Genomic DNA, 57,671 nt, shown 5'->3' with positions numbered 1-57,671 from the left:
TGGTCCCGGCACCCGGGCGCGCAGAACCAGTACTCCTGCCCGTCCACCTCCAGGCGGGGGGTGTCGGCCTCCACGGTCACGGACATGCCGCACACCGGGTCGAGGGCGGTCTGCAGGGGGGCGGGCCCGCCCGAACCGGAGCGGCAGCCGGCGGGCTCGGGCGCCGTCAGCCCCTCCAGCCGTACGGCCCGGACCAGTTCGGCCAGGATCGACAGGGCGATCTCGGCGGGGGTGGCGGCCCCGATGTCGAGCCCGACGGGGGTGCGCACCCGGGCGCGCTCCTCCTCGGACAGGGCGAGGGCCTCCAGGACCGCGGCACCGCGGCGGCGCGAGGCGACCAGCCCCACGTACCCCACCCCGGCGTCCAGGGCGGCCCGGACGGCGCCCTCCTCGTCTCCGCCGTGGGAGGCGACGACCACCGCTGTCGCGCCCGCCACGACCGAGGTGTCGGCCCCCGCCGACACGATGAAGCCCAGCGGCCCGGCCTGCTCGGCCAGGGCGGACACGATCGGGGAGGCCCCGACCACGCCCACCACGGGATCCGGCAGGCGGGGCTGGAGGAAGATCTCCATGGCGCCCCCGGACAGGCACGGGTTGACCACCACGTGCGCCCCGGGTGCCTCCGGGAAGGGCTCGCCCCCGTCCGGCAGCACCCGAAGCAGCACGCTGCGGCGTTCGCGGATCGCCTCCAGAGCGGCGGTGCGCACCGAGTCCCGGGCGCACCGCCCGCCGACGAACCCCTCGATGGACCCGTCCGCGAGGACGATCGCGCCGTCCCCGGCCCGCACCGAGGCGGGCACCTGGGCCCGCACCACGGTGGCCTCCACGAACGGCACCCGGTCGGCCAGCAGTTCGCGGCTGCGGCCGGTCAGGTCGGGGGCGGTCGCCATCACGTCAACTCCTCTGTGTTCTCGCTGCGGCCGACTAGAACGACGGCTTCGCGTGACCGTTCATCGCCTCCCACACCCGGGAGGGCGTGAGGGGCATGTCCGCGTGGCGTACCCCGAACGGCTTGAGGGCGTCCACCACCGCGTTCACCACGGCCGGGGGAGAGCCGACCGTGGCCGACTCGCCCACGCCCTTGGCACCGATCGGGTGATGGGGGGAGGGGGTCACCGTGTAGCCGGTCTCCCACTCGGGGACCTCCAGCGCGGTGGGCAGCAGGTAGTCCATGAGCGATCCGCCCAGGCAGTTGCCGTCCTCGTCGAAGGAGATCATCTCCATCAGCGCCATGCCAACGCCGTCGGTGAGACCGCCGTGCACCTGGCCCTCGATGATCATCGGGTTGATGCGGGTGCCGCAGTCGTCGACGGCCACGAACCGGCGCACCTTGACCTGCGCGGTGCCCGGGTCGATGTCGACCACGCAGATGTAGGCGCCGTGCGGGTAGGTGAGGTTCTCCGGGTTGTAGCAGATCTGGGCGTCCAGGCCGCCCTCGATCCCCTCGGGCAGGTCTCCGGCGCCGTGGGCGCGCAGGGCGATCTCCTGGATGGTGACACTGCGCTCGGGGTCGCCCTTGACGGAGAAGGCGCCCTTGGTCCATTCCAGGTCGGCGACCGAGGCCTCCAGCATCCCCGAGGCGATGATGCGCGCCTTGTCGCGCACTTTGCGGGCCACCAGCGCGGCGGCGGCTCCCGAGACCGGGGTGGAGCGGCTGCCGTAGGTGCCCAGGCCGAAGGGCGTCTGGTCGGTGTCGCCGTGGACCACGTCGATGTCGTCGACGGGGATGCCGATCTCCTCGGCGACGATTTGCGCGAAGGTGGTCTCGTGTCCTTGGCCCTGGGTCTGCACCGACAGGCGCACCACCGCCTTGCCGGTGGGGTGGACGCGCAGCTCGCAGCCGTCGGCCATGCCCAGGCCCAGGATGTCCATGTCCTTGCGCGGGCCGGCGCCGACCGCCTCGGTGAAGAACGACAGGCCGATGCCCATCAGTTCGCCGCGGGCGCGCTTCTCGGCCTGTTCCCTGCGCAGTTCGTCGTAGTCGGCGATACGCATCGCCTCGCGCAGCGTCGGCTCGTAGTCGCCGGAGTCGTACACCCACCCGGTCTTGGTGGTGTAGGGGAACTGCTCCGGCTTGATGAGGTTCTTCAGCCGAAGCTGGACCGGGTCCACGTCCAGCTCGTGGGCCAGGCAGTCCACGATCCGCTCCACCAGGTACACGGCCTCGGTGATGCGGAAGGAGCAGGCGTAGGCGACGCCGCCGGGGGCTTTGTTGGTGTAGACGGCCGTGAGCTTGGCGTGCGCGGCCTCGATGTCGTAGCTGCCGGTGAAGACCCCGAAGAACCCGGCGGGGTACTTGGTGGGCGCGGCCTGGGCGTTGAAGGCGCCGTGGTCGGCGAGCACGTTGGTGCGGATGCCGAGGATGCGGCCATCCCGGGTGGCCGCGATCTCCCCGCGCATGATGTAGTCACGGGCGAAGCCGGTGCTGATGAGGTTCTCGGAGCGGTCCTCGACCCACTTGACCGGCTTGCCGACCACGAGGGAGGCCACGATCGAGCACACGTAGCCGGGGTAGATCGGCACCTTGCCGCCGAAGCCGCCGCCGATGTCGGGGGCGATGACCCGGATCTTGTGCTCGGGCAGACCCGCCACCATCGCGTACAGGGTGCGGTGGGCGTGCGGGGCCTGGGTGGTCGACCACAGGGTGAGGCGCCCCTCGACCGGGTCGAAGTCGGCGACCGAGCCGCACGTCTCCATGGGCGCGGGGTGCACCCTCGGGTAGACGATGTCCTCGGTGACCACCACGTCGGCCTTGGCGAAGACCGCCTCGGCGGCGTCGGCGTCGCCGGTCTCCCAGTCGAAGATGTGGTTGTCGGCCTTGTCCTCCAGGTCGTCGCGGACCACGGGCGCGCCCTGGGCCAGGGCGCTGCGCACGTCCACGACCGGGTCGAGCATGTCGTATTCGACGTCGATGAGCTCCAGGGCGTCACGGGCCGCGTAGTGGTCCTCGGCCACCACGAAGGCGACCTCCTGGCCCTGGAAGCGCACCTTGTCGGTGGCCAGGACGGCCTGGACGTCGTTGGACAGGGTCGGCATCCACGCCAGGCCCTTCTCCGCCAGGTCGGCGCCGGTCACCACGGCCACGACCTTGGGGTGGGCCTGGGCGGCGCTGGTGTCGATGGAGACGATGCGCGCGTGCGCCATGGGAGAGCGCAGGATGGCCAGGTGCAGCATGCCCGGCAACTGGACGTCGTCGACGTAGCGGCCGCGGCCGCGCACGAACCTGGGGTCCTCCTTGCGGAGCATCCGGCCGTGGCCGACCGGCTTCTCCTCCTCCACCGCGGTCATCAGACCTCCTCCTTGACCTGGTCGGCCGCGGCGGACGTGCGCTCGGCGGCCTCGTGTTCGGCCGCCCAGCACACCGAGCGGACGATGGTGGTGTAGCCGGTGCAGCGGCAGATCTGCCCGGAGATGGCCTCGCGGACCTCGTCCTCCGAGGGGTCGGGGTTGCGGTCCAGCAGGGCGCGGGCGGTCATCATCATCCCGGGCGTGCAGAAGCCGCACTGGAGGCCGTGGCACTCCATGAACCCCTGTTGGACGGGGTCGAGGCTGCCGTCCGGCCGGGCCAGGCCCTCGACGGTGGTGACCTCGTGGCCGTCGGCCATCGCCGCGAGTACGGTGCACGACTTGACGGGCTCGCCGTCCATACGCACCACGCAGGTCCCGCAGTTGCTGGTGTCGCACCCCCAGTGGGTGCCGGTGAGTCCCAGGTGGTCCCTGAGGAAGTGCACCAAGAGGAGGCGGCCCTCGATCTCCTTGGTGACCTCTGCACCGTTGACGGTCATGGTGACGCGCATGGTCAGGCCCTCCCGGTTCCGGCGACGGCGCGGCGCAGCGTCCGTCGGGTGAGTTCTTTGGCGAGGTGGCGCTTGTACTCGGCGCTTCCCCTGGCGTCGGTGGCGGGGTCGCAGCTCTGGGCCGCGATCTCCCCGGCCCTGGTGTAGAGCTCCTCCGAGGGGCGCTGTCCGCGCAGCGCCTCGGCGATCCCGCCGACCCCGACGGTGTCGCCGCCCACGGCGGCCAGGCCGACCCGGGCGTCGGTGAACGCGCCCTGGTCGATCCACACGGCGGCGGCGGCGGAGACGACGGCCCAGTCGCCGACGCGGCGCTCCACCTTCTCGAAGGCGCTGCATCCGCCCGGGCGCACCGGCAGGCGTACCTCGACGAGCATCTCGCCGGGGGCGACGGCCGTCTCGTAGGGGCCGACGTGGAACTCCTCCATGGGGACGAGCCGTTCGCCGTCGGCACCGCGGATGACGCAGACCGCGTCGAGCGCGCCGCAGACGGCCGACAGGTCCTCGGAGGGGTCGGCCTGGCAGAGGGAGCCGCCGATGGTGCCGCGGTTGCGCACGATCGGGTCGGCGATGACCTTCTCCGCCTCCATGAACACGGGGAAGAGTTCGGCGAGGATCTCCGATTCGAGCAGCTCCCGGTGCCTGGTCATGGCGCCGATGCGGACCTCGTCGCCCTCGCGCCGGACGTACCCGAGTTCGCCGTGCAGGCCGTTGATGTCGATGAGGTACTCCAGGTCGGTGAGCCGGAGTTTCATCATCGGGAGCAGACTGTGCCCTCCCGCGACCAGCCGGGCGGACTCACCCAGGCGGTCCAGTAGGCCGATCGCGTGGTCCACGCTGGTCGCGCGTTCGTATTCGAACGGTGCCGGGACCTGCATGCGTGCCCTCCTTCGCCGTGTGGTGTGTCGCAGTGCACACCTGGCGGTGGGAGGAGGTCAACGGCGACCTAAGGTGTCGCTTAATCCCCCAGGGGGCGCCCTGTGTCAGGGAATCGGAAGTAAGGCTGGCCAAAGGCCACCTCCAGGGGCGCCCGGTGGCGGTACGGCCGATGGCGGCCCTCCACCGGGGCTTCGCCCCTCGCGGTGCGGCGTGTTCTCGGCCGTCGCCGCGACGCCGCCCCTCCGGTGGAAGCCGGTCCCTAACCCTGCCTCACGGCCACAAAGCAGTGCTGTCCACTGGCCCTGAGCGTTTCGACGACCTCGTCAAGGGTCTCGCGGTCGACTCCCGGGAGTTCCTTGGCCGCGGCGTTCTCGATATTCTCGATAATCCTCTGCTCGTCCCTCTGGCTTTTGGGTAGTGTGTCCTCCTTCATGATCTCTCGGTCGATGATATTTTTGAGCTTTTTCAATTCGGATTCCGGAAGCTTCCATTCCGCGTTCTCCTTGCTTATGTCCTTGTTGACGCATTCAACGAACTTCTTTCTCGTTTCCGTGGTGTCCTGGGCCTGGACTGGGGAGGAAAGGGCGATGCCGGACAGCGTGAGCATCACGGTCATCGATGCCGAGGTGAGAGGTCGGAGGAACTTCAACATGGACTCCTGGAGACGGAGGGATCCTGCGCGTCATGCGGATGTTAGCGCTGCCGCGGGTCTTCCGCCCGTCCTTCGGCCGTCGTGTCGCGAGCGTGCGCGGACGTTTCCCCGCGATGGGGGCGGGTGTGTGAAAGGTCGGACACGTCCACGTGTCCGACCTTTCGCGTCTCCCCCTGTTTCCGTCGGAAACAGGTCCGGAAACAGTCGTCCGGCAAACCCCGGATGATCCGGGTAAGAACCGGTAAACGAATCGGCGCCGTCCTGTCCCGCCTCCGAGTCCTGCGTCATGGATCACATGTTCGCTTCTGATCCTCTGAGCTGAGAAAATGTTAGCGCAGCGGCTGGCCGGTGACCGTGCGGCCGATGATGAGCTTCTGTACCTCGCTGGCACCCTCGAAGATGGTGAAGATGGTGGCGTCGCGGTGCCAGCGCTCGACCGGGTACTCGCGGGTGTAGCCGTTGCCGCCCAGCAGGCGCAGGGCGTTCTGGGTGACGAAGGTGGCCGTCTCGCTGGCGTAGAGCTTGCTCATGGACCCCTCGGCGCTGGTGAAGGGCTTGCCGTTGCGGGCCATCCACGCGGCGCGCCACACCAGCAGGCGGGCGGCGTCGATGCGGGTGGCCATCTCCGCCAGCAGGAAGGCCACGGCCTGGTGGTCGGCCAGGGGGCGGCCGAACTGCTCGCGCTGGCCGGTGTACTCCAGGGCGTACTCGTAGGCGGCGCGGGCGGTGCCCACCGCCATCGCCCCCACCGTGGGGCGGGTGGCCTCGAAGGTCTTCATCGCGGCCTGGCCCTTGGAGCTCTTGCCCTCGCGGGTGCGGGCGACGCGCTCGTCGAACCGCTCCTTGCCGCCGATGAGGTGACTGCCGGGGACGCGTACGCCGTCGAGGACGACCTCGGCGGTGTGGGAGGCGCGGATGCCGTGCTTGGCGAACTTCTGGCCCTGGGACAGGCCCGGTGCGGCGGCGGGGACGATGAAGGAGGCCTGGCCGCGCGAACCGAGTTCGGGGTGCACGCTGGCGACCACGATGTGCACGTCGGCGATGCCGCCGTTGGTGGCCCAGGTCTTGGTGCCGTCGAGCACCCACTCGTCCTTGGCCTGGTCGTAGACGGCGCGGGTGCGGATGGCGGAGACGTCGGAGCCGGCGTCGGGTTCGGAGGCGCAGAACGCGGCGACCTTGACGTCGTTGGGGGTGCCGAACATCTGCGGTGCCCACTCGCCGACCTGCTCGGGGGTGCCGGTGTGGCTCAGGGACGCGGCGGCCAGGCCGGTGCCCATGATGGACAGGCCGATGCCGGGGTCGCCCCAGAACAGTTCCTCGATGGCCACGGACATGCCCAGGCCGGTCGGCTCCAGGCCCTGGGTGGCGAAGAAGTCGAGGGAGTACAGGCCGATCCTGGCGGCCTCCTGGAGGACCGGCCAGGGGGTCTCCTCCCGCTCGTCCCACTCGGCGGCCGCGGGGCGGACGACGTCGGCGGCGAATCCGTGGACCCACTCCCGCATGGTGCTGAGGTCGTCGGAGAGTTCGAGGGAGAAGTCGGACATGGGTGGGGGCTCCTCGGTTCGTAAGGCGGCCTGTTACTCATGAGTAGCATTCGCGTTTCCGCTTGTCCACACCATCCGGGAAAACACGCGGGGAGCCGCCGCTCAGTGCCCGGCGACACGCTCGCGCAGCGCGTCCAGCGAGGTGAACCGGTGCCCCTGGAGGCCCAGGGCGGTGGCGGCGTCGACGTTGGACCGCCGGTCGTCGACGAACAGCACCCGCCCGGCCGGCACCCCCAGGCGCTCCAGCGCCCACGCGAACGCGGCGGGCTCCGGCTTGGCCCGGTGGATCCGGCACGACAGGCCTAGGACGGGGAACAGGTCCAGCACCCGCCGGTGGTGCTCACCGAAGTAGTCGGCGAGCTCGAAGGGGATGTTGGACAGCAGCCCCAGCCGCACCCCCTGTCCGGCCAGGTGGGAGACGTAGTCCACCATCTCCTCGTCGACGCGGCGCCAGCTCTCCAGGTCGAGGCGGGTCAGCAGCCGCACCAGCCGCTCGTCGAACTCCGTCCCCAACCGCTCCCCGACACGCCCCCAGTACCCGGCCCCGTCGGTGTCGCCCCGGTCGTAGGCCTGGCGCGGATGCCAGTACGCCTCCCAGAACTCCTCCGGCGGTGCGCCCACGGCCCGCTCCAGTGCGGCGCGGCCCTCCTCCGACTGGTCCCTGGCGATGACTCCGAACATGTCGAAGAGCACGGCGTCCACACTGGCGCCTCCCGTCCGGTCGCGGCGGATCCCGGTGGCTCCCGGGACGTGTGTCCCATCCTGCCCGCTCCGGTGCGCCGCCGTGCCCCGGGCCCGCCCCTCCCGGAGCACGCGGAGCGGCGGCGATACTGGGCCCATGGACGACCCCACGCTCTCCCTGCTGCCCCTGACCACCACCGCCGAAGAGGGCAGCAGCGGCGCCCCCGCGGCGCTGCTGCCCGTCGGCAGTCTGGAACAGCACGGTCCCCACCTGCCCCTGGTGACCGACACCGTCATCGCGTGCGTCCTGGCCCGGGAACTCGCCCGTGCCCACCGGCTCCGCCTCCTGCCGCCGGTCACCGTCTCCTGCTCCCATGAGCACGCTGCCTGGCCGGGCACCGTCAGCATCTCCGCACCCACCCTGCACGCCGTCGTCACCGACATCGCGGCCTCCCTCCGGGGGACGCCGCTCGTCCTGGTCAACGGCCACGGCGGCAACCACGTGCTGGCCAACACCGTCCAGGCCTCCGGCGGGACCATGGCGCTCTTCCCCCAGGGCCACGAGTGGGAGGCGGCCCGGCGCGAGGCCGGGATGGCCACCGACAACGACACCGACATGCATGCAGGGGAACTGGAGACGTCCGTCCTGCTGCACACCCATCCCGGCCTCGTGCGGCCTGGCAGGGAGGGTGCCGACCACATCAGCGGCCCCCGCGACCACATGCCCACCCGGGGGCTGGCGCCCTACACCCCCAACGGCGTGGTCGGGCGCCCCTCACTGGCCGCCGCAGACAAGGGCCGCCGCCTCCTGGAGGCCCTCACCACCGCCTTCACCGGACACCTGTCCGCTCTCGGGGCCGCTGGTCCACACCACTGACCACGGTCGATACCGGCCGTGTGCGGGTCCGCCACGCCTGCGCCCACCGCACGAGCGGTACCACCGCCCCGGGCAGCGCCGCAGCCAGAGCCAGCACACCGTAGACCACCGACACCGTGACGCCGGTCTGCGAGCCCAGGCCCGCCGCGGCGAACGCCAGGGCGGTCACCGCCTCGCGCGGCCCCCACCCGCCCACGTTCACCGGCACGCTCATCGCCAGTAGCGACAGCACCGCCAGCGGGACCACCTGGACCACCGGGGCGTCCGTCCCGGCCAGGGACGCCGCGTACACGAACAGGGCCACGTGTCCGGTCAGCGCCGCCACCGACAGGGCCAGCACCGGGGCGGCGTTGGCCACCAGCCCGGCCCTGGTGTCGGCCGCCGTGTCCCGCAGCGCGCGCCACCACCGCGGCCGGCGGGTCCGGCCCAGGAACAGGACCGCCGCGCCCGTCAGGACCACCGCCGCGACCAGCCCGGCGGACACGCCCACGGCTCGCAGCCCCGGCCCGAACAGGGCCGTGGGCAGGGCGAACAGCAGTCCGGCGGCGGCCGTCATCAGCACCAACTGTCCCGCGACGCGCTCCAGTACCACCGCGCGCACCCCTCGCCACAGGTCTCCCGCGTACCGGCCGTGGCTCACCGCGCGGTGCGCGTCGCCGAGCACCCCGGCCGGGAGCACGGCGTTGAGGAACACGGCGCGGTAGTAGTCGCCGACCGCGCGCGCGAACGGCAGCCGCAGGCCGACGCCGCGCGCCACCACCCACCAGCGCGCCGCGCTCAACACGGTGGTGCCCGCGCCCGCGGCCAGCGCGGCCAGCAGGGCGGGGCCGTCCACGAGGGCGAGCGCCCCGGCGAACGTCCCGGACGGGAACCACGCCGCCACGGCCGCCAGGACCGCGGCCCCCGCGAGCGCGCGCAGCCACGCGCTCCGGTTCACGCGGCGCCCTCTCCGGGCAGGACCACCAGGTCGGTGTGGTGGACCACGACGTGCAGGCGCATGTGCGCGCACTCCTCCAACCGCCGGTCCAGGTAGTCGCGCACCGGCAGTCCCGGCTCCTGCTCGACGGCGGCCCGCACCCACCCGCGCAGCCACTGCTCGGTCAGGGCCGCCTGTTCCGGCCCCAGCCGCCACGGGCTCGCGAACTCCTCCACGCGTGCCCCCAGACTCCGGAACACCTCGGCGGCGACGTCCGCGGCGTCGGGGCCCAGACGCCCGCCGCGGCGCTGGTGGGCGTCGAAGGCGCGGGCGATGTCCGTGTCCCTCGGGTCGGCGGGGGACAGCTCCACCCGGCCCACCACCGACAGGGTCAGCAGGGCCGGGCAGCCGACACCGGTGACGGCTGCGGCCAGTGCCGCCACCTCGGCCCGGGTGAACAGGTCGAGCAGGGCCGAGGCCGCCACCAGCGTCACGCCCTCCAAGTCGGCCGGGCGCAGCTCCGACAGCTCCCCCGGGCGGGTGGCGACCTCGGCGGCGGGAACGCTCCGCCGCGCCAGGTCCAGCAGCGCCGGGTCGCGGTCGAACAGCACCCAGCGCCGCGACTCGGGCAGGCGCGGCACCAGCCAACGGCCGAGCGATCCCGTGCCGCACCCCAGGTCGGCGACCACCTGGCCGTGTCCGCGTACCGCGTCCACCGCCCGCTCGGACCGCGCCCTGCCGTCCGCCTCCTCGCGCAGTGCCAGCCATTGCGGTGTGAACGCCGAAGTCCTCATCGTGCCCGTCACCGAGCCTTCCCGTCGGGTGTCGCGGCCGCCGCGGGCCGCCCGTGTCCATCTGACCTGACCGGTCAGATGCGCGGGGACCCGCGGCGGTGCGATCGACCCCGCCGATTCACCGCAACGCGGGTTTCGGGGCAGGGCGCGGCAGGGGGGTCACCGCCGCTCTCGGGCGGCTTCCGCCGGGGTGCCCTCCGCCGCCTCGCGCAGGACGATCACGGCCTTGGTCCGCTCGGGCAGTTCCCGGATGCTGTCGCCGGGCGCGACGTACCGGAGGGCCTCCGCACGGCCGTCGGCCTCGAACTCCTCGCACGAGTTGCGGACGATGAGGACGGGGCGTTCGGTGCCGTTGGTGAACCTGTAGAACTCCTGGTGGCGCTCGGGCGAGAGGGTCTCCTCCGGCACGCTGTGGCAGGAACCCGGAGCGGTGTCGGTGATGGCGTGCTCGACGATCTCGACCTTGTGCCAGTCGACGACCTCGAAGGCCAGCGCGCCCTCCGCGGCGTGGGCGGGAGCGGCGATGGACAGGGCCGCGGCGCAGGCGGCGAGAGCGGTGGCGGCGGTGGAGTAGCGGGGCACGGTTCTTCCTTTCGGCCTTGGGTTGATCACCCAGAGTGATATTCCGTGGTAGACACGTATCACGCGCCCCGCGGCGACACGTAGGGGAATCACCGGCCGCGCACCGGTCGGTCCGCTTTCCGCCCGCCGCTCCGTACTCGCGGACCGGCGTCAGGGCCGCGCGGCCCCGTCGAGCACCGCGGCCATCGCGTGCGCCGACCGGCCCCAGCCCGCCAGCTCCGGCCGTCGCAGGCGGGCCGAGGCGCGCAGCCGCCCCCGCAGCCCCGGATCCGTGCACCACCGGCGCAGCGCCTCGGCGAGCGGGTCCGCCCCGACCGGTTCGACGAGGATTCCGGGCAGGGAGCCGTCCGGGGCCAGCCCCAGCGCCTCCGGTACGCCGCCCACACCGAAGGCCGCCACCGGGACCCCGCGCGCCAGCGACTCGGTCACGACCATGCCGAAGGTCTCCGCTCGGGAGGGCAGGACCAGCAGGTCGGCGGCCGAGTAGGCCGCGTCCAGGTCCGCTCCGGTGAGCGGCCCCGCCATGCGCACCCCGAGGCCTTCGGCCCGGGACCGCACGCGGTCGGCGTGTCTCCCGCCGCCGGGGCCCACGCACACGCACTCCCACGAAAGGCCCTCCAGACGGGACAGGGCCTCCAGGAGCAGGTCGTGCCCCTTGCGCGGGGTCACCGAGGCCACGCACAGCATGTGGCGGGCGCCGTCGGTCCCGACCGCGAGCGGCGCGGGGTCCGTCCCCGGGACCACGCACCCGACGCCCTCCAGACCGTGGTGGCGAGCCACCCGCCGGGCGGCCCAGGCGCTGGTGGCGACGGTGGCCGCGGCCGAGGCTAGGACCGCGCGCTCCCGCGCGTCCAGGTCCGCCGCCTCCCCGGCGGACAGCCCCCACTCGTCGGCCAGGGGAAGGTGCACCAGGACCACCAGCCGCAGACGCCGGGCGTGGGGGAGGACCGCCTCGGGTACCCCGCAGGCGACCAGTCCGTCCACCAGCACGACCGCCCCGTCCGGCACCCCCTCCAGGACCCGGGCCAGGTCCGCCTCGGCGCCGGTGCCGGGGCGGGGCCAGGCGCCGGACACCTCGACCAGGCGCACCGGCCGTCCGATCCTCCCCAACGCTTCGGCGATGCGCGCGTCGAACGTGTTGCCCCCGCTGGGGGAGGACAGCGCGGGCACCACGAACGGCGTGCTCACAGGTCGCGTTCGTAGGTCGCCCACGCCACGTGTGACTCGTGCAGTGTGACCGAGACCCGTGTCAGGCCCCGCTCCCTCGCACCGATCCGGTCGACGAGGCGGTCGGCGACCACCTTGGCCAGGAACTCGGTGGAGGTGTTGACCCCGGTGAACTCGGGCTCCCCGTCCAGGTTCCGGTAGTTGAGACCGGCGACCACGGCGGCCAGCTCCCCGGTTACCAGGCCGATGTCCACGACGATCCCGTCGGTGTCCAGTTCGGGGCGGTACAGGGTCGCGTCCACGACGAACGTGGCGCCGTGCAGCCGCTGGGCGGGGCCGAACACCCCGCCGCGGAAGCTGTGGGCGACCATCATGTGGTCGCGGACGGTCACACTGAACAAGGGGTGCTCCTCGAAGGTCGCGGGTGCGGGTACCGGGGACCCGGTACCCGCAAGCGGGTCTCATGTGTAGGCGATGCGGTGGCACAGGGCCGGTAGGGAGCCGTCGGCCAGCCGCGGCAGCACTGACGGCAGGTCCTCGAAGGGGCTCTCCCCGGTGACCAGGGCGTCGAAGGCCGGGGCCCGGAGCAGGCGCAGCGCCAGGTCGAGCCGGTCGCCGTAGCCGTACCGGCCGCGCCGGGAGGGGGAGACCGTCCCGACCTGGCTGGCGCGCACGGTCAGGCGGCGGGAGTGGAAGCCCTCGCCCAGGGGCACGCGGACCCTGCGGTCCCCGTACCAGCTCATCTCGACCACCTCGCCCTCGTCCGCGACCAGTTCCAATGACCGCGCCAGCCCCTCGTCGGTCGCGCTGGTGTGGAAGACCAGGTCGCAGCCGGATACGGCCTCTCCGGGGGGTGCGAAGCCCGTTCCCAGGGCGCTCGCCGTCGCGGCCCGGCGCGGGTCCACGTCCACCAGTTGGACGCGGGTGCCGGGCACCCCTGCGGCCAGGAGGGCCACGCAGCAGCCCACCATCCCCGCGCCGACCACGGCGACGCGGTCGCCCACCAGGACGGGCGCGTCCCACAGGGCGTTGACCGCCGTCTCCACGGTTCCGGCGAGCACCGCCCGCCCGGCCGGGACGCCGTCGGGCACGCACCGCACCGCCTCGGCCGGAACGGCGAAGCGCGTCTGGTGCGGGTACAGGCTGAAGACCGTCCGCCCCGCCAGCCCGTCGGGCCCCTCCTCGACCACGCCGACGTTGAGGTAGCCGTACTTGACCGGTCCGGGGAAGTCGCCCTCCTGGAAGGGAGCGCGCATCACGCGGTGCTGGTCCCGCGGAACGCCGCCGCGCAGGACCAGGGTCTCGGTTCCCCGGCTTACCCCGGAGTACAGGGTACGTACCACCACCTCGCCTTCGCGCGGCTCCGGCACCACGGCGTCGCGGACCTCGCCCCGTCCGTCCCCGTCCGTCCAGAACGCGCGGGCGTGCCTCCTCTCCGGCATCACGCCTCCCCTCCTGCCAGACCCGGTGCCCGGCGCGACCGCCACAGCCACACCGTGTCCCTGCCGAACGACCACACCAGCGCGGCCAGTGCCGAGGCCACCGCGATGACCGAGAGCGCGTGCGCCGGAACCCCCGACGCCGCCGCGGTCAGCACGACCCCCTGGGCGGCGGCCACCACCTTGCGGGCCGTGCTCGGGGGCAGCGGCGCGCGCAGGAACGGAGCGACCCGCGCCCCGGCCGCGAACAGGTACCGCAGGAGGCCGACGGCCAGAACCCACGGGCCCAGGTGCAGCGACACGTACGCGCTGAGCACCAGGATCAGGAAGGCGTCCGCCTCCATGTCGAACCGCGCCCCGAACTCCGAGGCGCTGCCGCTGCCGCGCGCCACAGCCCCGTCCACCAGGTCCAGCACGAGCGCGACCGAGGCCAGCGCGACCAGGGCCCAGGCCGGGCCGCCGTCGACGGCCAGGGCCAGGACCCCGCCGCCCAGGACCGCCCTGGACAGGGTGACCCGGTCCGCGGTGCCCAGCACGGTGCGCCCCCGGCGGTGCATCGCCCACAGCAGCAGGCCCGTGAGCGCCGCAGCGTGCAGGGCGCCCGCCCCCCACCCCAGCGGGCCCAGGCCCGCCAGGGGGACGAGCGCCCACAGCAGGGCCGACTGGGCGACCAGTGCGGTCCCCGCCTCCCCTGCGGTCCACAGCGCCGTGCCGCGCGCCGTCGGGGCCCAGGCCCCTGCTCTCGTGCTCTGCTCGCCCATAGGTCCCTTCGATTCGTCACGGAAGCGGCCACACGGTGCGCGCCCGCCGGCCGGGTCCGGACAACCCGGTGCCGGGCGTCCGCGCCGCACCGTTCAGGCGACGGATTCGGTACCGCCGCTCATCCAGGGTGGATGCGGGGACCGCGGATTCTGTTCTGTGCGAGCGGGCGGCGCGTCGGCCCGACCTCACGGACGGGGCCGTGCAAGCGGAGGCGCAAGGCGATTCCCGGGTCGGCGCAGGAGGCGGACAGGCGCGGCACCAGGTCGCCCGGGTCCACGATCCGCCGCGGGTCCGGGCCGGTGTAGGCCGCCAGGTCCGCGTGGACGGCGGACTCCACCCCGCTCTCCTGTCCGGGCTCCAGGTCCAGCCGGGCGTAGCCGATCAGCCGCCGCACCGGCCCGGTCACCGCCGCCACCGGGTCGCTCAGGTAGAGCTGGACGACCTCGGTTCCGCGCACCGGGCCGTCGTTGCGCACCGTGCACCCCACCGTCACCTCCCCGTCCGTGGGTAGCGCAACGGCGCCCTCCCCGGTGGGGCAGCCGTCCAGGAGCGGATACGACCAGGTGAAACGGGTGTAGGACAGGCCGTGTCCGAACGGGAACAGCGGGGCGGGGTCCACCGGACTCACCCCGCTGCGCCCGGCCAGGGGCGGCCCCAGGCGGGTGGGGGGCTGTCCGCCGGGAGCGCGTGGAACCCCGAACGGCAGTCGTCCGCTGGGGCCGCGCCCCGCCCCGTGAGCGCACCGTCCCGTACTGGACGCCGTCGACCTGTCCCGACCCCAGGACGGAGGGGATGAAGGAGGCGGCGAAGCCGGGGTCCTGCTCCATGAGGTCGTCCAGGGGCATGAGCACGTCCTGCTCCACGTAGGGCTCGATGCTGCCGGCGTCCCAGTCGGAGAAGGCGTCGGTCTGCTCGCTCGCCCCCATCGCCGTGTGCAGCCACTCCTCGTAGCCGTCGCCGGGAACCTCGTCGATCACGGCCTCGACTTCGGAGGATTCGTTGAAGCGCCCGACGGCGGCGTCCTGCACGATGGCGGGCGTGTCCCGGTCCATCCACACGTGCATGCGCCCGTCGCCGCCACCGTCTCCGCGGGCGGTGGCGGCGAGCGGGGCCAGAGCTGACGCGCCTGCTGCGGCGAAGCGGGGGCATCCATGGCCGACCTTTTGAAACTATCGGAATTTCTTTCGAAACCGTGGGGTCGGAATTTACGCTCATACCACGGAGTGCGTCAAGGGTGGAAACCCCGGAGGCCGTACGCCTGCGGGGCGGGGGAAGGGCGTAGTATCAGGCGGCGTGAGTGCAGACCCCGTGTCCGACTCCGGCCAGGAACCCCTGTCCGAGCCGGTCACCATCTCGAAAATTGCGAAAGCCGCCGGTGTCTCGGTGCCGACCGTCTCCAAGGTGCTCAACGGCAGGGCCGACGTGGCCGCGCGGACCCGTGAGCGCGTCGAGGAACTCATCCGCCGCTCCGGCTACCGGCGCCGACGCGGCCCCGGCCGCGGCCGGTCGTCCATGATCGAGCTCGTCTTCCACGAACTCGACAGCGCCTGGGCGATCGAGGTCGTCCGCGGTGTGGAGAACGTCGCGCGCGCCGAGGGGCTGAGCGTGGTGCTCACCGAGTCGGGCGGGGCCCAGACACCGCGCGAGACCTGGGTGGACGCCGTCCTCGCCCGCCAGTCGACCGCGGCGGTCCTGGTCTTCTCCGACCTGGCGCCCGAACAGCGCGCCCGGCTCACCGCGCGCGACCTTCCCTTCGTGGTCGTGGACCCGGCGGGCGACCCGGGACCGGACATGCCCGCGGTCGGTTCGGCCAACTGGAACGGGGGGCTCGCCGCGACCCGCCACCTCATCGAACTGGGGCACCGCCGCATCGCGGTGATCGGGGGGCCCCGGCACGTCCTGTGCAGCAGGGCGCGGCTCGACGGCTGCAGCGCCGCACTGGACGCCGCCGGGATCGCCCCCGACCCGGAACTGGTCCGCCACGGCGACTTCCACGTCGAGGGCGGCCGTGACCGGGGGCGGGAGCTGCTCCGGCTGGAGGAACCGCCCACGGCGGTCTTCGCCGGCAGCGACCTCCAGGCGATGGGGGTGTACGAGGCCGCCCGTGAGCTGGGTGTGCGCATCCCCGAGGACCTCAGCGTCGTGGGCTACGACGACCTGCCCGTGGCACGGTGGACGGGGCCGCCGCTGACCACGGTGCGCCAACCCCTCATCGAGATGGCGGAGGAGGCCACCCGGATGGCCCTCGCCCTCGCACGGGGGGAGCGGCCGGCCAACCTGCGCCTGGACCTGGCCACCGACCTGGTCGTCCGTGCCAGCACGGCCGCCCCGAGGTGAGGGGGCCGCCCGCCGGGTGCGGCCCCGACCGGGTGTCCTACGCACGGGCCTCGGGGACCGCGCCGTCCAGGTGCGGCAGGTCGTGCCCCAGGCGGTCGCGCTTGGCCGTCAGGTAGGCGATGTTCTCCGCCCGGGCCGGGGGCAGCACGGGTACTCGCGCGACCACCTTCACTCCGTGCTCCTCCAGCTCCCGCGCCTTGTCCGGGTTGTTCGACAGCAGGCGCACCGACCGCACGCCCAGGAACCGCAGGGCGCGTGCGGCCGGGCCGTAGGAGCGCGCGTCCACCGGCAGGCCCAGGGCCGTGGCCGAGTCGACGGTGTCCAGGCCCTCCTCGTCCTGGAGCGTCATGCTGCGCACCTTCTCCAACAGCCCGATGCCCCGGCCCTCGTGTCCGCGCAGGTACACCAGGACCCCGCGGCCCTCCGCGGCGATCGCGTCCAGGGCCTCCCGGAGCTGGTCGCCGCACTCGCAGCGCAGGGCCCCCAGGGCGTCGCCCGTCACGCATTCGGAGTGGAGCCGCACCAGCACCTCCTCGCCGTCGCCGAGGGACCCGGACAGCAGTGCCAGGTGCTCCGCCCCGTCGACGGGGTCGCGGAAGGCGAGGGCGCGGAACGGGCCGCTGCGGGTGGCCAACTCGGACTCGGCGGTGTTCGCGGGGTCGATGTCGTGTTCGTGCATGCTCTCCCTCATCCGCCCGGTGCCCGCCCGTTCCCTTGTGGAAACCTTGCCGGGCTACGGGCAACCGGTTTCGGGGAGGTTCGATGGCGGTCCCGGCCCGAAAGGTTCTCGGCCTGCGCGCGGTCCCGTCTTTGAACTATTCGTCGAACACTTCATGTTGGCCATGAAGTGTTCGACGGCGGTTGTGGAGCCAGGGAAGAACCAGAGCGGCACGAGAGCCCCTTCGCCCCGACCGATGCCCGCCGCCTGCGCACACACGAGGCGCTGCTGTGGATCACCGAGCGACGCGCTCGCGGCGAGCACCGCGTTCGCTGGGAGGAGCGCGGCGTGCCGGTGGTCCCCTTCGACGCCGTGCGGTGCGTGGCCGACCTCGCCGCGGGCAGCGTGGTCGCGCGGGAGGAGTTCGACCAGGTGGAGGCCGGGCTGCTGTCCATGGCCAAGGGGCGCGGTATCTCCTGGCAGGAGCTCTCCCACGGCCCCGTGCCCGGCAGCGCCCAGGCCGCCCGCCAGCGCCATGAGCGGCTCGACCGCCGTACCGCGTCCCGGCCCTGAACCGCCGGGGTCGACAGGGGAGTCCGTTACGAATGGGTCATATGACCGGCTTGTCTGGTTCATTCGCTCGCAATGCCCCCTCGTTAGCGTGCGAGGTGCAACGAGGACGCCGCTGCGTGCGTGCGGGCCTTCCCCCTGACCCCAAGCGATGGTGTGCAAGATGATGAGAAAGCGACTGCTGCTCGCTTCGATGACGTGCCTGGCGCTGACCGCCACCGCGTGCGGCGGCGGCAACGGCGAGGACACCGCGGACTCCGCGGACGGGGACCGGCCCGACACACTGGTCCTGACCCTGACCCCCTCCGCCGAGCAGGGTGAGCTGATCGAGTCCGCCCAGCCCCTGGCCGACATGCTCGAAGAGCGCCTGGGCATCGAGGTGGAGCCCAACGTGCCCACCGACTACGCCGGTGTGATCGTCGCCCTGGAGTCCGGACAGGCCGACATCGCGGGCGGACTGGGCCCGCGCCAGATGGTCCAGGCCGAGGAGCAGGCCGGGGCCGACTTGGCCCTGCAGTCCGAGCGCTACGGCAGCACCATCTACGTCACGCAGTGGTTCACCAACGACCCCGACACCTACTGCGACACCGACCCGGTGGACGTGGACGGCTTCCTGTTCTGCAACGGCGTGGAAGAGGCCACCGACCCCTCGGAGGGCCCCATCGCCGCCGACACGGTCGAGAAGGTGGCCGGCGCCAAGGTCGCCTTCGTCGACTTCGGCTCCACCTCCGGCTACGCCGTCCCCTCGCTCCAGTTGCTCAACGCCGGGGTCGACCCGGAGGAGGACATCGAGCCGATCTTCGCCGGCGGTCACGACAACTCCGTGCTCGCCGTCCTGGAGGGCGACGCCGACGTCGGCGTGTCCTACCAGGACGCCCGCCAGGACGTGGCCGACCAGGCACCCGACGTGGGCCAGGAGGTCGTGGTCTTCGGCTGGTCCGAGCCCATCCCCAACGACGGCTTCGCCCTCAACGGCAACCTCCCCGAGGACCTCAAGCAGGAGATCAACGACGCCCTGCTCGACATCATGTCCACCGAGGAGGGCGCCGCGGTCATGGGCGAGCTCTACAGCATCGACGACCTGCTGCCCATCGAGTCCTCCGACTACGACGTCATCCGCGAGCTGGAGGCCGAACTCGGCGACCGGCTCGAGGAGTAGCGGCACCTGCGCACCCGGCCGCGTCCCCGCGACGCGGCCGGGTCCCCCGTCCCCCGCAGTCGCACGCAACCCCCGAAGGACCGCCCATGATCGAGTTCGACAACGCCTCGGTGACCTACCCGGGCGGCGTCCGCGCCCTGGCCTCCGTGGACCTGCGCATCCCCAAGGGGGAGTTCGTCGTCGTCGTCGGCCTGTCCGGCGCCGGCAAGTCGACGCTCATCCGCACCGTCAACGGACTGGTCCCCCTCACCGGGGGCTCCGTCCGCGTCGGCGACAGGAACGTCGGTGCCCAGGGCAGGAAGGAGCGCCGCGCGCTCCGCTCCGACGTCGGCATGATCTTCCAGCACTTCAACCTCGTCCCGCGGATGAGTGTGCTCAACAACGTCCTCGTGGGCCGCCTCCACGCCGTCCCCACCTGGCGCTCCCTGGCGGGCTGGTACGGCTCGGCCGACGTGGAGCGCGCCATGAACGCCCTGGAACGGGTGGGGATCGTCGACAAGGCCTACATGCGCGCCTCCCAGCTCTCCGGAGGGCAGCAGCAGCGCGTAGGGATCGCCCGCGCCCTGGCCCAGGAGCCCGAGGTCGTCCTCGCCGATGAGCCGGTCGCCTCCCTGGACCCGCCCACGGCCCGTGCGGTCATGGCCGACCTGAAGGACATCAACCGGAGCATGGGCATCACCACCCTGGTCAACCTGCACTTCCTCGATCTGGCCACCGACTTCGCCGACCGCATCATCGGCCTGCGCGGCGGTGAGCTGGTCTTCGACGGACCCGTCTCGGAGGTCGACGCCGACGTCTTCTCCCGCATCTACGGGCGCGACCTGACCGCCGACGACGTCCTGGAAGGCCGGGCCGCGCTGTGACCGGGACCGAGGTCGGCGCCCCGCGGACCGAACCCGGACGGCGCCCCCGCAAACCCCCGCCCAGCCCCCTGCTCATCACCGCGGTCGCCGCGGTCGTCCTGATCACCCTCGCGGCCGGGGCGGACTGGCGCTACGGCATCGGCTTCTCCCTCGCCGAGGTCTGGGAGAACCTCACCCGGCCCAACGCCCCCATGCGCGGCCTGGCCGAGACCGACCTGCTGCGCCTGTTCAGCGAACGGGCGGGGGAGGGGTTCCTGGAGACCCTCCAGATGGCGGTCGTGGCCACCGTCGCCGGGTCCCTGGTCGCCCTGCCGCTGGCGCTGTTCAACTCCGCGCTCGGCGCCCCCGACCGGATCACCTACACCGCCGTCAAGCTCGTCAACAACGTCATCCGCGCCATTCCCGAACTGCTGTGGGCCCTGCTGTTCGTGGCGGCGGTCGGTGTCGGTGCGCTGCCCGGCGTGCTCGCGCTGTTCTTCTTCTCCATCGCGGTGGTCACCAAGCTCACCTCCGACACCGTCGACGGGATCGACCCGGGACCGGTGGAGGCCGCCCGCGCCTCGGGGGCCGGCCACCTCCAGACACTGCGCTGGGCCGTGGTCCCCCAGATCCTGCCCGCCTACACCTCCTTCACGCTCTACTGCTTCGAGCTGAACCTGCGCTCCTCGGCCGTCCTGGGCTTCGTCGGAGCGGGGGGCATCGGAGCGGTCATCGACTTCCACCGCGGACGCGGCGAATGGGACCAGGTCTGGGGCATCGTCGCGGGCTTCCTGGTGGTGGTCATCATCATCGAACGGATTTCGGTGCTCCTGCGCAGGAGGCTGCTGTGAACGTGCCCGACACCCGGCAGGAGCGGTTCGACAAGGCGCTCCGCCCCGAGAAGCCCTTCGACCGGTTCCGCCTGGCCGTGACGGTGGTCATCGTCGGCGCGGTGCTGGCCGCACTGGTCACCACCGACGCCAAATGGGAGCGGCTGCCCGAGGCCCCGGCCCGGCTGTGGGACGTCCTCGTGCTCATGCTTGGCTCCTTCGACCCGTCCGCGATCGGCCGCGCCCTCGAACTCATGTGGGAGTCGGTGGCCATCGCCTGGCTGGGCACCCTGATCGCCGTCCTGATCTCCTTCCCGATCTCGTTCCTGGCCGCGGCCAACATCTCCGGCCGCAGGGCCTCTGCCCTGGCCAGGGTGTTCCTGGCGGTGCCGCGCGCCATCCCCGAGATCATCTTCGCCGTGGCGCTGATCCCGGTCTTCGGACTGGGACCGGTGGCCGGAACGGTCGCCATCGGCCTCAGTTCGGTGGGCACCCTGGGACGGCTGTCGGCGGAGATCGTCGAGGACTGCGAACCGGGACCGGTGGAGGCCTCCACCGCTGCGGGCGCCAACGCCGTGCAGCGGGTCCGCTGGACCGTGATCCCCCAGGTGATGCCGGAGATCATCGCCTTCTGGCTCTACCGGTTCGAGATCAACATCCGAGCCTCCGCGGTGCTCGGGGTGGTGGGCGCGGGCGGTATCGGCACGATGCTGACCCAGGCCATCCAGTTCCGCGAGTGGGGCCAGGCCGGGGTCGCCCTGATCGTGGTCGTGGTCGCCACCATCGCCATCGACACTGTCTCCGGCCGGGTGCGCCGCCGGATCATCCGGGGCCCCGAGCGCGGCTCCGGCCGCGCCGACGCACCGGTGCGGACCGCGAACTGACCGCCGCCACAGGCGGAGCGCCCCGGGCACACCCTCCACGGGCCCGGGGCGCTCGGGGGCCTCACACCGTGAGGTGGACGTGCTCCAGCCCCATCAGGTCGGCGACGGCGCGCACCTCGGCGGCGCGGTGGCCGGTGCCCAGCGCCCAGTGGTGGGCGATGCCGGTCGCGCTCCAGGCGTCGGTCCACTCGCCCGGGTCGCAGCCGAAGTCCACGCGCGAGGTGGTGTTGCCGATCCGCAGCAGCGGGCCCTCTCCGGTCCGCCCCTCGGCGGTGAGCAGTGCGAACGATCCGTCCTTGCGCTGGATGACGCCGAACAGGGTGACCGGGCCGTGCTTGACGTCGAACTCCACCGACACGCCCCAGCCGCGCTTGCCGTGGTAGACGCCCAGCCCGCGCAGCAGCGGCTTGCGGGCGCTGATCGCCAGGTGGGCCGGGCCGTCGTGGCCCATCTCCACGTGGCCGCGGGTGAAGTCCAGGGCCTGGAGTTCGGTGAAGGAGCCGCCGCCGCCCAGCCGGTCCATCATCAGCATGGCCGTGCACGTGCGCAGTTCGTACTCGCCCACGGCAGGGACGCCCCGGGCCGTCAGCAGGGACGCGCCCAGGATCATCCCGGCGCCCAGCCGCTCGTGCAGCTCCCCGGCCAGCCCGCGGTGGTAGTACGACAGGCTGTCCAGGGAGAAGTCCTCCACCAGGCGGTCCAGGCCCACGGCGACCTGGGCACCCCAGCGGAAGTCGTCTTCCACCACCGAGTCGGTCACCTCGAAGACCCCGCGCGCCTCGGCCAGCTTGGCCGCCACCGCGGCCTCCTCCGGTCCGGGCACGCGCTCGCGCAGGTCGTCGAACTCCAGGATCTCCACGTGCCCGCCGAAGTTGCGGGTGATGAGGGTCGGGTCGGTCGACACGTCCATCATGCCCGGGTACAGGTGCCCCATGAGTCCGTGCCGTGCACGGCCCATGGCCGCCTTCACCCCGGCGGCGCGGATCCAGCGGCCGATGCGCTCCCAGGCGCGCTCGTCCTCCAGATAGCCCGAGACGGAGCGGAACTCCACGCCCAGCCGCTCGAACATGTTGGCCATCTCCGGCAGCGGGCAGGCTCCGCAGTAGGCCAGCCACTGCCCGGTGTCGAAGCCGGCGTGGTCCATCGACTCGGTGGGCTGGAGGTTGACGAACAGCACCGGTGCCTGGCTGCGCCGGGCGATCGGGGCGATCATCGACGAGGTCAGGTACGTGGTGAGGAAGCAGACGATGAGGTCGCAGTCGGCCGCGCGCAGGCGTTCGGCCGCGGTCGAACCGTCCCGCTCGTCGGAGACGAATCCGGCGTCGACGACGTCGGCGTCGAATCCGCGCATGCGCTCGGCCACGCGGTCGGCGGAGCGCTGCAACTGCGGCAGCAGGTCCGGGAACTGGGGCCAGTAGGTCCCCAGCCCGCCCGCGACCAGTCCCACGACGGGACGGGTGCGGCGGGTGGTCGCGGCGGTGGGTTCGGCTGTGGCCGTCATGGTGTGCTCCAAGGGATCGGGGCAGGGGTGCCCGCTCAGGTGCGGCGGGCGGAAGTGGAGCCGCGCACGAGCAGTTCGGGGGTGAACCGCAGCTGCTCGTGGCGGTGGCCGGGATCGTTCAGCTCGGAGGCGAGCAGACGCATGGCGGCCCGTCCCAGCTCGTACTTGGGCTGGGCCACCGTCGTCAGTCCCGGGTGGACCAGGTCGGCGAAGTCGACGTTGTCGTAGCCGACCACGGAGATGTCGTCGGGCACGCGCAGTCCGCGCTGGCCCAGGCCCTTCATCAGACCGAGGGCGAGTTGGTCGTTGGCGCAGAAGACGGCCGCGGGGCGCTGGCGGGGGCCGCCCGCCAGGACGGCATCGACGGCCCGCTCGCCCTGTTCGGCGTTGAGCATGGGGCGCTCGACCAGGCGCAGGCGGGCGTCGGGATCCAGTCCCGCCTCGGTGAAGGCGTCGCGCAGCCCCTGGTGGCGGCGGCGCACCTGTTCGATGCCGAAGGGGCCGGTGAGGAAGGTGGCGCGTTCGTGGCCCAGGCCGACGAGGTGGCGTCCGGCGGCCAGCCCTCCGGCGTGGTTGTCGACGGTGACGCTGCACCCGACCGCCTCTGCCACGTCCCCCCGGTCGAGCGCGACCCACGGGGTGCCCTGCCTGCTCAGCCACAGCAGGTCCGACAGGTCGTCGTCGACGGGCATCACCACGGCGCCGGCGGCGCGCTGCTCGGCGAGCAGGCGCGCGTTGCCGCGCTGGCGCTCCCGGGACTCGGCGGAGTTCAGGAGCACGACGGACAGCCCGGAGGCGGCCGCCTCGTCCTCCACGCCGCGTGCCACCTCGGTGAAGAAGGGGTTGGTCACGTCCAAGACCAGCAGCCCCACGGAGGCACTGCGGCCCGACCGCAGGCTGCTGCCGGAGGAGTTGCGCACATAGTCCAGTTCGGCGATGGCGGCCTCGACCTTGAGCCGGGTGGCCTCGGCGACGCGCTCGGGCCGGTTGAGGACGTTGGAGACGGTGCCGGGTGAGACACCCGCGTGCTTGGCGACCTCGGTGATCCCGACGGGGCGGGACTGGGCGGGGCCGCCTTCGGGCGGGCTCGGGGCGGTGGTGGACACGTACGGTACTCCCGGGCGTGCTGGAGGGAAAGGATCGGGCGACGTGGTCGCATGCTACTGATCAGGTCCCCCACATGGGCGATCATGGTCACACTCGGATTGAAACGTGTCAACACGGTGTTTCCGGGAGCAGTGCAACCGGAGCGCGGTGTCCGCGTCGGATGTCCGGTTCCGCACGCGATGCTGATCTGTCTACCAGCGGATTCCCTGAAACTCCCCTTGACGTGAGTGTGTGGGGCGCTTAACATCCCTTTCACATTAAAACGTTTTTCGGGACATGGCTAGGCCCTAGGGGGTCAAGCCGGGAACGGACCCGAAGCACCAGAGGAAGGAGGGCGCACGTGGCGCAGCAGGCGGCACAGGCCCCACCACTGGCGCTGGTCGATGTGACGAAGTCCTTCGGCAGTGTCAAAGCCCTGCGTGGACTGTCCCTCGAACTCCGGGCGGGGGAGATCCACGCCCTCGTCGGCGAGAACGGCGCCGGAAAGTCCACCCTGGTCAAGACCATCGCGGGGGTCCACCGTCCCGACACAGGCCAGGTCCTCGTCGACGGCCGGGCGGCCGAGTTTCACGCACCAGCGGACTCCCAGCGGGCCGGGGTCGCGGTGATCTACCAGGAGCCCACGCTCTTCCCCGACCTGTCGGTCGCCGAGAACATCTACGTCGGCCGACAGCCGTGTACCCGCTTCGGCACCATCGACCGGGCCCACATGCGCCGGCGCACTCGGGAGGCCTTCGCCCGTCTGGGCGTGGAGATCGACCCCGACCGCCCCGCGCGCGGGCTGTCCATCGCCGACCAGCAGCTCATCGAGATCGCCAAGGCGATCACCCGTGAGGCGCGCGTGCTCATCATGGACGAGCCCACGGCCGCGCTGTCGGGCGTGGAGGCCGAGCGCCTGTTCAAGGTCGCCCGCTCCCTGCGCGACTCCGGTGCCGCCCTGCTGTTCATCTCGCACCGCTTCGACGAGGTCTTCTCCCTGTGCGACCGGATCACGGTCGTGCGCGACGGGGCCTTCGTCTCCTGCGACCCCACCGCCGACCTGGACGTGGACACCGTCGTGCGCCGCATGGTCGGCCGCGACGTCTCCGACCTCTTCCCCAAGACCGAGACCACCCCCGGGGACACCCTCCTGGAGGTCGAGGGCCTGACCCGCGCGGGCGCCTTCTCGGACGTGTCCTTCACCGTCCGCGCCGGTGAGATCGTCGCCCTGGCCGGGCTCGTGGGCGCCGGACGCAGCGAGGTCGTCCGCGCCGTCTTCGGGGTGGACCGCTACGACTCCGGCACGGTCCGCGCGCACGGCGAGCCCCTCGCCCCGGGCAGGGTCAAGGCCGCCATGGACGCCGGTATGGCGCTCGTCCCCGAGGACCGCCGCCAGCAGGGCCTGGTGATGGAGGCCTCCATCCAACGCAACGCCACGTCCACCCGGCGCCGCGCGCTCAGCCGCTTCGGCTGGCTCGCCTCCCGCGCCGAGCGCGACTCCGCCCGCCACTGGGGCGAGCGCCTCCGGCTCAAGTTCGGCGCGCTCGGCGACACCGTCGGCACCCTGTCCGGCGGCAACCAGCAGAAGGTCGTCCTGGCCAAGTGGCTGTCGACCGAGCCGCGCGTGCTGTTCGTCGACGAGCCCACCCGGGGCATCGACGTCGGCACCAAGTCCGAGGTCCACCGCCTCCTCTCGGAGCTGGCCGGTGAGGGCCTGGCGATCGTCATGGTCTCCAGTGAGCTCCCCGAGGTCCTGGGCATGGCCGACCGCGTCCTGGTCATGCACGAGGGCCGCGTCACCGCCGAACTGGACCGCTCCGAGGCCACCGAGGAGTCCGTCATGTACGCGGCTACCGGCCAGCGTACGCAGGAGGCCGCCTGATGCTCCCCCGAACCGCACCCGTCCCCGGCAAGGAGGCGTCGTGACCCTGTCCGACACCGGCGCGCCGCCCGCGCCCCCCGCGGCGCCGGCGCCCCCGCCCACCGGCGCGCGCCGCCCGCGCCGCCTCCCGCAGTTCCGCGAACTCGGCGTCCTGCTCGCCGTGGTCGCGCTCATCGCCGCCACCTGGCTGCACAACCCCGGGTTCCTGTCCACCCAGGGCGTCCGCGACCTGTTCCTGGGCGCCACCGTCCTGTCCGTCCTCGCGGTCGGCCAGGCCCTCGTGCTCATCACCAAGAACGTCGACCTGTCCGTCGGCTCGGTCATGGGGCTGGCCGCCTTCGGCACGGGCACGCTCTTCGTGGCCTTCCCCGGCCTGCCCACGCCCGTCGTCATGGCCGCCGGCGTGGCCATCGGCGCGTTCGCGGGCCTGCTCAACGGCGCGCTGGTCACCACCGTCCGGGTCCCCGCGCTCGTGGTGACCCTGGGCACCATGTACGTCTACCGGGGCTTCAACCACTGGTGGGCCTCCGGTGCCCAGGTCAACGCGGTCGACATGCCCTCCTCCTTCCTGGAGCTGGGCAGGGTCGGCGTCCTGGGGATCCCGCTGCCCGCCCTCGTCGCCATCGCGGTGGTGGCCGTGGTCGGCTTCTCCATGTCCCGCTTCCGCTCCGGTCGCGAGATGTACGCGATCGGCTCCAACGCCGACGCCGCGCGCCTGTCCGGCATCCCCGCGGGCCGCCGCGTCCTCACCGCGTTCGTCGTCAACGGCGCACTCGCCGGGCTGGCCGGGGTCCTGTTCACCGCGCGCTACGGCACGGTCGACTCCACCGTCGGCACCGGCATGGAACTCCAGGTCGTCGCCGCGGCCGTCGTCGGCGGCGTCGCCATCGCCGGCGGTGTCGGCACCGTCTTCGGCGCCGCCATCGGCGCGGTCCTCATGACGACCATCACCGCGGCCCTGCCCATCTGGCAGGTCAACGGGTTCTGGCAGGAGGCCGTCGTGGGCGCCCTGATCCTCGCCGCCATCGGCCTGGACCGGGTCCTGGCCGCGCGCAACGCACGCAAGCTTCGAGGAGGAGGTTCCAGTGGCGCCTGAACGCACCACGCAGAGGACCGGGGCCGCGCCCGGCCCGGGCGGCCGGCTCCTGTCGGTCCTGAGGCGGCGTGAGAGCCCCGTACTGGGCGCGCTGGTGATCGTCCTGTTCGTCGCGAGCTTCTTCGCCGAGAACTTCGCGACCGACCGCAACATCAGCTTCCTGTTCCTGAGCATCGCGGCCATCGCCCTGATGGCGCTGCCGATGACGCTGATCATCGTCACCGGGGAGATCGACCTCTCGGTGGCCAGCACCCTGGCCCTGACCAGCGCGACCATGGGCGTGCTCTGGGAGATGGGCCTCCCGATCCAGACGGCCGTCGTGATCTGTCTGGCGGTCGGCGTGCTCCTGGGCGCCTTCAACGGAGTCCTGGTCACCCTGTGCGGACTGCCGTCCCTGGCCGTGACCATCGGCACCATGGCCCTGTACCGGGGCCTGGCCTACGTCCTGCTGGGCGACCGTGCCGTGGCCAGCTACCCGCGCGAGTGGGTCAGCGGTGCCCGCGACCCCTTCCTGGGCCTTGAGGGCCTGCCGTGGATCGCGGTGGTCATCGCCGTCCTGGCGGTGCTGTTCGGCGTCCTGCTGCACGCCACCGCCTTCGGCCGCTCCCTGTTCGACATCGGCAACAACGACGTCGCCGCCCGCTTCACGGGCGTGTCCGTCCTGTGGACCAAGTTCGGGCTGTTCGTGGCCAGCGGGCTGGTCGCCTCGGCGGCCGGCGTCTTCTGGACGCTGCAGTACGGCACCTCCCGCGCCGACACCGCCATGGGGCTGGAGCTGCAGGTCGTCGCCGCCGTCCTGCTCGGCGGAGTGTCGATCTTCGGCGGCGTCGGCACCATCGTGGGCGTCCTGGGCGGTGTGCTCCTGCTGGGCGCCATCCGCAACTCCCTCCAACTCTTCGGGCTCACCAGTGAGGTCCTCCAGGTCATCACCGGTCTGATCCTGATCGCCTCGGTCGTCGCACCCAACGTGGTGGCCAAGGCCAAGGAACGGCGCAGACGACGCGCCGTCGAGAAAGCGCCGGTCACCGTCGCACCCGCGCCCGTTTCCACCACCTGACTCCGGTCAGAACGAACACACGGAGAATCAAGATGAAGCATCCCCTCTTCCGCCGTGCGCTCTTCGCGGCTCCCGCGGCCGCGGCCGTCCTGTTCGCCTCCGCCTGCGGCGGTACGACCATCGACGACGCGCAGGACTCCGAGACCACCGGGCCGACGGGTACGGCCGACCCGAACGCGGAGATCCCCGAGGGCCTGAACATCGACTTCCTGCCCAAGCAGCTCAACAACCCCTACTCCGACATCGTCAACGCGGGCGGTGCGGTGGCCGTCGAGGAGCTGGCCGGAAACTTCACCGAGCGCGGCGGAACCGAGCCCACCGCCGACTCCCAGGTGGAGTACATCAACGCCGCCAGCCAGGCGGGCAGTGACGTCATCGTCATCGCGGCCAACGACCCCGACGCGGTCTGCCCCGCGCTGAACGAGGCCCGTGACAACGGATCGGCCATCGTCGGCTACGACTCCAACGCCAACTGCACCGACATCTTCGTCAACCAGTCCTCCGACGAGCTCATCGGGACTGCGCTGGTGGAGATGATCTCCGAGCAGATCGGCGGCGAGGGCACCTTCGCCGTCCTGTCCGCCACCCCCAACGCGACGAACCAGAACGCCTGGATCGCCGCGATGGAGGAGGTCATGGCCGAGAACGAGGAGTACGCCGACCTGGAGATGGTCGACGTCGTCTACGGCAACGACGACGACCTGGACTCCTTCCAGAAGATGCAGGGCCTCATGCAGTCCTACCCGGACCTGGACGGCGTCGTCTCCCCGACCACCGTCGGCGTGGCCGCCGCAGCCCGCTACGTCAGCGACTCCGAGTACAAGGGCGAGGTCGCCGTCACCGGTCTGGGCACGCCCAACCAGATGTCCCAGTACATCCACGACGGCACCGTCGAGGAGTTCGCCCTGTGGAACCCGAGTGACCTGGGCTACCTGGCGGGCTACGCCGGTGCCGCGCTCAAGGCGGGCCAGATCACCGGTGCCGAGGGCGAGACCTTCCAGGCCGGTGAGCTGGGTGAGTACACCGTCGGCGCCGACGGCGAGATCGTGCTCGGCGAGCCGACGCGCTTCAACGCCGACAACGTCGACGACTTCGACTTCTAACGGGTCGACGACCCCTCATGGAGGGGCCCGGGGCGGGCGGGAGCACTCCCGCCCGCCCCGTCCGCGTCCGGGGCGAGCCCCCTGTTCGAAAGGAGCGCCGTGCAGCGCATCTGCTTCACCCTCAAGGTCAAGAAGGACCGCCTCACCCAATACAAGGAAGCGCACGCCGCCGTGTGGCCGGAGATGCGCGAGGCGCTCAGCGCCGCCGGCTGGAACAACTACTCGCTGTTCTGCACCGATGAGGGACTGGTCATCGGCTACCTGGAGACCGAGGACTTCGAGGCCGCCCGCGCCGCGATGGAGACCGCCGACGTCAACGCCCGCTGGCAGGCGGAGATGGCGCCCCTGTTCGAGGACATCGAGGGCCGCGCCGACGAGAACATGGCCCCGCTGCCGGAGATCTTCCACCTTGACTGAGCCGGTCCGCGCGAAGGTCGGTGCCGGACGGTAGACACGGAAGTGCAGTCCCGTCTCCGTGGCTACAAACCGGGAGGATTTTCCGTGAAGCACCCGACCAGTGATGCCGTCCGCACCGGCACCCTCGCCGTTCCCGGCGCGACCCTCTACTACGAGGTGCGCGGGGAGGGGCCGCCGGTCGCGCTCGTCGGCTCCCCGATGGCCGCGGGGCCCTTCGCCCCGCTGGCCGACCTGCTCGCCGCCGACCACACCGTGCTGACCACCGACCCGCGCGGCATCGGCCGCAGTCCGGTCGAGGACCCCGCCCGGGGCGTGCCCGTCGCCGTGCGCGCCGACGACCTGGCCCGGCTCCTGGCCCGCCTCGACGCCGGTCCGGCTGCCGTCCTGGGGTCCAGCGGCGGTGCCGTCACGGCCCTGGCGCTCGTCCAGGACCGCCCCGAACTCGTGCACACCGTCGTCGCCCACGAGGCGCCCCTGGAAGACCTCCTGGAGGACCGCGAGAAGCTGCACGCCGCGACCGAGGAGATGGTCGCCCTGCACGGCTCCGGCGACGCGGTCGGTGCGTGGCGGCTGTTCATGTCGGTGGCCGGCCTGGACGTGCCGGAGGAAGCCCTGGAGCAGATGTTCGGGGGCGAGCGTGGTCCCGGTGAGGTCGCCGACGAGCGCCGGTTCTTCGCCTTCGACCTGCGGGAGACCACGCGCTGGCGTCCCGACTTCGAGGCGCTGCGCTCCGCGCCGGTGCGCGTGGTGCCCGGTATCGGGGAGGACTCGGCCGGGCAACTGTGCGACCGCACCTCCATGGCGCTCGCCGCCGGACTCGGTGTCCGGCCCGCGATGTTCCCCGGAGGGCACAGCGGGTTCTCCGACGCCCCCGAGCCGTTCGCCGCTCGCCTGCGCGAGGTCCTGGGGGAGAAGTAGCCCGGGTTCGGTCAAGGGGCCCCCATCCGGGGGCCACGCCCAGGTACGCGAGCGCCGTTTCAGCAGCGGGAAGGCTTGGGAGACAGGGCTTCCCGCTCTTTTCGCTGCCCCCTGTCGCGGGCGTTTCGTCCGGGTTACCGTGGAACGTATGAGCCTTGAGCTGCCAACCGACCGACTCCTCATCCGGGAGTGGGAGCCGGGCGACGCGGAGGCGGCCCTGCGGATCTACGGGGCCGAGGACGTGGCGCGCTGGCTGACGCCGGAATGGCACCCGGTGACCGGCATCCAGGAGATGCGATCGATTCTGAGGGCGTGGATTGAGGCGAGCCCCAATCTCGTCCCACCCGCGGGCTGCTGGGCGGTGGTACGCGGAGACGACGGCGCACTGGTGGGCGGACTGTCGGTCAAGCAGTTGCCGCCCTTCGACGAGGACTTCGAGCTGACCTGGGCGCTGCGCCCGGACCAGTGGGGCAAGGGCTACGCCACCGAGGTCGGGCGGGCCATCATCGAGTGGGCGTTCGAGCAGGGGCTGGAGGAGATCTTCGCCGTCGCCCGGCCGGACAACGAACCGGCGATCGCGGTCGCGCGCCGCCTGGGGATGGAGTGGGTGGGCGAGACGGAGAAGTACTACGGCATGACCCTCCAGGTGTTCCGGCTGCGCCCCGCCGGCCAGGAGCCCTGAGCCGGCGCACGCGGGTGCCCACGTGTCCTGAGCGGGCGCGGAGCACGGCTCAGAGGTCGGCGCTGCGGCGCCCCACCGCGGCCAGGTCGGCCTCGATCCGCCCGGTGGTCTCCAACAGGGCGGGCAGCAGGTCGCGGTAGACGTTCTCCACGGAGGAGCGGCCCGCGTGCGCGGACACGTTCGCCGCCGCGATGACCCGACCGGAACCGTCGCGGATGGGGGCGGCCAGGGAGCGCAGCCCCGCCTCCAGTTCCTGGTCCACCACGGCGTAGCCCTGCTCGCGCACGCGGTGGATCTCGGCGCGCAGCTCGCCGGGGTCGGTGATGGTGGCCTCGGTCAGTTTGCGCAGCTCCGCCCTGGCCAGGAAGGAGTCCAGCTCGTCCCCGTCGAAGCCGGCCAGCAGTACCCGGCCCATGGAGGTGGCCGCGGCGGGAAAGCGGGTGCCCACGGTGATCGCCACGGTCATGATCCGCAGGGTCGCCACGCGCGCGACGTAGACGATGTCGTCGCCGTCCAGGACCGACACCGACACCGATTCCCGGACCCTGGAGGACAGGTCCTCCAGGTGGGGCTGGGCCAGGTCGGGGAGCCCGGCGGAGGCCACGTAGGCGTAGCCCAGGTCCAGGACCCGGGGGGTGAGGGAGAACAGGCGGCCGTCAGTGCGCACGTAGCCCAGGTCGACCAGGGTGAGGAGGAAGCGCCGGGCGGCGGCGCGGGTGAGGCCGGTCGTGCGAGCGACGTCGCTCAGCGTCATCGACGGATGCTCGGCGGAGAACGCGCGGATGACCGACAGCCCCCGTTCCAGGGACTGCACGAAATGGGTGTCGCGGGCCGGTTCTTCTGCGGGGGGCATGGCGTCTTTCCTGCTCGGGGGCTGGGGCGGATGCTGGTTTCGCAGCGATGCTCCCATACCGCGGACGCGGGCGGTACGGGTTCGCCGCTTGACCGCCGATGGGCGGGGGACTACGGTCAAGCTTGCTTGTTCTTTATGCGAACTGATGTTCAGTATACGAACTCAAGGGTGGCGGCGGTAGTCCTCCGGCGGGGTGGATTCCCTTCGCTCGGCCGCCCCGGGACCGTTGACCTAACGGCGTTGGGTCCACTGGTGCCCGCTCCGTCGAACCGCACCACTCCAGGAGGCCCACGATGACCGATGCCTACGTCCTCGATGCCGTCCGAACCCCCTTCGGCAGGTACGGCGGGGCGCTCTCCGGCGTGCGTCCCGACGACCTCGCCGCGCACGTCGTGCGCTCCCTGGTCGACCGCACCGCCCCTCTGGACCCCGAGAGCATCGACGAGGTCCTCTTCGGCAACGCCAACGGCGCGGGCGAGGAGAACCGCAACGTCGCTCGCATGGCCTCCCTGCTCGCGGGGCTGCCCACCTCAGTACCCGGCGCCACCGTCAACCGCCTCTGCGGCTCCGGACTGGAGGCCGCCGTCCAGGGCAGCCGCGCCATCCAGACCGGCGACGCCTCCGTCGTCGTCGCCGGCGGCGTGGAGTCCATGAGCCGCGCCCCCTGGGTCCTGCCCAAGCCCGCCAAGGGCTTCCCGGCCACCAACGCCACCCTGCACTCCACCACCCTGGGCTGGCGCATGGTGAACCCCGAGATGCCCGACCAGTGGACCCTCTCCCTCGGCGAGTGCACCGAGCGCCTCGCCGAGAGCCACGGCATCGGCCGCGAGGAGCAGGACGCCTTTGCCCTGAACAGCCACGCCAAGGCCGCCAAGGCCTGGGCCGACGGGGTCTTCGACGACGAGATCGTCCAGGTTCCCGGCGCCCACCTGGACCGCGACGAGTGCATCCGCGCGACCTCCGCCGACAAGCTCGCCGGACTCAAACCCGCCTTCCGCGAGGACGGCACCGTCACCGCCGGCAACGCCTCCCCGCTCAACGACGGCGCCGCCGCCCTCCTGCTGGGCGACCTCGCCGCGGCCGAGAACATGGGCGTGCGCCCCCTCGCGCGCATCGTGAGCCGCGGCGTCGCCGGTGTCGACCCCGGCGTGTTCGGGATCGGCCCGGTCCGCGCCGCCGAGATCGCGCTCGAACGCGCCGGCATCGGCTGGGGCGACCTGTCGGCCGTCGAACTGAACGAGGCCTTCGCCGCCCAGTCCCTGGCCTGCGTGCGCAGTTGGAAGGGTCTGGACCCCGACATCGTCAACCCCAACGGCGGCGCCCTCTCGATCGGTCACCCGCTCGGCGCCTCCGGGGCCCGTGTCCTGGGTACCCTGGCCCATACGCTGCGCCGCCGCGGCGGCTGGGGCCTGGCGGCGTTGTGCATCGGTGTCGGCCAGGGCATCGCCGTCGTCCTCCAGGCCTGAGGCGCGCCGGGCCGCGGTGCGGACACGGCGGGAGGACCGCCGCCCGCACCGCGGCGCCGCTCTGCCGGTCGACGCCGGGGCCGGTACGGTGTCCCCGTTCCGGGACACCGTACCGAGGGGGAGACCATGAGCGTCGACGTCCACTACACCCAGAGCGGCCCCGAGGGTGCCCCGCCGCTGGTGCTCGCCGGGTCCCTGGGCACCACGGTCCGCATGTGGGAGCCCCAGGTGGCGGCCCTGTCCGCGCGCTTTCGCGTGATCGCCATGGACCACCGGGGCCACGGCCGCTCCCCGGCCCCCGACGGGCCCTACACCATGGCCGACCTGGGCGGGGACGTCGTCCGACTCCTGGACCGCCTGGGGATCGAGCGCGCCCACTACGCGGGCCTGTCCATCGGCGGCATGGTCGGCCAGTGGCTGGGCGTCCACGCCTCAGACCGGCTCGACCGCCTGGCGCTGCTGGCCACCTCCCCGTACGCGGGGCCGCCGACCGCCTGGCACGACCGCGCCGCCCTCGTCCGGGCCCAGGGGGCGTCGGCCGTCGCCGACACCGTGGTGGGGCGCTGGTTCACCCCCGGCTACGCCCGCACCCACCCCGACGAGGCCGCCCTGCTGCGCGACCAGATCGCCGCCACCGACCCTGAGGGCTACGCGGGCTGCTGCGAGGCCGTCGCCGGCCACGACGTCCGCCGTGACCTGCCCGCCGTCACCGCACCCACCCTGGTGGTGGGCGGGGCCGACGACCCCGCCACACCCGTGGAGGGCCACGCCGACCTCATCGCCGAACGCGTTCCCGGTGCCCGCCTGGTGGTCCTCGACGACGCCGCGCACCTGCTGTCCTGGCAGCACAGCGCCGCGGTCAACACGCTCCTCGCGGACCACTTCTCCACCTGAGGGCCGCATCGCCTCCGGTCAGTGCCTCACCACGACCGCTGCCGCCTCCCACACCGCGGCCCCCGGGGCGGCGGGCCGGGGCCGTGGGGGCCGTTCGGGGTGGCGCCAGGTGGCACAGTCGACCATGCGCGGTCCGGTGTCCCGGCCGTCGGAGTGGGCGCCCACGGCCTCCGAACCGCCGAGGGCGTCGGCCGGGCGGCCCGGGCAGCGCATCCCGCTGCCCGGGCCCAGGGCGGAACGGACCTGGTCGTCCATCCACGCCGCCAGCTCCCGGTCCTCGCAGACCCCGTGGGAGAGGATCGCGTGCGAGCCCGGCGGCAACCGGTCCAGGAGCGCGGCCACCCCCTCGAACGGGTCGTCTCCGCGGGGGGACAGGCGCAGCGGCCACCCGGCCGTCACACACACCGGTCGGCCGGGGTCGATCCGCTCCAGGACCTCGGAGCAGTCGAGGGCCCGCTCGGCCCCGCCCGGGCCGCCGAGCAGGAACGCGGTCCGGCCGCCATCGGCGGCCAGGGCCCGTCCGTGGGCGAGCACCACGGGATCGTCGCCCACGTAGACCACCCGCGCCGCCGGCCGGACCGCCCGCACCGCGAGGTGGGTGACGTTGGCCGAGGGCAGTCCCGCCCCCAGGACGAGGAACTGCTCCACCCCCCGCGAGGCGACGTACTCCGTCGCCCGCCGGATGTAGGAGCGGTGTTCATTGGCGACGGTGAACAGCTCCGGAACACGTTCCAGAAGGACGTCGCACGCTTTCCGGTCGGCCTCGAAATTGTCCTTGCCGCCGAGCAGGTAGTCATACATCCGCACTGCGTCGGGGGTGTCCATGTCGATGTCCGGGGGGAAGCGATCGGCCATCTCTCGTTCGGGGCCCGCACCGGCCGGTGAACGGGGGAGGGCCCCTGCCTCCTTATGCTGGACGGTGCACCGCGCCAGGGGAGCCGCTCCCACAGCGGAGTGCGCGGACAACGGGAACCGCGTCAGGAGGGACACGTCCGGCGGCCGGATACCGGCGGGCGGCCTCCACAAGGAAGCGTAATCGCCGCATCACGCGCGCGTCGGCGTTTTCCGAAGAATTTCGGCGGTGCTCATGCGCTTTTCGGAGTGGTATCCGCCCCCGGGACCGGAAGGGCGTCGGCGACGGCCCCCGGAGCCGCAGCGCGCACGCGCCGTCCCGCCTCCCGCGGCAGGGACGGCGGACCGGGCGGCTCAGGAGCCGACCAGAACGCGGCGGCCCCCGCCGCACCGCTCCCGTCCCCGGGCCCGGACCCGGACCCCTCGGCGGACCCCGGCGCCCCCTCCACGGAGGAGGCGCCGACCCGGGCGATCAGGGGGTCGCGTCCGCACCCCCACCACAGGGTCAGGGTGAACGGGTCCCGGTCGGCTTCGCTCCCCAGCACCGCCGCGGCCGTGCGCACGTGGTCGCACTGGCCGCCCCAGTGGCCGCACGAGCAGGTGGCCACGATCCCCTCCCACCCGCGCGGCACCAGATCCAGGCCCAGGACCTCGAACACGCGCGCGGCGGCCGGGGGCAGGGAACCGGAGAGCAGCCGGGCCCGGAACACCGGTTGCGAGGCCAGCGCCGCTGCCACACGGTCCCACTCGGGGTCGGCCAACAGCGGCCGGATCAGGCTCACCTCGTGCCCGCCCCGCGGGTCGGCCACCCGCGCCAGCACCTCGCCCGAGCGCACCGACCACCGCTCCACCCGGACCCCGTCCACCGGGCCGGTCGGCCCCAGCGCCGCCTCTACCAGCGCCGACCACGTCTCGCTCATCCGGCCACCGCCTCCGGGGCCAGACGCACGACCTCGCGCAGGTCCGCCACCGACAGCCCCGACAGCCACTGCTCCCCGTCGGCCACCGCACCGTCGGCCAGCGCCCTCTTGCGTTCGATCATCTCGTCCACCCGCTCCTCGACGGTGCCCACACACACCAGCTTGCGCACCTGGACGTCGCGCCGCTGCCCGATCCGGAACGCACGGTCGGTGGCCTGGTCCTCCACCGCCGGGTTCCACCACCGGTCCACGTGCACCACGTGGTTGGCGGCGGTCAGGTTGAGCCCCGTCCCGGCCGCCTTGAGCGAGAGCAGGAACACCACCGGCCCCGACGCCTCCTGGAAGCGCCGGGTGAGCTCCTCGCGTTCGGCGCGCGGCGTGCCCCCGTGCAGCCACAGCACCGGCACCCCCAGCCGGGAGCGCAGGTAGGGCGCCAAGCGCTCCCCGAACCTCGTGTACTGGGTGAAGCACAGGGCCTTGTCCCCCTCGGCCGCGGCCGAGGCCAGGATCGCCTCCAGACGGTCCAGCTTGCCCGAGCGCCCGGCCAGCGCCGAGCCGTCCCCCAGGAACTGGGCCGGATGGTTGCAGATCTGCTTGAGCCGTGCCATCGCTGCCAGGACCAGGCCCTTGCGCTCCTTCTCGCCGGCCTCGGCCATGCGCTCGGCCGTGTGGTCGGCCACCGCCTTGTACAGCGAGGCCTGCTCGGGGGTGAGCGTGCACCAGGCGCGCATCTCCAGTTTCTCCGGCAGGTCGGCGATGACCGACCGGTCCGTCTTGACCCGGCGCAGCACGAACGGGCGGGTCAGGCGGCGCACCAGGCCCGTCGCCGCCTCGTCTCCGGACTCGGCGCGGTCGGCGATCGAGCGCTGGAAGCCCTCGGCCGACCCCAGCATCCCGGGGTTGGCGAAGTCCATGACCGACCACAGCTCGCCCAGGTTGTTCTCCACCGGGGTCCCCGTGAGCGCGATCCGCGCGGCAGCGGGCAGCGACCGCACCGCCCGGGCCTGGCGGGTGGTGCTGTTCTTCAGCGCCTGGGCCTCGTCGCACACCACCCGGTGCCAGGGCAGCGCGGCCATCTCCTCACAGTCGCGCACCACCACTCCGTAGGTGGTCACCACCAGGTCGCAGCCGCCCACCAGGCGGGCCAGGGCGTTGCCGGTCGGGCGGTCGGACCCGTGTTGGACGTGTACGCGCAGCCCGGGGGTGAACCGCTCGGCCTCACGCACCCAGTTGCCCACCAGCGACACCGGGCACACCAGCAGGGTGGGGCCCGGGGCGGGGGAGGCGGAGCGCTCGTCGGCGAGCAGCGCCAGCAACTGCACGGTCTTGCCCAGCCCCATGTCGTCGGCGAGGACCGCCCCGAGCCCGAGCTCGCCGAGGAAGCGCAGCCACGAGGCGCCGCGGTCCTGGTACGGCCGCAGCGCCCCCTCGAACCCGGGAGGTGTGCCCATGGGACGCAGTTCGGCGCCGGCCCCGCCCTCCAACAGGGCGCCGACCGCACCCGGGGCGACCACGTCGGTGACGGGCAGGGGGGCGGTACCCGCGACGCCGATCGCCGTCCGTACCGCCTCACCCACCCGGGCCCTGCGCCGCCCGTGCCGCCGGAGCGCCTCCAACGCGGACTCCACCCGGCCCGGGTCGATCTCCATCCAGCGTCCGCGCACCCGCACCAGGGAGCGCTTGAGCCGTGCCAGTTCGGCGAGCTCGTCCAGTTCCTCCTCCGACAGCGGGCCGCCCTCCAGCCCCCGCACCAGGGCTTGGAAGGACACGTGGACCAGGTTGGAGGCGCTCACCCCGCCGCGGCGCCGGGCCGGGGCCTCCTCCACGGTCATCCGCAGGGACAGCCCGGCGCCCCCGGCCCACTCCGGCAGAACCACGGGGAAGCCCGCCGCGCTCAGCGCCGGGGCGGCCCGGGCCACGAACGCCTCGGCTCCAGCGGTGTCCAGGAGCAGGCGCGCGGGTGCCAGGTCGCGCAGGGCGCGGTGCAGTGCGGGGTAGTGGCGTGCGGCCCGGCGCAGGTCGGCCAGGGCGGTGGTGCCCACGTCGCTGGGCAGCCAGGCGGCGCCCTCTCCCAGCCACACCTGTTCGAGGGGCAGCCGCAGCCCCGGGTCGGCGGTCGAGTCCACCCAGAACTCGACCGCCCACGGGGTGTCCCCCTCCGGTTCGCGCAGTACCAGTGACAGCCGGGCCCGTCCGGCGCCCCGCACCCGGGAGCGCCAGCGGCGCAGCGGTTCGCGCAGCGCCGCGGCGGTGCCTTCGTCCACACGGGGCTCGGTACCGGTCAGCGCCGCGGCGAGCCGGTGGGCCGGGCCGTCCCCACCGCCGGAACCCGGCCGGGTGCGGCGTCGTGCCACCGCGTCGGTGAGCAGTTCCACGGGGGCGAGCACGCAGGTGCGCGCCCACTCCTGCGCGCCGGTGCCGGGCAGGTGGGCGCGCGCGGCGGCCGGAAGCGCGTCGGTGAGCGCGGAGAGGTGGTCGGCGGCCTCGTCCACCGGTGCGGGCCGCCACCGGGCGAGCGGCGGGTCGCCCACCAGGTCGGGCAGGACGCATCCGGTGTCCACGAGCCGTTCGGCGAACCCGTGGACGGCCCGCAGGTGGGCCAGGGCCGGGCCGATCCGCACCTCCCCGCCGACGGGAGCGGCCAGCGCCGCCAGCAGTGCGTCCGCGCGCGGTGCGTCTAGGCGCAGCGCCGGGACCCGCCAGGGGCCGAGGCGGGCGGGGGAGTGGTCGGCACGCAGCGAGTGCGCCGGGACGCCGCCGTCACCGGGCAGGGTGAGCACCACCTCGCTCTCCTCGGCGGCCTCCTTCCCGGTGCCCAGGTGCTCCAGCAGGGAGCGCAGGGCACCGGGGTCCAGCGCGAAGGGGTGCTCGCCCCGCACCGCTGCCCGGACGTCTCCCGGAGGCGCCTCGCCCCACACCATGAGGGCGTCGCCCGCCCACACACCGTGCAGAACCCGCACCGCCGCCTCCTCGTCGTCGTCGGCCTCCCAGTATGGGCGCCGCCCACGACAGTGCGGGACGGGGTTCTTGCGGGCGCCTCATCACAGCCGCTCGGGGACCTCGTTGCCGACCGCTACGATGCCCTCGCGCATCCGGGTGCGCCACAGCAGCACGCCGCCCAGGACGAAGAAGGCGATGAGGGACAGGATCGCCACCCGGTACCCGCCGGTCAGGCTCACCCCGATCGTGATGACCAGCGATCCCAGGAACGACGATCCCCGGTCGGAGATCTGGAAGAGGCTGAAGTACTCCGCCTCGCGGCCCTTGGGGATCAGCTGCGAGTACAGCGACCGTGCCAGGGACTGCGTGCCGCCCAGCACGATGCCGATCCCCACGCCCATGGCGATGAACACGGGCACGTTCCCGGCGGGCATGAAGTAGGCGACGGTGACCAGACCGCCCCACACCACCAGGGTGGCCAGCACCGTGGCCTTGGAGCCCAGCACGCGCGCCACCCGCCCGGTGAGGAACGCGCCGAAGAACGCGACGAACTGGATGATGAGGATGGTGGCCATCAGGATGTCCTGGCTCAGGAGCAGGTCCTGGGTGGCGAACGGCGCGGCGTAGCGGATCGCGGCCTGGACGCCGTCGTTGAAGAAGATGAAGGCCAGCAGGAACAGGATGGTGTTGGGGTACTTGCGCATGTCGCGCAGGGTGTGTCCGAACTGCCGCAGGGACGCCCCCACCTTCGGCCGCCCCTGTCGCTTGAGGGCCAGGGCCCCGTAGCGGTTGCGCAGCGGTCGGATCGCGACCACGGTGAACCCGGCCCACCACAGCCCGACGGTGACGAACGCGATCCGGGCCGCGTCGTCGGTGCCGATCCCCAGCGCACCGGAGGACAGCACCAGCCCCAGGTGGGCGGCGAGCAGCAGGGCGCCGCCCAGGTAGCCGATCCCCCAGCCGGTGACCGACACCCTGTCGCGCTCGTCCGCCGTGGCGATCTCTGGGAGGAAGGCGTTGTAGACCACGATCGAGAGCCCGTACAGCACGTTGGCCAGCACGAACAGCACCGACGCCAGGTGGTAGCCGTCGGTGGCCGCGTACAGGCCGGTCGTGCACGCCGAGGCGGCGACGGCCAGGGTGAGCAGCCACTGCTTCTTGTGGCGGGACTGGTCGACCATCGCACCGACCGCCGGCAGCAGGATGATCTGGAGCAGGATCGCCAGCGTGGTCAGGGCGGGGTAGAGGGCGTTGGGGTGCAGGGTGATCCAGTCCACCCCGAGCGGGGTGAGCGCCAGGGAGGAGTCCCGGCAGGACCCGGTGTCGGGCGCGCCCGCGGAGACGCAGGCCAGGTTGCTCATGTAGGGGCCGATGAGGACGGTGACCACCGACGTCATGAACACCGAGTTGGCCCAGTCGTACATGTACCAGCCGCGCTGTTCGCGTCTGCGCTGCGCGGGGTCGGGGGAGGGGTCTCCGGTGGTCCGGGGTTCCGTGTCGTGGGACATGGGGGACTATCCGTTCTCGAAAGGGGTGTCGGCAGTGCCGTGCCACCGGCCGCGCCGGGTGAGGACCCGCTTGAGGCCGACGGTGTCGTCGGTGACGATGCCGTCGACCCCGGCGTCGAGCAGTCGGTCCATCACGCCGGTGTCGTTGACGGTCCACACGTGCACCTGGAGGCCGAGTCCGTGCGCGGTGCGGATCAGGTCCCGGCTCAGGACCGGGAAGCTCCCCCGCCGCAGAGGGATCTGCGCGCAGACCGGGACCCGGCTGGCCAGGGCACGCAGCAGGGGTGACAGGGAGGCCGACCACAGGCGGACCACGTCGACCGGGCCGCAGGAGGTGGCCACGGGCCGGTCGAACAGGCGGCGGGCCCGGTCCAGCCGGGCCTGGTCGAAGGAGCCCACGCAGACGCGCTCCCAGGCTCCGGTGCGCCGCAGCACCTCGCGCATGGGCTCGACGGCCGCGTCCGACTTCAGGTCGATGTTGAACCGTGCTTCGGGCCAGGATCCCAGCAGGTCCTCCACGGCGGGCACCGGTTCGCGGCCCGCGACGCGGGCGCGCGAGACCTCCCGGTAGGGCAGGGAGCCGATCGCGCCGCTCATGTCGGTGGCGCGGTCCAGGGTGGGGTCGTGGAAGGCCATGAGGTGGCCGTCGCTCGTGGCGTGTACGTCGGTTTCAAGGTAGGTGTACCCGAGGTCGACGGCGTGTTGGAAGGCCGCTGCCGTGTTCTCCAGTTCGGTGCGCCGCGTCCCCCGGCCGTCGGTGAGCCACCCGCCGCGGTGGGCCAGCGCGATGGGGAGGGGGGAGGAAAGGTAGGCGTTGGTCACGTGTGCAGTATGCCGCGTGTGACCGGTGGGAAGTCCAGCGCGGAGAGGACGCGAAACCTGGAATTCCAGGTGACGCGAACGTGGTCCGGACACCTCCTTGTAGGGGCGAAGGCACACGTCCTCGCCGTAGGAAGGGACCCCTCCGTGACCCACGAACGCCGCCGGCCGTGCCCGCGCCCCGTCTGCGACCGCCGCCCCGCCGCCTGCCGTCCCGTCACCACCCCCGCCCGGACCCCGCTCCGCTCCGCGCGTGCCGGGCGCTGCGGTTCGCCGCTGGCGGGCCACCGCACCCCGGGCGATGTCCGCCTCCTGGCCCAGTGGATGGCCGAGGTCCTGGTGGGTCGCCGTCGGCCGGAGGCGATGCGCGACTTCGTGGCCGTGCCCGTGCGCGAGGAACTGCGCCGCCTGCGCGGCGCGGTCCCCTGTGAGCTCTCGCCCCGGCTGGAGCGCGTCTTCCACCAGCCGCACCCTCCCGCCGCCCTGGAGGTGAGCGCCGTGATCTCCTGCGACCGGCGTGCGCGGGCGTTCGCCTTCCGCGCCAGCCGGGAGGACGGGCGGTGGGTGTGCACGCACCTGGAGACCGACCTTCCCCGCGGAGCCGGGTGAGCCGGGTGCCGCCCCGGCCCCTTGCCGGACCGGGGCGGCGGGATCGGCTCCGCGGCAGTCCCGAGACCTTCCCGTGTCCAAAGTGATCTGCATCACATTTTGAGGGTGCTTCGGGAGGGTGTTCCGGTGGAGTGCGCTCCCGCATCCCCGTGGTGGGCGGGGGTGCGGGGGGCGGGTGGCCGCGCTGGTCAGGAGGGTTGCCCAAGAGAAGGTCACGAATGGGCATCGACCCCTTTGGTGGTGGTTTAGTCTCTTTTCAGGCCGGATCGCACTGAACATCCCATAAAAGAGTTCGGTGTCCGGTTCCCGTCGCACTCTGCTCGCCCTCCGTCCTCACCTCATGTCCCACGAGCAGGGGCCGCCATCGACACCCGGCCCGCACGGCTTCGCGCCGTCGCCCCGGATCCCCCGCCACACAGCGCCGCACGCCCCGGACGGGCGTGTCCTCGGCGCCGGTAGACGGGTGTGGGAGAAAGGCAGCCGATCCCATGACTCGCAACCCCGAGACCCGCACGTGCGGGGCCCGCCGCAGCGCCGCGGTCGGATGTGTCGCGGCCGGAGCCCTGCTGCTCTCCTCGGGCGCCGCGCTGGCCGACACCACGGTCGCGGAGGCCCGGGAGCGCTACGAGGCGCTGCAGGAGGAACTCTCGGCCCTCAACGAGGCCTACAACCAGGCTGAGGAGGACCACGCCGCGGCCGAGGCCGAACTGGCCGACGTCGAGGAGCGGCTGGAGGAGGCCCAGGAGGAGCTGGACTCGATGTCCGGCGACGTGGGCCGTATCGTCCGCACCGCCTACACCGGCCAGACCCACGAGCCGCTCACCGTGCTCTTCGAGGGCGACCCGGATGCCTCCCTCCAGAGCATCGCCGACCTGAACTTCCTGTCTGAGGGCCAGCAGGGCGTCCTGGGCGACTACATCACCGAATTCGAGCACGCCGAACTCCTGCACGGAGAGGCGGGCCGGGCCGAGACCGAGGCGGCACAGGCCCTGGAGGAGGCCGAGGCGGCCCAGGCCGCCGGGGCGACCGCCCTGGACGAGCAGGCCGAACTCCTGGAGGAACTGGGCGGCACGGACCCGACCGCGGGCACGTCCTCCGCCTCCGGCGCGGACGTCGCCGTCTCCGGCGACGTCCAGGCTGTCCTGGACTTCGCACGCGCCCAGGTCGGCAAGCCCTACCAGTGGGGCGGTACCGGGCCCGACGCCTACGACTGCTCCGGCCTCGTCCAGGCCGCGTGGGCCCAGGCCGGGGTGAGCCTGCCGCGGACCACCTACGACCAGGTCAACGCCGGGACCCGCGTCTCGCGTGACCAGGTCCGCCCCGGCGACCTGCTGTTCTTCTACGATGAGGCCGCGCCCAGCCATGTGGGCCTCTACTCCGGCAACGGCATGATGATCCACGGCTCCAACCCGGACAAGCCCCTGGAGGAGGTCGCCCTGGCCGACTACTGGGACGGTGTCTTCACCGCCGCGGTGCGCGTCGGCTGATCGCTCTCCCCGCATCCGCGGTGTGCGTCGGCCCGGGGCCCGGCCCCGGGCCGACGGCCGCACCCGTGCGGCATCCCGGGGCCCTGCACCGCGTGAACGCGGAGAACACGGCTATAGTGACTCTGTGTCACACAATAAGCGCGTAGGGTCTCATGTCGATGGGGTGTCCCACCGTGGTCGGGTGGAACAGGTGCACAGTCGCGTCTACCGCAACGACTGGGGCGGACTGACCCCGCCGCGGATCGGACGCTGGGACCCCGAACTGCGGGTCAGCGTCGTCATCCCCGCCAGAGGCGGCCAGCGCCGTCTCGATCTCGCGCTGGCCTCCCTGGCCGCCCAGACCTATCCCGACCACCTGCTCGACGTGGTCGTCGTGGACGCGCACTCCTCGCCGCCCCTGCGCCTGCCCGTCCTGCGCCCCCGCCACTGCCGCGTCCTGCCCGCCCTGGACGGGGCCCTGGGCGCAGGGTGCGCGCGAGCCTACGGAGCCCACGCCAGCTCCGGCGACATCCTCCTGTGGATGGACGCCGACATGGTCGCCTGCCCCGAGTTCGTCGAGGCCCAGGCCCGGTGGCACCACGTCCACGCCGAGACCGTGACCCTCGGCCGGGTCCGCTTCGCCGACACCGGCCCCGCCGACCCCGCCGACGTGCTCTCCCGCGTCCGCGCCGGAACGCTCCACGACACCCTGGAGACCGGCCGCCACCACGACTGGATCGAACGCCTCCTGGGCGACAGCCGCGACCTGCGCGACGCCGACCACCTGGGCTTCCACGCCTACGTCGGGGCCGCCGCCGGTCTGCGGCGCAGCCTGTACGAGGCCGCCGGCGGCCTGGATCCCGACCTCGACCTGGGCCAGGACACCGAGTTCGGCTACCGGCTCTGGCAGGCGGGGGCCGTCATGGTGCCCGAACGCGCTGCCACCGCCTGGCACGTGGGCCGTGCCACCGCCGTCCGCACCCGCCTGCCCTCCGAGCGCTTCCGCACCGAACTGCTCGCCGAGTACATGCCCCACCCGCATGCCTACCGTGAACGCCTTCCCGCGCAACGGCGCCGGGTTCCGCTGGTGCACGCCGTCGTCGACGTCTCCGGAGCCCCCTACGACCTCGTCCGCGGCTGCGTCGACCGGATCCTCGACAGCGCCGAGACCGACCTGGCCCTCACCCTCGTCGCCGACTGGGAGGGCGCGGCGCGCGCCGCCGACCCCCACCTGGACCTGCGCCTGATCCAGGCCAACTACCTGCGTGATCCCCGGGTGTCCTTCGCCTCGAACGCGCCCCGCACCGGCTTCCCCTCGCCCTTCCTGCTCCAGGTCCCCGTGGGGCGGGGCCTGGGCCAGGTGGCCCTGTCCCGGCTGCTGGCCAGCGCCGAACGTGCCCGCGCCGGGCTCACCGAACTCTTCCCCGCCGCCGCGTCCTCGCACGAGCGCGCCGTGCGGCTCTGGCGCACCAGGGCGCTGGCCCGGGCCCTGCGGGTGCGCCGCGAAGGCGAGGACCTGGGCGACGTGGTCGCCCAGTTGCACGGGCGCTACCGCATCCACGCGGCTGAGGAGACCCTCGCCGACCTGTCGCTGTACCGGTCGGTGCCCCCGCCGCCGCGTCGGCCGCCCGACCTGTGCCGACCGGTTGAGGCGGCCCGTCCCGAGGAGGACGGCCGGGACGGCGGACGGTCCGGGCAGGGGCGTCCCCGGCGCGCTGATGCCGCACCCGGTGTGGGACGGATCGTGGAGTGGCTGCGGTCCTGGCGCCACGGCCCTTCCGGGCACCGTTTCTGACACGAACGGGCCCCGGTGGCCAATGGGGTGTGACACTTCTGGTGGACGGTCTCTACCAGTAAGGGGTTCGCTTCACCATCCCCGTGATCTTGCTACCAGGGGCAACTTCGATATCGAAATTGCCCCTGGTAGCAAGATCACGAAGGGTCGGAGGCCATCGCTCCGTGCATGCCCAAGCCGCTGCCTGGCCCTCTCCAGATTCGGTGTTCTCCCAGTTCGTCCCGGTGGGAGTTCGGCCCTCAGGGAAGGCGGGTTCCCTTGCGGGGTAAGGGCGCTCTCCTGTGTATTCCGGGAGAAGTGAGGCGTTGATCAATGCGTATTCCTGTGTATTTATCTTCCTTTCTTTTCTTTTTGGTCGTCCTCAAAGCGTCCCTGGGATTCGGTTTTCGGTCGCCTCCGGGGGGTCTTCCGAGGCCAGTGGCCCCGAGGCCCCTCCCGGTCGCCGTGCGTGATCCACGTCTCACCCTTCTTCCTGTTGACATCTCCCCGTCATCCGCCGGAGACTTGCGACGCATTCTTTAGGTTAGCGTAACCTAAGTAAGGCAAGCTTTTCCTAAGTCTATGCAGGTCAACAGGGTTAAGGAGCACTGCGTGAGCGGGATCGAAGGGGCCGTCGCCGTCGTCACCGGAGCCGGAAGCGGTGTGGGCCGGGCCGTGGTCCTCGACCTCGCCGAACACGGCACCCGGATCGCCGCCGCCGACACCGACCCCGACGGCCTCGCCGACACGCTCCGCACCCTCGGCGAACGCGGCCACAAGGCCCACGCGTTCCACACCGACGTCTCCCGGCCCGAACAGGTCGAGGCCCTCTTCGACGAGGCCGAGACCCTCCTGGGCCCGGTGGACACCGTGGTCGGCGCCGCCGGGGTCCTGGCCACCGGCCCCGTCGCCGACTGCCCCGACGACGACTGGCACCGCGTGCTCGCGGTCAACGCCACCGGCGTGTTCGCGCTCGGCCGCGCCGCCGCCCGCCGGATGGGGCCGCGCGGCCGCGGCGCGCTGGTCACCGTCGCCTCCAACGCGGCGGGCGTCCCGCGCTCGGGCATGGCCGCCTACGCCGCCTCCAAGGCCGCCGCCGTCGCCTTCACCAAGTCCCTGGGACTCGAACTCGCCCCCCGCGGCGTGCGCTGCAACGTCGTCTCCCCGGGCTCCACCGACACCCCCATGCTCCGCGCCATGGCGCCCGACCCCGAAGCCCTCATCGCCGGGGACCCCGAGCACTTCAAGATCGGTATTCCCCTCGGCCGCCTCGGCAGGGTGGAGGACGTCGCCGCCGCCGTGCGCTTCCTCGTCTCCGACGCCGCCCGCCACATCACCATGCACGAGCTGTACGTGGACGGAGGAGCCGCCCTCCGCTGACGTCCTCCCCGGCCCCGCCCCCGTGCCTGACACAGAAAGGCCCGCGCCATGCCCGAACAGAGCCTGCAGGCCCCAGCGGCCTCGGCGGACGAACTCCTCTCGGCCTACCGGCCCGGGGACGCGTTCTTCTCCACCGCCGCCGGGGCCCTGCACGGATCCGGAACCCTCACCGCCCTGGAACGGGCCGACGACCTGCCCGCGGCCCTGGGCCAAGCGGGGGAGGGGGCACTCGCCCTGGGAGCCCTCCCCTTCGACCCGGCCAGCCCCGCCCACCTGGTCGTCCCCCAGGCCGTGCGCCGATCGCCCCCCGCCGCCCAGACGCCGCCGCGGCAGCGCTGGCGCTCCCTCGGTGCGGCCTGGACCCTCACCCCGCTCCCCGAGCCCGAGGCGCACGTGGCCGCCGTCGAACGCGCGGTCAAGCGCATGACCGAGGACGAGCGGCTGCGCAAGGTCGTCCTCGCCCGCAGCCTGCGGGTGGCGGCCGACCGGGACATCGACGTGCCCACCGTGCTCGCCAACCTCCTGTGGCGCGACCCCTCCGCCTTCGTCTTCGCCGCGGACCTGCCCGAGCGCGGCTCCGGAACGCGCACCCTCATCGGGGCCAGCCCCGAACTCCTCGTCGCCAAGCGCGGCGCGCACCTGCTGTCCAACCCCCTGGCCGGGTCCGCGCCGCGCAGCGCCGACCCCACCACCGACCAGAGCCGCGCGGTCGCCCTGCTCACCTCAGCCAAGGACCGCCGCGAACACGCCGTGGTGGTGGAGGCGGTCGCCGACGCCCTGTCCCCCCACTGCCGCACCCTCTCCGTCCCCGAGGAACCCGAACTGGTCAAGACCGCCACCATGTGGCACCTGTCCACCCGCGTGACCGGAGAGCTCGCCGACCCCGACGTTCCCTCCCACGTCCTGGCCACCGCGCTGCACCCCACCCCGGCGGTCTGCGGCACCCCCAGAGACCTGGCCTTCGACACCATCGGCGCACTCGAACCCTTCCGGCGCGACTTCTACACCGGAGCCTTCGGCTACACCGACACCCGCGGCGACGGCGCATGGGTGGTCACCATCCGCTGCGCCGACGTCGCCGGACGCACCCTCGACCTGTACGCCGGCGGAGGGATCATGCCCGAGTCCGACCCCGAGGCCGAACTCGCCGAGACCTCGGCCAAACTGCGCACCTTCCTGATCGCCCTGGGCGTGGACGGAGCCGCCTGACCCATGGGACCCGACGACCGCCCCCGCACGTCCCGCCCCGTCGACCCCGCCGACTGGACGCCCTGGCCCGAGGAGTTCGCCGACGCCTACCGCGCGGCCGGCTACTGGACCGGCGAGACCTTCCCCGCCTTCCTGAGCGACCGGGCCGCCCGCTTCGCCGACCGCACCGCCGTCGTGGACGGCCCCACCCGCTGGACCTACGCCGAACTGGCCCGGCGCGCCGACTCGCTCGCCACAGGGCTGTCCCGGCTGGGCGTCGCCGAGGGCGACCGGGTGGTGGTGCACCTGCCCAACACGGCAGCGCTGCTGGAGACGGTGTTCGCGCTGTTCCGGCTGGGAGCGCTGCCGGTCTACGCACTGCCCGCCCACCGCCGCAGCGAACTGCTGCACCTGGTCGACTCCGCCCAGGCGGTCGCCCTGGTCACCTCCGACACCCAGGGCGCGTTCGACTGCCGCGCCCTGGCCGTCCAGGTGCGTGAGGAGACCGAGAGCCTGGAGCACGTGGTCATCGCGGGCGAGGCCGGTGACGGCGACGGCCTCACCCCCCTGGAGTCCCTGCGCGCCGAACCGGACCCGGCCCTGTGGGCCGGCCCCGCCCCGGACACCGTCGCGTTCTTCCAGATCTCGGGCGGCACCACCGGCCTGCCCAAGCTCATCCCCAGGACCCACGACGACTACCTGTACTCGGTACGGGCCAGCGCGGACCTGTGCGGACTGGGCCCCGACACCGTCTATCTGGCCGCGCTGCCCCTCACCCACAACTTCCCCATGAGCTCGCCCGGCTTCCTGGGGGTACTGCACGCGGGGGGGACCGTGGTCCTGGCCCCCGACCCCAGCCCCGCCACCGCGCTCGCCCTCGTCGAGCGCGAGCGCGTCACCCTCACCGCGGTGGTCCCCCCCGTGGCCATGCTCTGGCTGGACGCCGTCGAACGCGGCTCGCACTCCGGCCGGGACCTGTCGTCGCTGCGCACGCTCCAGGTCGGAGGCGCCGCCTTCCTGCCCGAAGCGGCCCGCAGGGTCGCCCCCGTCCTGGGCTGCACCCTGCAACAGGTCTTCGGCATGGCCGAGGGGCTGGTCAACTACACCCGCCACGACGACCCCGACGACGTCACCACCGAGACCCAGGGCCGCCCGATCAGCGCCCACGACGAGATCCTCGTCGTCGACGACGACGACCGCCCCGTCCCCGACGGAGAGCCGGGCCACCTGCTCACACGCGGCCCCTACACGATCCGCGGCTACTACCGGGCACCCGAGCACAACGCGCGCTCCTTCACCGCCGACGGCTTCTACCGCACCGGCGACATCGTGCGCCGCCACCCCTCGGGCAACCTCGTCGTCACCGGACGCGCCAAGGACCAGATCAACCGGGGCGGGGAGAAGATCGGCGCCGAGGAGGTGGAGAACCACATCCTCGCCCACCCGGCCGTGCACGACGCCTCCGTGGTCGCCGTCCCCGACCCCTACCTGGGCGAGCGCACCTGCGCCTACGTCGTCGTCCGCGGCGAGCGGCCCACCCGCGGCGCCCTGCTGTCCTTCCTGCGCGAGCGCGGGCTGGCCGCCTACAAGATCCCCGACCGCGTCGAGTTCGTGGACGCCTTCCCCTCCACCGCCGTGGGCAAGGTCTCCAAACGCGACCTGCGCCGCACCTCGGCCCAGCCCGGAACGTAAGGACCGCCCGATGGCACTGCCGACGATCGCCCCCTATCCGCTACCCGCCGCCGACGAGCTCCCCGACAACCGCGCCCACTGGACCGTGGACCCCGCGCGGGCCGTCCTGCTCGTCCACGACATGCAGCGCTACTTCCTGCGCCCCTACCGCGAGGGCACACAGCCCGTCGCCGGGGCGGTGGCCAACATCGCCGCCCTGCGCGCGGCCTGCCGCGCCGCGGGTGCCCCGGTGGTCTTCACCGCCAAACCCGGCGGCATGAACCCCCGGGAGAGGGGCCTGGAGAACGACTTCTGGGGTCCCGGGATGCGGGCCGCCACCGAGCACACCGCCATCATCCCCGAACTCGCTCCGGACGACGGAGACGTGCTGCTCACCAAGTGGCGCTACAGCGCCTTCGCCCAGACCGACCTGGCCGAACGCATGGCCGAGCAGGGCCGCGACCAGATCGTGGTCACCGGCGTCTACGCCCACATCGGCTGCCAGATCACCGCGGCCGACGCCTTCATGCGCGACATCCAGCCGTTCCTGGTCGCCGACGCCCTGGCCGACTTCAGCGCCGACCACCACCGGGACGCCCTGTCCTACGCGGCCGGGCGCTGCGCCCGCGTCCTGCCCGCGAGCGAGGTCCTCGACGCGCTGGACGCCCACGCCCCCGCCGGAGACTGACCCGTGAACGACCGCACCAACGAAGGGACCACTGTGGCCCCCAAAGACCACTCTCCGCGCACCGTCCACGACATCGTCGGGGTGGGGTTCGGCCCCTCCAACCTGGGCATGGCCATCGCCCTGGCCGAGCGCGGCCACGAGGGCCGGGCCCTGGACGGCGTCTTCCTCGAACGCCAGGAGTCCTTCGGCTGGCACCGGGGCATGCTCATCGACGACGCCACCATGCAGGTGTCCTTCCTCAAGGACCTGGTCACCACCCGCAACCCCGCCAGCGACTTCAGCTTCCTGTCGTTCCTGCACCACGTGGGGCGGCTGCACGACTTCATCAACCACAAGACGCTGTTCCCCCTGCGCCAGGAGTTCCACGACTACCTGTCATGGTGCGCCGACCGTGTCGACGACCAGGTCCGCTACGGACACGAGGTGACCGAGGTCCGGCCCGTCCGCTCGGGTGGGCGCGTCACCGAGCTGGACGTCCTCGCCCGCGACCGGGCCGGCCGGGACGTGGTGCTGCGGACCCGCAACGTCGTCTTCGGCCCCGGACTGCGCCCCCGCATGCCCGAGGGGATCGGGCAGTCCGACCGCATCTGGCACAACGAGTACCTGCTCACCCGGCTCGCCGAACTGCCCGCCGACGCCGACCCCCGCTCGTTCGCGGTCGTGGGGGCCGGGCAGAGCGCCGCCGAGGTCGCCGACCACCTGCACCGCCGCTTCCCCCGCGCCGAGGTCCACGCGATCCTGTCCCGCTACGGCTACAGCCCCTCCGACGACAGCCCCTTCGCCAACCGCATCTTCGACCCGGAGGCCGTGGACGCCTTCCACACCGCACCCGAAGACGTCAAAAAGCAGCTCATGGGCTACCACCGCAACACCAACTACTCGGTGGTCGACCCGGCCCTGATCGAGGAGCTGTACCGCCGCCACTACGCGGAGAAGGTCCACGGCGACCAGCGCCTGTACCTGCACAACACCTCTCGCGTCGCCGACCTCGCCGACGGCGCCCACGGCGTCTCCGTGGCGGTGGAGGACCTGGTGACCGGCAAACAGACCCCCGTCACCGCGGACTACGCCGTCTTCGCCACCGGCTACCACCCGGCCGCGCCCCTGCCCCTCCTGGGCGACCTCGCCGAACAGGTGGTGACCACCCCCGACGGGCTCCCCGTGGTCGAACGCGACTACCGCGTCGTCACCCACGCATCCCTCACCTGCGGCCTCTACCTCCAGGGCGGCACCGAGCACACCCACGGCGTCTCCTCCTCCCTGCTGTCCAACATCGCCACCCGCGTCGCGCAGATCCTCGACGCGATCGAGACGCCCGGCAACGCCTGAACCCACCGACGACGAACCAGACCAGCCAGCGATGAGTGATGGGGACGAAGCGCACACCATGACCGACACAGCAGCCCTCACCGGTGCCCAGACCGGAGTCTGGTACGCCCAGGAGGTCGTTCCGGAAAGCCCCGTCTTCAACGTCGGCCAGTACGTGGACCTTCCCGGGGACATCGACCCGGAACTGCTGGCGCTCTCGCTGGAGCGCGTCGTCGCCGAGACCGAGACGCTTCGGGTGCGCATCGTGCCCGGCCGCGGCTCCGAACCGCCCGTCCAACAGGTGCGCGCCACGGTCGACTGGGAACTGGAGACCGTCGACACCAGGGGTGTCGACGACCCGCTCGGCACCGCCCTGGACTGGATGGCCGAGCGCATGTCCGCCCCGCTGTGGGGCACCGACGCCCCGCTGTTCGGGTTCGCCCTGCTGCGGGTGGCCGACCGGCGCTGGCTGTGGTTCCAGCGCTACCACCACATCATCGCCGACGCCTACGCCATCAACGCCATCACCCGCCGCGCCGCCCGGGTGTACACCCACCGCGCGGGGCAGGACACCCCCGCGCCCGGGACCAGGACCCTGGCCGACGTCGTGGCGGAGGAACAGGACTACCACGCCTCCGCACGCCGGGACAGGGACCGCGAGTACTGGACGCGGACCCTGTCCGGCGCCCCGGAGCCGCCCCTGCTCGGCACGGTGTCCGGCGTCTCGCCGCGCGGCAGCCGCCGCGAACACGGGGCACTGGCCGAGCAGGGGTTCGACGCGCTCAAGGACCTGGCGCAGAGCGTAGGCGCCAACTGGTCCGAGGCGGTCATCGCCGCGTTTGCCGCCTACGTCCACCGCTGCACCGGCGAGAGCGACGTCCTCCTCGGCATGCCCGCCATGGGCCGCCTCGGGTCGGTCGCCCTCAACGTGCCCTCGATGATCGTCAACATCCTGCCCCTGCGCCTGCGCGTGGCCCCCGCCGACACCCCCGCCGAACTCGTGCGCCGGGTCGCCGACACCCTGCGCGAGATGCGCGCCCACCAGCGCTACCGCGCCGAGGACATCCGCAGGGACCTGGGCCTGGTGGGACGGGACACCCCCCTGCACGGCCCCGTGGTCAACATCAAGGCCTTCGACTACGCGCTGGACTTCGCCGGGGTGCCCGGAAGCACCCGCACCCTGTCCGAGGGCCCGGTCGACGACCTCTCCCTCTCGGTCTACACCGACCGGGGCACCGGCGGCCTGAGCTTCGAGTACAACGCCAACGCCGACGGGCACACCGCCGAGGGCCTGCGCACCCTCGCCGCCGGGTTCGAGCACTTCCTGCACGCCTTCCCCCGCACCGGCGACGCCCACATCGCCCACCTGGACACCGTCCCCGCCAGCGAACGGGACCGGCTCGGAGCCGAGGCCCGCGCCGCCGAACGGCCCGTCCCGCCGCTCCCGGTCACCGAACAGGTGCGCGAGTCCGCGCGCCGGAACCCGGACGCCGTCGCGGTGCGCACCGCCCGGGAGAGCCTCACCTACGCCGAACTGGAGGAGCGGGTCACCCGCCTGGCCGCGCACCTGCGCGCCCGCGGCATCGGACCGGAACAGGTGGTGGCCGTGGCCCTGCCGCGCACCGCCGACCTGGTCGCCGCCCTGCTCGCCGTGCCGCGCACCGGAGCCGCCTTCCTGCCCCTGGACCCCGACTTCCCCGCCGACCGCATCGCCTCCATGCTCGACGACTCCGGCGCCGCACTCCTGGTCACCGACCGTGGCCTGAACGGACGCCTGACCGGGGACGCGCCCCGCCTGCTCGTCGACGCACTCGGCGCGCTCCCCGCCGCCGAGGGCCCCGTACCCCGAACCGTGGACGGCGCACTCGGCTACATCCTCTACACCTCCGGCTCCACCGGCCGCCCCAAGGGCGTGCTCGTACCCGAGAGGGCCCTGCGCAACTTCCTCGCCGACATGGCCGGGCGCTTCCCCCTCGCCCCCGGCGACCGGTGGGCCGCCGTCACGACCATCGGCTTCGACATCTCCCTTCTCGAGGTCCACCTGCCGCTGATGGCGGGGGCCGCCCTCGTCCTCGTCGAACGCGACACCACCCGCGACCCGCGTGCCCTCGCCGCGCTCCTGCGCGGGACCGGTGCCACCGTCATGCAGGCGACCCCCACACTGTGGAGCTCCCTCATGGAGGAAGCCCCCGAGGCCGTGCGGGGGCTGCGCGTCCTCGTCGGCGGCGAGGCCCTGCCCGAGCGGCTCGCCGCCGCCCTCACCAGCCGGGCCGCCGACGTGACCAACCTCTACGGCCCCACCGAGACCACCATCTGGTCCACCACGGCCCCCGTCCTGCCCGGCCGGGACGTCACCATCGGCCACCCGATCGCCAACACCGTGCTGCACGTCCTCGACGGCTCCCTGCGCCCCGTCCCGCAGGGCAGGCCCGGCGACCTGTACATCGCCGGGGAGGGGCTCGCCCGCGGGTACGCGGGCAGGCCCGGACTGACCTCCGAGCGGTTCGTCGCCGACCCCTACGGGCCGCCCGGCAGCAGGATGTACCGCACCGGCGACCTGGTGCGCCGCCGCCCCGACGGCGCCCTCGACTACCTGGGCCGCACCGACAACCAGGTCAAGATCAGGGGCTTTCGCATCGAACTCGGCGAGATCGAGGCCGTCCTGGGCAGCCAGGAGGACGTCGGCCAGTGCGTGGTCGTGGCCCGCGCCGACGCCGCGGGCGAGGCGGCCCTGGTCGGCTACGTCGTCCCCGCCTCCGGTGCCGCCTTCGACGCCGGCGCCGCGCGCACCGCGCTGGCCGAGGCCCTGCCGCACTACATGGTGCCCGCCGTGCTCGTGGCACTGGACGCCTTCCCCCTCACCGAGAACCGCAAGATCGACCGCAAGGCCCTGCCCGCACCCGAACTCGGCGCCGCGGCCGCCGTCGCCCCCCGAGACGCCGTCGAGGCGGTCCTGTGCGACCTCGTCGCCGACGTGCTCGCCCTCCCCTCGGTGGGCGTCGACGACGACTTCTTCTCCCTGGGCGGGCACTCGCTGACCGCAGCCCGTGCCGCCCACCGCATCCGGGACCGCTTCACCTGCGACCTGGGCCTGCGCGAGGTCTTCGAAGCCCGCACCGTCGCCGCCCTGGCCGACCGGGTGCGGTCGGCGCAGGCCGCCGCACCGGCCCCGCGGGGCCTGGAGCGCCCCGACCGGCCGCCGCTCTCGGCCGCCCAGCGCCGGCTCTGGTTCCTCGAACGCCTCAACGGCCCCAGCCCGGTGTACAACGTCCCCGTCGCCCTGCGCCTGCGCGGGGACCTCGACGCCGACGCGCTCGCCCTGGCCCTGCGCGACACCGCCGCGCGCCACGAGGCGCTGCGCACCGTCTACACCGAGGACGGCGACGACGTCTTCCAGCGGGTCCTCCCGGCCGAGGCGCTGCCCGACCTGCTGGAGCGGGCCGACACCGACGAGGACCGGCTCGCCGAGGAGATGACGCGGCGCGTCCACCACGTCTTCGACGTCTCCCGCGACGTCCCCCTGCGGGGCACACTCCTGCGGCTCGGCGAGCGCGAGCACGTCCTCCTCCTGGTGATCCACCACATCGCCACCGACGAGGGGTCCGAGGAACCGCTCCTGCGGGACCTGGACACCGCCTACGCCGCCCGCCTCCGAGGCGGCGCGCCCCGCTGGCCCGAGAGCGGCGCCGACTACATCGACCACGTCCTGCTCCAGCGCGAGCGGCTCGGAGACCCGGCCGATCCCGACAGCCGCGCCGCCGACCTGGCCCGCCAGTGGCGCCAAGCCCTGGCGGGCGCCCCCGAGGAGACAGAACTGCCCCGCGACGGCGGCCGCACCGGCACCGGCCGGGGACGGGGCGCGGTCGCCCCCTTCACGATCGCGCCGCACACCGCCCGGCGCCTGGCCGACCTGGCCCGCGAGCACGGCGCCACCGAGTTCATGGTGCTCCACGCCGCCCTGGCCCACCTGCTGCGACTCCTGGGCGCGGGTGGGGACACCGTCATCGGCACCCCCATCGCCGACCGGGCCGACAGCGCCGCCCAGGACGCCGTGGGCCTGTTCCTCAACATGGTGGCGCTGCGCCTGGACGTGTCCGGCGCACCGACCTTCGCCGAACTGCTGGAGCGGGCGCGCACCGCCGACTCGGCGGCCTACGCCCGCGCCGAACTGCCCTTCGACCAGGTCGTGGAGACGGTGGACCCGCCCCGCGAGGCCGGACGGCACCCCCTGTTCCAGGTCATGCTCAGCTACCAGCGCGAACCGGGCGGCAACCGCAGCCTGCTGGGCACCGAGACCGGCCCCGAGCGGGTGGCGGTCGACACCGCCAAGGTGGACCTGGAGTTCACCGTCGTCGAGCTGGCCGGGCAGGAGGGGCTCCTCGGGGACCTGCGCTACGACACCGACCTGTTCGACGAGCGCACGGCCAGGCTGTGCGCCGAGCGCTTCGCCCTGCTCCTGGACGCCGCACTGGCCGAGCCGAACCGCCCGCTCACGGAGATCGACGCCCGCACCCCCGGCGAGCGCGCCCTGGCCGAGGAGGTCAACGATACGGCGGTGGTGGTGTCCGGTGGTGTGCTGGGTGGGTCGCCGGGGGGTGCGGGGCGGTGGTCGGGCCGGGTGGCGCTGGTGGATGCCGGTTCGGGTGAGTGCTGGGACTACGCGGGGTTCCGTGGGCGGGTGAACCGTCTGGCGCGGCTGCTGGTGGGGCGTGGTGTGGGTCCGGGGGACGTGGTGGCGGTGGCGCTGCCGCGTTCGCCGGACCTGGTGGTGGCGCTGCACGCGGTGGTGGTGGCGGGTGCGGCGTATCTGCCGCTGGATGTGGAGTACCCGGCCGAGCGTCTGGGCTTCGTCCTGTCCGACTCCCGGGCGCGATTGGTGGTCACCGACGGAGCTTCGGCGGCGGACCTGCCCGGGGACACCGGCGAGGTCCTGGTATTGGACGATCCTTTGGTCGTGGAGGAGCTGTCGGGGCTGCCTGGTGGTGAGGTGTCGGATGCCGAGCGGGTGCGGCCGCTGCACGGCGCGGATCTGGCCTATGTCATCTACACGTCGGGTTCGACGGGCCGTCCCAAGGGTGTGGGTGTCTCGCACGGCGCGATCGTCAACCGGCTGGAGTGGATGCAGGGGCGGTTCCCCCTCGGTTCCGAGGACCGGGTGCTGTTGAAGACGCCGTCGGCGTTCGACGTGTCGGTGTGGGAGTTGTTCTGGCCGCTGCGGGTGGGCGCTTCGCTGGTGGTGGCCTCTGCGGCAGGGCACCGCGATCCGGCCTATGTGGCGCGGACCGTCGCCGAGCACGGTGTGACGGTGTGCCACTTCGTGCCCTCGATGCTGCGCGTGTTCACGGAGGAGCCCTCGGCGGCCCGGTGCACCGGTCTGCGGTGGGTCTTCTCCTCCGGTGAGGCGCTGGGCTCGGACACGGCCGAGCGGTTCGCGCGGATCCTGCCCGGCACGGGGCTGTTCAACCTGTACGGGCCCACCGAGGCCGCGGTGGACGTGACGTGGTTCGACGCGGCCCGGGACGAGGGCGGCGGCTCGGTGCCGATCGGGGTGCCGGTGTGGAACACCCGGGTGTACGTGCTCGACGCGTTCCTGCGGCCGGTGCCCGAGGGCGTGTCCGGTGAGCTGTACCTGGCCGGGGGCCAGTTGGCGCGGGGGTATGAGCACCGGCCCGTGCTGACCGCTGGCTGCTTCGTCGCCGACCCTTTCGGTCCGTCCGGTTCGCGCATGTACCGCACCGGTGACGTGGTGCGTTTGCGCGGGGGTGTGCTGGAGTTCGTGGGGCGTGCCGACTTCCAGGTGAAGCTGCGGGGGCTGCGTATCGAACTGGGCGAGGTGGAGGCGGCTCTGGCCGGTGCCGGGGGTGTGGCCGACGCGGTCGCCGTGGTCGCCGACGGCAGCGCGGGCGAACCGGTCCTGGCCGGGTACGTGCGCTGGGAGGCGGGTGCGGACCGCTCGCACGAGCGGGTGCGCGGGGAGGCCGGGCGCACCCTGCCGGGGTACATGGTCCCGGCGGTGCTCGTCGACGTGGAGGCGTGGCCGTTGTCGCCGAACGGCAAGCTCGACCGCTCCGCGCTCCCCGCCGTGGAGTTCGGTGCGGAGGCCGGGCGGGGGAGCGTCCCCGTGACCGGGGTCGAGCGCGCGGTGTGCGCGGTGTTCGAGGAGGTCCTGGGGCTGTCCGGCGTGGGCACGGGCGACGATTTCTTCCGCCTGGGCGGAGACAGCATC

The 57,671-nt window shown here is 72.8% G+C and carries 50 protein-coding genes (1 of these 50 running past the window's edge); 26 read left to right on the top strand and 24 right to left on the bottom strand.

Going from position 1 to position 57,671, the window contains the following annotated elements:
• The 7 genes from B042_RS0103060 to B042_RS0103030 form a co-directional block, all read right to left on the bottom strand.
• Positions 1-890, bottom strand: the 5' portion of a protein-coding gene (locus B042_RS0103060) for an XdhC family protein (protein ID WP_028647000.1). 19 nt of this gene lie to the left of the window's left edge; only the first 890 of its 909 coding nucleotides appear in the window; it begins with the start codon at positions 888-890; its stop codon lies beyond the left edge, outside the window.
• A gap of 34 nt (positions 891-924) precedes the next feature.
• A complete protein-coding gene (locus B042_RS0103055; RefSeq protein ID WP_028646999.1) occupies positions 925-3,288 on the bottom strand; it encodes an aerobic carbon-monoxide dehydrogenase large subunit in 2,364 nt (787 codons plus the stop codon).
• Positions 3,288-3,797, bottom strand: a complete 510-nt coding sequence (locus tag B042_RS0103050; protein ID WP_036553776.1) for a (2Fe-2S)-binding protein — start codon at positions 3,795-3,797, stop codon at positions 3,288-3,290. The genes B042_RS0103055 and B042_RS0103050 overlap by 1 nt, the downstream gene beginning before the upstream one ends.
• A 2-nt stretch (positions 3,798-3,799) precedes the next feature.
• The gene (locus tag B042_RS0103045) at positions 3,800-4,672 is read right to left on the bottom strand and encodes a xanthine dehydrogenase family protein subunit M (RefSeq protein WP_028646997.1); all 873 of its coding nucleotides are present in this window, start codon (positions 4,670-4,672) and stop codon (positions 3,800-3,802) included.
• Between the two features lie 260 nt (positions 4,673-4,932).
• A complete protein-coding gene (locus B042_RS0103040) occupies positions 4,933-5,325 on the bottom strand; it encodes a hypothetical protein (protein ID WP_028646996.1) in 393 nt (130 codons plus the stop codon).
• A gap of 329 nt (positions 5,326-5,654) precedes the next feature.
• Positions 5,655-6,869: an acyl-CoA dehydrogenase family protein gene (locus B042_RS0103035; protein WP_028646995.1), complete on the bottom strand. Its 1,215-nt coding sequence runs from the start codon at positions 6,867-6,869 to the stop codon at positions 5,655-5,657.
• A 102-nt stretch (positions 6,870-6,971) separates the two neighbouring features.
• Positions 6,972-7,571: an HAD family phosphatase gene (locus tag B042_RS0103030; protein ID WP_028646994.1), complete on the bottom strand. Its 600-nt coding sequence runs from the start codon at positions 7,569-7,571 to the stop codon at positions 6,972-6,974.
• 136 nt (positions 7,572-7,707) lie between these two features.
• Here B042_RS0103030 and B042_RS0103025 point away from each other — a divergent pair, with 136 nt between their 5' ends.
• On the top strand, positions 7,708-8,427 hold the full coding sequence (locus tag B042_RS0103025) for a creatininase family protein (protein ID WP_028646993.1): 720 nt from the start codon (positions 7,708-7,710) through the stop codon (positions 8,425-8,427).
• On the opposite strand, the gene B042_RS21775 is transcribed toward B042_RS0103025, so the two are convergent.
• From B042_RS21775 to B042_RS0102985, 8 genes are all read right to left on the bottom strand, one after another.
• Positions 8,381-9,364, bottom strand: a complete 984-nt coding sequence (locus tag B042_RS21775; RefSeq protein ID WP_051415429.1) for a lysylphosphatidylglycerol synthase transmembrane domain-containing protein — start codon at positions 9,362-9,364, stop codon at positions 8,381-8,383. The two genes, B042_RS0103025 and B042_RS21775, sit on opposite strands and share 47 nt — an antisense overlap.
• The gene (locus B042_RS0103015) at positions 9,361-10,149 is read right to left on the bottom strand and encodes a methyltransferase domain-containing protein (RefSeq protein WP_028646992.1); all 789 of its coding nucleotides are present in this window, start codon (positions 10,147-10,149) and stop codon (positions 9,361-9,363) included. The genes B042_RS21775 and B042_RS0103015 overlap by 4 nt, the downstream gene beginning before the upstream one ends.
• Positions 10,150-10,296: 147 nt before the next feature.
• A complete protein-coding gene (locus tag B042_RS21770; protein WP_036553775.1) occupies positions 10,297-10,719 on the bottom strand; it encodes a hypothetical protein in 423 nt (140 codons plus the stop codon).
• Positions 10,720-10,869: 150 nt separating this feature from the next.
• Positions 10,870-11,907, bottom strand: coding sequence for a glycosyltransferase family 4 protein (locus B042_RS0103005; protein ID WP_028646991.1), 1,038 nt, complete (start codon positions 11,905-11,907; stop codon positions 10,870-10,872).
• The gene (locus B042_RS0103000; RefSeq protein WP_028646990.1) at positions 11,904-12,287 is read right to left on the bottom strand and encodes a 6-carboxytetrahydropterin synthase; all 384 of its coding nucleotides are present in this window, start codon (positions 12,285-12,287) and stop codon (positions 11,904-11,906) included. Before B042_RS0103000 ends, B042_RS0103005 begins: the two co-directional genes overlap by 4 nt.
• A 60-nt stretch (positions 12,288-12,347) precedes the next feature.
• Positions 12,348-13,328 (bottom strand): zinc-binding alcohol dehydrogenase, encoded by a 981-nt coding sequence (locus B042_RS0102995; RefSeq protein WP_036553774.1) that lies wholly within the window; start codon positions 13,326-13,328, stop codon positions 12,348-12,350.
• Positions 13,328-14,086, bottom strand: coding sequence for a CDP-alcohol phosphatidyltransferase family protein (locus B042_RS21765; protein ID WP_081748562.1), 759 nt, complete (start codon positions 14,084-14,086; stop codon positions 13,328-13,330). The genes B042_RS0102995 and B042_RS21765 overlap by 1 nt, the downstream gene beginning before the upstream one ends.
• Before the next feature lie 119 nt (positions 14,087-14,205).
• Positions 14,206-14,706, bottom strand: coding sequence for a fibronectin type III-like domain-contianing protein (locus tag B042_RS0102985; RefSeq protein WP_028646988.1), 501 nt, complete (start codon positions 14,704-14,706; stop codon positions 14,206-14,208).
• 313 nt (positions 14,707-15,019) lie between these two features.
• Here B042_RS0102985 and B042_RS25525 point away from each other — a divergent pair, with 313 nt between their 5' ends.
• Both B042_RS25525 and B042_RS0102980 read left to right on the top strand, forming a co-directional pair.
• A complete protein-coding gene (locus B042_RS25525; RefSeq protein ID WP_155988844.1) occupies positions 15,020-15,208 on the top strand; it encodes a hypothetical protein in 189 nt (62 codons plus the stop codon).
• A gap of 211 nt (positions 15,209-15,419) precedes the next feature.
• The gene (locus B042_RS0102980; RefSeq protein WP_255342282.1) at positions 15,420-16,424 is read left to right on the top strand and encodes a LacI family DNA-binding transcriptional regulator; all 1,005 of its coding nucleotides are present in this window, start codon (positions 15,420-15,422) and stop codon (positions 16,422-16,424) included.
• Between the two features lie 37 nt (positions 16,425-16,461).
• On the opposite strand, the gene B042_RS0102975 is transcribed toward B042_RS0102980, so the two are convergent.
• A complete protein-coding gene (locus B042_RS0102975) occupies positions 16,462-17,103 on the bottom strand; it encodes a GTP cyclohydrolase II (RefSeq protein ID WP_028646986.1) in 642 nt (213 codons plus the stop codon).
• Positions 17,104-17,271: 168 nt separating this feature from the next.
• Here B042_RS0102975 and B042_RS21760 point away from each other — a divergent pair, with 168 nt between their 5' ends.
• The 5 genes from B042_RS21760 (at position 17,272) to phnE (B042_RS21750) (ending at position 21,367) form a co-directional block, all read left to right on the top strand.
• A complete protein-coding gene (locus tag B042_RS21760) occupies positions 17,272-17,655 on the top strand; it encodes a DNA-binding protein (RefSeq protein ID WP_369797662.1) in 384 nt (127 codons plus the stop codon).
• A gap of 160 nt (positions 17,656-17,815) precedes the next feature.
• A complete protein-coding gene (gene phnD / locus B042_RS0102965; RefSeq protein ID WP_028646985.1) occupies positions 17,816-18,811 on the top strand; it encodes a phosphate/phosphite/phosphonate ABC transporter substrate-binding protein in 996 nt (331 codons plus the stop codon).
• Positions 18,812-18,897: 86 nt separating this feature from the next.
• The gene (gene phnC, locus B042_RS0102960; RefSeq protein ID WP_028646984.1) at positions 18,898-19,674 is read left to right on the top strand and encodes a phosphonate ABC transporter ATP-binding protein; all 777 of its coding nucleotides are present in this window, start codon (positions 18,898-18,900) and stop codon (positions 19,672-19,674) included.
• On the top strand, positions 19,671-20,504 hold the full coding sequence (phnE, locus tag B042_RS21755) for a phosphonate ABC transporter, permease protein PhnE (RefSeq protein WP_051415426.1): 834 nt from the start codon (positions 19,671-19,673) through the stop codon (positions 20,502-20,504). The genes phnC and phnE (B042_RS21755) overlap by 4 nt, the downstream gene beginning before the upstream one ends.
• Entirely contained in the window at positions 20,501-21,367 is an 867-nt protein-coding gene (phnE, locus tag B042_RS21750) for a phosphonate ABC transporter, permease protein PhnE (protein ID WP_051415425.1), read from the top strand. The genes phnE (B042_RS21755) and phnE (B042_RS21750) overlap by 4 nt, the downstream gene beginning before the upstream one ends.
• Before the next feature lie 61 nt (positions 21,368-21,428).
• Here phnE (B042_RS21750) and B042_RS0102945 read toward each other — a convergent pair whose 3' ends face one another.
• Positions 21,429-22,868, bottom strand: a complete 1,440-nt coding sequence (locus B042_RS0102945) for an L-fucose/L-arabinose isomerase family protein (protein WP_028646983.1) — start codon at positions 22,866-22,868, stop codon at positions 21,429-21,431.
• Positions 22,869-22,903: 35 nt separating this feature from the next.
• Positions 22,904-23,974 (bottom strand): LacI family DNA-binding transcriptional regulator, encoded by a 1,071-nt coding sequence (locus B042_RS0102940; protein WP_028646982.1) that lies wholly within the window; start codon positions 23,972-23,974, stop codon positions 22,904-22,906.
• A 341-nt stretch (positions 23,975-24,315) separates the two neighbouring features.
• Here B042_RS0102940 and B042_RS0102935 point away from each other — a divergent pair, with 341 nt between their 5' ends.
• From B042_RS0102935 to B042_RS0102905, 7 genes are all read left to right on the top strand, one after another.
• Entirely contained in the window at positions 24,316-25,836 is a 1,521-nt protein-coding gene (locus B042_RS0102935; RefSeq protein WP_369797661.1) for a sugar ABC transporter ATP-binding protein, read from the top strand.
• Positions 25,837-25,882: 46 nt separating this feature from the next.
• Positions 25,883-26,932, top strand: coding sequence for an ABC transporter permease (locus B042_RS0102930; protein ID WP_028646980.1), 1,050 nt, complete (start codon positions 25,883-25,885; stop codon positions 26,930-26,932).
• Positions 26,922-27,989 carry an ABC transporter permease gene (locus B042_RS0102925; protein WP_028646979.1) on the top strand — a complete coding sequence of 356 codons (1,068 nt, stop codon included), beginning with the start codon at positions 26,922-26,924 and terminating at the stop codon, positions 27,987-27,989. Before B042_RS0102930 ends, B042_RS0102925 begins: the two co-directional genes overlap by 11 nt.
• A 32-nt stretch (positions 27,990-28,021) precedes the next feature.
• The gene (locus B042_RS0102920) at positions 28,022-29,092 is read left to right on the top strand and encodes a rhamnose ABC transporter substrate-binding protein (protein WP_028646978.1); all 1,071 of its coding nucleotides are present in this window, start codon (positions 28,022-28,024) and stop codon (positions 29,090-29,092) included.
• 99 nt (positions 29,093-29,191) lie between these two features.
• Entirely contained in the window at positions 29,192-29,509 is a 318-nt protein-coding gene (locus B042_RS0102915; RefSeq protein ID WP_028646977.1) for an L-rhamnose mutarotase, read from the top strand.
• 84 nt (positions 29,510-29,593) lie between these two features.
• Positions 29,594-30,427 (top strand): alpha/beta fold hydrolase, encoded by an 834-nt coding sequence (locus tag B042_RS0102910; RefSeq protein WP_028646976.1) that lies wholly within the window; start codon positions 29,594-29,596, stop codon positions 30,425-30,427.
• 148 nt (positions 30,428-30,575) lie between these two features.
• Positions 30,576-31,109, top strand: coding sequence for a GNAT family N-acetyltransferase (locus B042_RS0102905; protein WP_028646975.1), 534 nt, complete (start codon positions 30,576-30,578; stop codon positions 31,107-31,109).
• A gap of 49 nt (positions 31,110-31,158) precedes the next feature.
• Here B042_RS0102905 and B042_RS0102900 read toward each other — a convergent pair whose 3' ends face one another.
• Entirely contained in the window at positions 31,159-31,962 is an 804-nt protein-coding gene (locus B042_RS0102900) for an IclR family transcriptional regulator (RefSeq protein WP_028646974.1), read from the bottom strand.
• A 293-nt stretch (positions 31,963-32,255) separates the two neighbouring features.
• Here B042_RS0102900 and B042_RS0102895 point away from each other — a divergent pair, with 293 nt between their 5' ends.
• Positions 32,256-33,428 (top strand): thiolase family protein, encoded by a 1,173-nt coding sequence (locus B042_RS0102895; protein WP_028646973.1) that lies wholly within the window; start codon positions 32,256-32,258, stop codon positions 33,426-33,428.
• A 126-nt stretch (positions 33,429-33,554) separates the two neighbouring features.
• Complete coding sequence (gene pcaD / locus B042_RS0102890; protein ID WP_028646972.1) at positions 33,555-34,322, top strand: 3-oxoadipate enol-lactonase; 768 nt, start codon at positions 33,555-33,557, stop codon at positions 34,320-34,322.
• A gap of 18 nt (positions 34,323-34,340) precedes the next feature.
• Here pcaD and B042_RS0102885 read toward each other — a convergent pair whose 3' ends face one another.
• The 5 genes from B042_RS0102885 to B042_RS0102865 form a co-directional block, all read right to left on the bottom strand.
• Positions 34,341-35,177, bottom strand: coding sequence for an SAM-dependent methyltransferase (locus B042_RS0102885; RefSeq protein ID WP_028646971.1), 837 nt, complete (start codon positions 35,175-35,177; stop codon positions 34,341-34,343).
• 230 nt (positions 35,178-35,407) lie between these two features.
• Positions 35,408-36,094 (bottom strand): hypothetical protein, encoded by a 687-nt coding sequence (locus B042_RS0102880; RefSeq protein WP_028646970.1) that lies wholly within the window; start codon positions 36,092-36,094, stop codon positions 35,408-35,410.
• Positions 36,091-39,054, bottom strand: a complete 2,964-nt coding sequence (locus tag B042_RS0102875; RefSeq protein ID WP_028646969.1) for a DEAD/DEAH box helicase — start codon at positions 39,052-39,054, stop codon at positions 36,091-36,093. Before B042_RS0102875 ends, B042_RS0102880 begins: the two co-directional genes overlap by 4 nt.
• 81 nt (positions 39,055-39,135) lie before the next feature.
• Entirely contained in the window at positions 39,136-40,542 is a 1,407-nt protein-coding gene (locus B042_RS0102870) for an MFS transporter (RefSeq protein ID WP_028646968.1), read from the bottom strand.
• A 6-nt stretch (positions 40,543-40,548) separates the two neighbouring features.
• Entirely contained in the window at positions 40,549-41,364 is an 816-nt protein-coding gene (locus tag B042_RS0102865) for a glycerophosphodiester phosphodiesterase (protein ID WP_028646967.1), read from the bottom strand.
• A gap of 144 nt (positions 41,365-41,508) precedes the next feature.
• Between B042_RS0102865 and B042_RS0102860 the strand changes: the two genes are divergently transcribed.
• The 9 genes from B042_RS0102860 to B042_RS0102820 all read left to right on the top strand — a co-directional run.
• Positions 41,509-41,970, top strand: coding sequence for an Rv3235 family protein (locus B042_RS0102860; protein WP_028646966.1), 462 nt, complete (start codon positions 41,509-41,511; stop codon positions 41,968-41,970).
• Between the two features lie 488 nt (positions 41,971-42,458).
• Positions 42,459-43,457 (top strand): C40 family peptidase, encoded by a 999-nt coding sequence (locus tag B042_RS0102855; RefSeq protein WP_028646965.1) that lies wholly within the window; start codon positions 42,459-42,461, stop codon positions 43,455-43,457.
• A 181-nt stretch (positions 43,458-43,638) separates the two neighbouring features.
• Positions 43,639-45,231, top strand: coding sequence for a glycosyltransferase family 2 protein (locus B042_RS0102850; RefSeq protein WP_028646964.1), 1,593 nt, complete (start codon positions 43,639-43,641; stop codon positions 45,229-45,231).
• 591 nt (positions 45,232-45,822) lie between these two features.
• A complete protein-coding gene (locus B042_RS0102845) occupies positions 45,823-46,590 on the top strand; it encodes a 2,3-dihydro-2,3-dihydroxybenzoate dehydrogenase (protein WP_028646963.1) in 768 nt (255 codons plus the stop codon).
• Positions 46,591-46,638: 48 nt separating this feature from the next.
• The gene (locus B042_RS0102840) at positions 46,639-47,799 is read left to right on the top strand and encodes an isochorismate synthase (RefSeq protein ID WP_028646962.1); all 1,161 of its coding nucleotides are present in this window, start codon (positions 46,639-46,641) and stop codon (positions 47,797-47,799) included.
• Positions 47,800-47,802: 3 nt separating this feature from the next.
• Complete coding sequence (locus B042_RS0102835; RefSeq protein WP_028646961.1) at positions 47,803-49,470, top strand: (2,3-dihydroxybenzoyl)adenylate synthase; 1,668 nt, start codon at positions 47,803-47,805, stop codon at positions 49,468-49,470.
• 10 nt (positions 49,471-49,480) lie between these two features.
• Positions 49,481-50,137, top strand: a complete 657-nt coding sequence (locus B042_RS0102830; RefSeq protein WP_028646960.1) for an isochorismatase family protein — start codon at positions 49,481-49,483, stop codon at positions 50,135-50,137.
• A gap of 33 nt (positions 50,138-50,170) precedes the next feature.
• Positions 50,171-51,466, top strand: a complete 1,296-nt coding sequence (locus B042_RS0102825; protein ID WP_028646959.1) for a lysine N(6)-hydroxylase/L-ornithine N(5)-oxygenase family protein — start codon at positions 50,171-50,173, stop codon at positions 51,464-51,466.
• A gap of 58 nt (positions 51,467-51,524) precedes the next feature.
• On the top strand, positions 51,525-57,671 hold a 6,147-nt coding region (locus B042_RS0102820; RefSeq protein WP_028646958.1), incomplete at its 3' end, for a non-ribosomal peptide synthetase.

The organism is Nocardiopsis sp. CNT312, assembly GCF_000515115.1.
In the GTDB taxonomy this organism is placed as follows: domain Bacteria; phylum Actinomycetota; class Actinomycetes; order Streptosporangiales; family Streptosporangiaceae; genus Nocardiopsis.
Note: the sequence above shows the minus strand (reverse complement) of the source record. Positions and strands in the feature narration are given on the sequence as shown.

What these genes read in the sequence shown, in the direction of transcription:
- B042_RS0102945 (WP_028646983.1), bottom strand. Translation starts at nt 22,868, where the DNA reads ATGACGGCCACAGCCGAACCCACCGCCGCGACCACCCGCCGCACCCGT.
- B042_RS0102905 (WP_028646975.1), top strand. Translation starts at nt 30,576, where the DNA reads ATGAGCCTTGAGCTGCCAACCGACCGACTCCTCATCCGGGAGTGGGAG.
- B042_RS0103035 (WP_028646995.1), bottom strand. Translation starts at nt 6,869, where the DNA reads ATGTCCGACTTCTCCCTCGAACTCTCCGACGACCTCAGCACCATGCGG.
- B042_RS0102975 (WP_028646986.1), bottom strand. Translation starts at nt 17,103, where the DNA reads ATGCACGAACACGACATCGACCCCGCGAACACCGCCGAGTCCGAGTTG.
- B042_RS0103045 (WP_028646997.1), bottom strand. Translation starts at nt 4,672, where the DNA reads ATGCAGGTCCCGGCACCGTTCGAATACGAACGCGCGACCAGCGTGGAC.
- B042_RS0102900 (WP_028646974.1), bottom strand. Translation starts at nt 31,962, where the DNA reads ATGCCCCCCGCAGAAGAACCGGCCCGCGACACCCATTTCGTGCAGTCC.
- B042_RS21765 (WP_081748562.1), bottom strand. Translation starts at nt 14,086, where the DNA reads ATGGGCGAGCAGAGCACGAGAGCAGGGGCCTGGGCCCCGACGGCGCGC.
- B042_RS0103025 (WP_028646993.1), top strand. Translation starts at nt 7,708, where the DNA reads ATGGACGACCCCACGCTCTCCCTGCTGCCCCTGACCACCACCGCCGAA.
- B042_RS0102880 (WP_028646970.1), bottom strand. Translation starts at nt 36,094, where the DNA reads ATGAGCGAGACGTGGTCGGCGCTGGTAGAGGCGGCGCTGGGGCCGACC.
- B042_RS0102920 (WP_028646978.1), top strand. Translation starts at nt 28,022, where the DNA reads ATGAAGCATCCCCTCTTCCGCCGTGCGCTCTTCGCGGCTCCCGCGGCC.
- B042_RS0103050 (WP_036553776.1), bottom strand. Translation starts at nt 3,797, where the DNA reads ATGCGCGTCACCATGACCGTCAACGGTGCAGAGGTCACCAAGGAGATC.
- B042_RS0102870 (WP_028646968.1), bottom strand. Translation starts at nt 40,542, where the DNA reads ATGTCCCACGACACGGAACCCCGGACCACCGGAGACCCCTCCCCCGAC.
- B042_RS0102840 (WP_028646962.1), top strand. Translation starts at nt 46,639, where the DNA reads ATGCCCGAACAGAGCCTGCAGGCCCCAGCGGCCTCGGCGGACGAACTC.
- pcaD (WP_028646972.1), top strand. Translation starts at nt 33,555, where the DNA reads ATGAGCGTCGACGTCCACTACACCCAGAGCGGCCCCGAGGGTGCCCCG.
- B042_RS0102855 (WP_028646965.1), top strand. Translation starts at nt 42,459, where the DNA reads ATGACTCGCAACCCCGAGACCCGCACGTGCGGGGCCCGCCGCAGCGCC.
- B042_RS0103055 (WP_028646999.1), bottom strand. Translation starts at nt 3,288, where the DNA reads ATGACCGCGGTGGAGGAGGAGAAGCCGGTCGGCCACGGCCGGATGCTC.
- B042_RS0102835 (WP_028646961.1), top strand. Translation starts at nt 47,803, where the DNA reads ATGGGACCCGACGACCGCCCCCGCACGTCCCGCCCCGTCGACCCCGCC.
- B042_RS0102830 (WP_028646960.1), top strand. Translation starts at nt 49,481, where the DNA reads ATGGCACTGCCGACGATCGCCCCCTATCCGCTACCCGCCGCCGACGAG.
- phnC (WP_028646984.1), top strand. Translation starts at nt 18,898, where the DNA reads ATGATCGAGTTCGACAACGCCTCGGTGACCTACCCGGGCGGCGTCCGC.
- B042_RS0102885 (WP_028646971.1), bottom strand. Translation starts at nt 35,177, where the DNA reads ATGGCCGATCGCTTCCCCCCGGACATCGACATGGACACCCCCGACGCA.
- B042_RS0103040 (WP_028646996.1), bottom strand. Translation starts at nt 5,325, where the DNA reads ATGTTGAAGTTCCTCCGACCTCTCACCTCGGCATCGATGACCGTGATG.
- phnD (WP_028646985.1), top strand. Translation starts at nt 17,816, where the DNA reads ATGATGAGAAAGCGACTGCTGCTCGCTTCGATGACGTGCCTGGCGCTG.
- B042_RS0102895 (WP_028646973.1), top strand. Translation starts at nt 32,256, where the DNA reads ATGACCGATGCCTACGTCCTCGATGCCGTCCGAACCCCCTTCGGCAGG.
- B042_RS0102995 (WP_036553774.1), bottom strand. Translation starts at nt 13,328, where the DNA reads ATGCCGGAGAGGAGGCACGCCCGCGCGTTCTGGACGGACGGGGACGGA.